47 protein-coding genes and 1 riboswitch (2 of these 48 running past the window's edge) are annotated in these 57,671 nt (G+C 36.1%); of the genes, 8 read left to right on the top strand and 39 right to left on the bottom strand.

What is annotated here, in order from left to right; all coding sequences use genetic code 11:
* The 7 genes from TY11_RS13015 to TY11_RS12985 form a co-directional block, all read right to left on the bottom strand.
* Positions 1-222 carry the start of an amino acid ABC transporter ATP-binding protein gene (locus TY11_RS13015; RefSeq protein WP_042146831.1) on the bottom strand. Its footprint begins 501 nt before the window's first position, so the window shows 222 of its 723 coding nt (coding positions 1-222); its start codon is at positions 220-222; its stop codon lies beyond the left edge, outside the window.
* Between the two features lie 2 nt (positions 223-224).
* Complete coding sequence (locus tag TY11_RS13010; protein WP_369797412.1) at positions 225-956, bottom strand: amino acid ABC transporter permease; 732 nt, start codon at positions 954-956, stop codon at positions 225-227.
* A 41-nt stretch (positions 957-997) separates the two neighbouring features.
* Positions 998-1,771, bottom strand: coding sequence for a basic amino acid ABC transporter substrate-binding protein (locus TY11_RS13005; RefSeq protein ID WP_042146829.1), 774 nt, complete (start codon positions 1,769-1,771; stop codon positions 998-1,000).
* A gap of 228 nt (positions 1,772-1,999) precedes the next feature.
* A complete protein-coding gene (gene lepB, locus TY11_RS13000; RefSeq protein WP_042146827.1) occupies positions 2,000-2,545 on the bottom strand; it encodes a signal peptidase I in 546 nt (181 codons plus the stop codon).
* A gap of 31 nt (positions 2,546-2,576) precedes the next feature.
* On the bottom strand, positions 2,577-3,215 hold the full coding sequence (locus TY11_RS12995; protein ID WP_042146825.1) for a hypothetical protein: 639 nt from the start codon (positions 3,213-3,215) through the stop codon (positions 2,577-2,579).
* Positions 3,216-3,316: 101 nt separating this feature from the next.
* On the bottom strand, positions 3,317-4,096 hold the full coding sequence (locus tag TY11_RS12990; RefSeq protein WP_042146823.1) for a hypothetical protein: 780 nt from the start codon (positions 4,094-4,096) through the stop codon (positions 3,317-3,319).
* A gap of 2 nt (positions 4,097-4,098) precedes the next feature.
* A complete protein-coding gene (locus TY11_RS12985; RefSeq protein ID WP_042146821.1) occupies positions 4,099-4,512 on the bottom strand; it encodes a hypothetical protein in 414 nt (137 codons plus the stop codon).
* 667 nt (positions 4,513-5,179) lie between these two features.
* Here TY11_RS12985 and TY11_RS19875 point away from each other — a divergent pair.
* Positions 5,180-6,304, top strand: a complete 1,125-nt coding sequence (locus TY11_RS19875; protein WP_052345828.1) for an N-acetylmuramoyl-L-alanine amidase family protein — start codon at positions 5,180-5,182, stop codon at positions 6,302-6,304.
* Between the two features lie 125 nt (positions 6,305-6,429).
* Here the strand turns inward: TY11_RS19875 and menC are convergent, their stop codons facing one another.
* The 7 genes from menC to TY11_RS12945 form a co-directional block, all read right to left on the bottom strand.
* Positions 6,430-7,545, bottom strand: a complete 1,116-nt coding sequence (menC, locus tag TY11_RS12975; protein WP_042146819.1) for an o-succinylbenzoate synthase — start codon at positions 7,543-7,545, stop codon at positions 6,430-6,432.
* Positions 7,546-7,561: 16 nt separating this feature from the next.
* A complete protein-coding gene (locus tag TY11_RS12970; protein WP_042146817.1) occupies positions 7,562-8,335 on the bottom strand; it encodes a GNAT family N-acetyltransferase in 774 nt (257 codons plus the stop codon).
* Positions 8,336-9,475: a M20 peptidase aminoacylase family protein gene (locus TY11_RS12965; RefSeq protein WP_042146815.1), complete on the bottom strand. Its 1,140-nt coding sequence runs from the start codon at positions 9,473-9,475 to the stop codon at positions 8,336-8,338.
* A 207-nt stretch (positions 9,476-9,682) separates the two neighbouring features.
* Positions 9,683-10,369, bottom strand: coding sequence for an ABC transporter ATP-binding protein (locus tag TY11_RS12960; protein ID WP_042146812.1), 687 nt, complete (start codon positions 10,367-10,369; stop codon positions 9,683-9,685).
* A 14-nt stretch (positions 10,370-10,383) separates the two neighbouring features.
* Positions 10,384-12,894, bottom strand: coding sequence for an ABC transporter permease (locus TY11_RS12955; protein ID WP_042146810.1), 2,511 nt, complete (start codon positions 12,892-12,894; stop codon positions 10,384-10,386).
* A gap of 232 nt (positions 12,895-13,126) precedes the next feature.
* On the bottom strand, positions 13,127-14,599 hold the full coding sequence (locus tag TY11_RS12950; protein WP_042146807.1) for an alanine/glycine:cation symporter family protein: 1,473 nt from the start codon (positions 14,597-14,599) through the stop codon (positions 13,127-13,129).
* 27 nt (positions 14,600-14,626) lie between these two features.
* Positions 14,627-16,234 carry an amidohydrolase gene (locus tag TY11_RS12945; RefSeq protein WP_042146806.1) on the bottom strand — a complete coding sequence of 536 codons (1,608 nt, stop codon included), beginning with the start codon at positions 16,232-16,234 and terminating at the stop codon, positions 14,627-14,629.
* Between the two features lie 168 nt (positions 16,235-16,402).
* Here TY11_RS12945 and TY11_RS12940 point away from each other — a divergent pair, with 168 nt between their 5' ends.
* Positions 16,403-16,795 (top strand): RNase H family protein, encoded by a 393-nt coding sequence (locus TY11_RS12940; RefSeq protein ID WP_042146803.1) that lies wholly within the window; start codon positions 16,403-16,405, stop codon positions 16,793-16,795.
* A gap of 82 nt (positions 16,796-16,877) precedes the next feature.
* Here the strand turns inward: TY11_RS12940 and cbpA are convergent, their stop codons facing one another.
* From cbpA to TY11_RS12925, 3 genes are all read right to left on the bottom strand, one after another.
* A complete protein-coding gene (cbpA, locus tag TY11_RS12935) occupies positions 16,878-17,504 on the bottom strand; it encodes a cyclic di-AMP binding protein CbpA (RefSeq protein WP_042146801.1) in 627 nt (208 codons plus the stop codon).
* 223 nt (positions 17,505-17,727) lie between these two features.
* The gene (locus tag TY11_RS12930; RefSeq protein WP_042146799.1) at positions 17,728-18,237 is read right to left on the bottom strand and encodes a hypothetical protein; all 510 of its coding nucleotides are present in this window, start codon (positions 18,235-18,237) and stop codon (positions 17,728-17,730) included.
* Positions 18,238-18,599: 362 nt separating this feature from the next.
* On the bottom strand, positions 18,600-19,517 hold the full coding sequence (locus tag TY11_RS12925; RefSeq protein WP_081755917.1) for a DMT family transporter: 918 nt from the start codon (positions 19,515-19,517) through the stop codon (positions 18,600-18,602).
* Positions 19,518-19,727: 210 nt separating this feature from the next.
* Here TY11_RS12925 and TY11_RS12920 point away from each other — a divergent pair, with 210 nt between their 5' ends.
* Complete coding sequence (locus TY11_RS12920) at positions 19,728-20,972, top strand: TraB/GumN family protein (protein WP_197025093.1); 1,245 nt, start codon at positions 19,728-19,730, stop codon at positions 20,970-20,972.
* Positions 20,973-21,206: 234 nt separating this feature from the next.
* On the opposite strand, the gene TY11_RS12915 is transcribed toward TY11_RS12920, so the two are convergent.
* The 10 genes from TY11_RS12915 to TY11_RS12870 form a co-directional block, all read right to left on the bottom strand.
* Positions 21,207-26,564 carry a diguanylate cyclase gene (locus TY11_RS12915; protein ID WP_042146793.1) on the bottom strand — a complete coding sequence of 1,786 codons (5,358 nt, stop codon included), beginning with the start codon at positions 26,562-26,564 and terminating at the stop codon, positions 21,207-21,209.
* A gap of 385 nt (positions 26,565-26,949) precedes the next feature.
* Positions 26,950-32,328: a diguanylate cyclase gene (locus TY11_RS12910; RefSeq protein ID WP_042146791.1), complete on the bottom strand. Its 5,379-nt coding sequence runs from the start codon at positions 32,326-32,328 to the stop codon at positions 26,950-26,952.
* A gap of 253 nt (positions 32,329-32,581) precedes the next feature.
* A riboswitch (cyclic di-GMP riboswitch) is annotated at positions 32,582-32,667 on the bottom strand.
* Between the two features lie 475 nt (positions 32,668-33,142).
* On the bottom strand, positions 33,143-34,483 hold the full coding sequence (locus tag TY11_RS12900; protein ID WP_197025091.1) for a short-chain fatty acid transporter: 1,341 nt from the start codon (positions 34,481-34,483) through the stop codon (positions 33,143-33,145).
* A 249-nt stretch (positions 34,484-34,732) separates the two neighbouring features.
* Positions 34,733-34,891: an aspartyl-phosphate phosphatase Spo0E family protein gene (locus TY11_RS20155; RefSeq protein WP_081755914.1), complete on the bottom strand. Its 159-nt coding sequence runs from the start codon at positions 34,889-34,891 to the stop codon at positions 34,733-34,735.
* Between the two features lie 144 nt (positions 34,892-35,035).
* Complete coding sequence (locus TY11_RS12895) at positions 35,036-35,998, bottom strand: carbohydrate kinase family protein (RefSeq protein WP_042146788.1); 963 nt, start codon at positions 35,996-35,998, stop codon at positions 35,036-35,038.
* Positions 35,999-36,025: 27 nt separating this feature from the next.
* Positions 36,026-37,480, bottom strand: coding sequence for a glycoside hydrolase family 32 protein (locus tag TY11_RS12890; protein ID WP_042146787.1), 1,455 nt, complete (start codon positions 37,478-37,480; stop codon positions 36,026-36,028).
* A gap of 15 nt (positions 37,481-37,495) precedes the next feature.
* The gene (locus tag TY11_RS12885; protein WP_042146784.1) at positions 37,496-38,896 is read right to left on the bottom strand and encodes a sucrose-specific PTS transporter subunit IIBC; all 1,401 of its coding nucleotides are present in this window, start codon (positions 38,894-38,896) and stop codon (positions 37,496-37,498) included.
* Between the two features lie 208 nt (positions 38,897-39,104).
* On the bottom strand, positions 39,105-40,091 hold the full coding sequence (locus TY11_RS12880; protein ID WP_042146782.1) for a LacI family DNA-binding transcriptional regulator: 987 nt from the start codon (positions 40,089-40,091) through the stop codon (positions 39,105-39,107).
* A gap of 130 nt (positions 40,092-40,221) precedes the next feature.
* The gene (locus TY11_RS12875; RefSeq protein ID WP_042146780.1) at positions 40,222-40,659 is read right to left on the bottom strand and encodes a hypothetical protein; all 438 of its coding nucleotides are present in this window, start codon (positions 40,657-40,659) and stop codon (positions 40,222-40,224) included.
* A gap of 81 nt (positions 40,660-40,740) precedes the next feature.
* The gene (locus TY11_RS12870; protein ID WP_042146778.1) at positions 40,741-41,565 is read right to left on the bottom strand and encodes an MBL fold metallo-hydrolase; all 825 of its coding nucleotides are present in this window, start codon (positions 41,563-41,565) and stop codon (positions 40,741-40,743) included.
* 184 nt (positions 41,566-41,749) lie between these two features.
* Here TY11_RS12870 and TY11_RS12865 point away from each other — a divergent pair, with 184 nt between their 5' ends.
* The gene (locus TY11_RS12865; RefSeq protein ID WP_231495819.1) at positions 41,750-42,214 is read left to right on the top strand and encodes a divergent PAP2 family protein; all 465 of its coding nucleotides are present in this window, start codon (positions 41,750-41,752) and stop codon (positions 42,212-42,214) included.
* Positions 42,215-42,245: 31 nt separating this feature from the next.
* On the opposite strand, the gene TY11_RS12860 is transcribed toward TY11_RS12865, so the two are convergent.
* Positions 42,246-43,019 carry an HAD family hydrolase gene (locus TY11_RS12860; protein WP_042146774.1) on the bottom strand — a complete coding sequence of 258 codons (774 nt, stop codon included), beginning with the start codon at positions 43,017-43,019 and terminating at the stop codon, positions 42,246-42,248.
* 412 nt (positions 43,020-43,431) lie between these two features.
* Between TY11_RS12860 and TY11_RS12855 the strand changes: the two genes are divergently transcribed.
* The 3 genes from TY11_RS12855 (at position 43,432) to TY11_RS12845 (ending at position 46,417) form a co-directional block, all read left to right on the top strand.
* Positions 43,432-43,857: a GGDEF domain-containing protein gene (locus TY11_RS12855; RefSeq protein ID WP_042146771.1), complete on the top strand. Its 426-nt coding sequence runs from the start codon at positions 43,432-43,434 to the stop codon at positions 43,855-43,857.
* Between the two features lie 84 nt (positions 43,858-43,941).
* The gene (locus TY11_RS12850; protein WP_042146769.1) at positions 43,942-45,108 is read left to right on the top strand and encodes an HD-GYP domain-containing protein; all 1,167 of its coding nucleotides are present in this window, start codon (positions 43,942-43,944) and stop codon (positions 45,106-45,108) included.
* A gap of 133 nt (positions 45,109-45,241) precedes the next feature.
* Positions 45,242-46,417 (top strand): hypothetical protein, encoded by a 1,176-nt coding sequence (locus TY11_RS12845; protein WP_042146768.1) that lies wholly within the window; start codon positions 45,242-45,244, stop codon positions 46,415-46,417.
* Positions 46,418-46,930: 513 nt separating this feature from the next.
* Here the strand turns inward: TY11_RS12845 and TY11_RS12840 are convergent.
* Both TY11_RS12840 and TY11_RS12835 read right to left on the bottom strand, forming a co-directional pair.
* Positions 46,931-47,917 (bottom strand): M28 family peptidase, encoded by a 987-nt coding sequence (locus TY11_RS12840; protein WP_042146765.1) that lies wholly within the window; start codon positions 47,915-47,917, stop codon positions 46,931-46,933.
* Positions 47,918-48,211: 294 nt separating this feature from the next.
* Positions 48,212-48,790 (bottom strand): vWA domain-containing protein, encoded by a 579-nt coding sequence (locus TY11_RS12835; protein ID WP_231495818.1) that lies wholly within the window; start codon positions 48,788-48,790, stop codon positions 48,212-48,214.
* A 95-nt stretch (positions 48,791-48,885) separates the two neighbouring features.
* Between TY11_RS12835 and TY11_RS12830 the strand changes: the two genes are divergently transcribed.
* On the top strand, positions 48,886-49,371 hold the full coding sequence (locus tag TY11_RS12830) for a hypothetical protein (protein ID WP_042146761.1): 486 nt from the start codon (positions 48,886-48,888) through the stop codon (positions 49,369-49,371).
* Between the two features lie 161 nt (positions 49,372-49,532).
* On the opposite strand, the gene TY11_RS12825 is transcribed toward TY11_RS12830, so the two are convergent.
* The 9 genes from TY11_RS12825 to TY11_RS12785 all read right to left on the bottom strand — a co-directional run.
* Positions 49,533-49,862 (bottom strand): hypothetical protein, encoded by a 330-nt coding sequence (locus TY11_RS12825; RefSeq protein ID WP_042146759.1) that lies wholly within the window; start codon positions 49,860-49,862, stop codon positions 49,533-49,535.
* A gap of 554 nt (positions 49,863-50,416) precedes the next feature.
* Positions 50,417-51,241: an aldo/keto reductase gene (locus TY11_RS12820; protein ID WP_042146757.1), complete on the bottom strand. Its 825-nt coding sequence runs from the start codon at positions 51,239-51,241 to the stop codon at positions 50,417-50,419.
* Positions 51,242-51,404: 163 nt separating this feature from the next.
* Positions 51,405-52,781: a dihydrolipoyl dehydrogenase gene (gene lpdA, locus TY11_RS12815; protein ID WP_369797411.1), complete on the bottom strand. Its 1,377-nt coding sequence runs from the start codon at positions 52,779-52,781 to the stop codon at positions 51,405-51,407.
* An 11-nt stretch (positions 52,782-52,792) separates the two neighbouring features.
* On the bottom strand, positions 52,793-54,148 hold the full coding sequence (locus TY11_RS12810) for a dihydrolipoamide acetyltransferase family protein (protein WP_042146752.1): 1,356 nt from the start codon (positions 54,146-54,148) through the stop codon (positions 52,793-52,795).
* 12 nt (positions 54,149-54,160) lie between these two features.
* Positions 54,161-55,144 (bottom strand): alpha-ketoacid dehydrogenase subunit beta, encoded by a 984-nt coding sequence (locus tag TY11_RS12805; protein ID WP_042146750.1) that lies wholly within the window; start codon positions 55,142-55,144, stop codon positions 54,161-54,163.
* A gap of 12 nt (positions 55,145-55,156) precedes the next feature.
* Positions 55,157-56,146, bottom strand: coding sequence for a thiamine pyrophosphate-dependent dehydrogenase E1 component subunit alpha (locus TY11_RS12800; RefSeq protein ID WP_042146748.1), 990 nt, complete (start codon positions 56,144-56,146; stop codon positions 55,157-55,159).
* 180 nt (positions 56,147-56,326) lie between these two features.
* The gene (locus TY11_RS12795; protein ID WP_042146746.1) at positions 56,327-56,611 is read right to left on the bottom strand and encodes a PTS sugar transporter subunit IIB; all 285 of its coding nucleotides are present in this window, start codon (positions 56,609-56,611) and stop codon (positions 56,327-56,329) included.
* A gap of 21 nt (positions 56,612-56,632) precedes the next feature.
* A complete protein-coding gene (locus tag TY11_RS12790; RefSeq protein WP_042146744.1) occupies positions 56,633-57,280 on the bottom strand; it encodes an L-ribulose-5-phosphate 4-epimerase in 648 nt (215 codons plus the stop codon).
* 2 nt (positions 57,281-57,282) lie between these two features.
* Positions 57,283-57,671: the final stretch of a PTS galactitol transporter subunit IIC gene (locus tag TY11_RS12785; protein ID WP_042146742.1), read on the bottom strand. 961 nt of this gene lie beyond the right edge of the window; 389 of the gene's 1,350 nt are visible here — the last part of the coding sequence; its start codon lies off the right edge, out of view; its stop codon occupies positions 57,283-57,285.

Raw genomic sequence — 57,671 nt, 5'->3', positions numbered from 1 at the left:
TTCATTAATATCCGTGTCTTTACTATTTATCTTAACGCCATCAATATATATGGATCCAGCTGTGACCTCTTCTAATAAATTGATACAGCGCAAAAAGGTACTTTTTCCAGACCCACTTGGACCAATAACACAGACTACTTCCTTTTCACTTATATTACAATTTATTCCTCTCAAAACCTCTAATTTTCCAAACGATTTATGCAATCCTTGTATTTTTATCATGTTTACCCTCCTGCCGAAGCGCGTCCGAATGAGAATAACCTGCGCCTTTGTGAAGGTATATAGCTGTTACTATACCGTTTTTCCACATAAGCAATTACTTTTGTAAATACCCATGTCAATAGTAAGTATAGAATAGCCACCGTAATGTACGGCTCCCAGAAACGTGCATAAGCACCTGCTACAACTTTTCCAGCATACAACAGGTCATTTGCAGCAATTACCGTTACCAAGGAAGAATCTTTTAACAAGGCTATTAATTCATTTCCAAGTGGTGGAATCATCCTGCGAAATGCCTGTGGCAAGATAATAAATCGCATTGCTTCCCCTTGCGGCATACCAAGAGAACGTGCTGCTTCCATTTGTCCTTTTTCAATTGACTGAATCCCCGCACGAATGATTTCTGCATTATAGGCTGCACAGTTTAGCATAAGTGCTGTAGCACCGGACACAAAGTAACCTAATGAATGACCGAAAATGCTTGGAATTACCGCTAAGTGAATAAGAAGGATTTGAACCAATAATGGTGTTCCACGAAAAAAATCCACATAATACTTGGCTGGATAATAAATCCACTTAATCTTAGAAAGCTTTCCTATCCCAAGGAAAAGCCCAAGTATGATACCACCGACATAACCAACAGCTGTAAGACTAAGTGTAATCCAAAGACCACGAATAAAAAGTTCTTTGTAATTCCAAATCATGTCAAACCGAATAGCATCTAAAAAATCTATCATGTCCACCTCCAGTATGATATCGGTCTGTTACTACCCTGAGGCTATTCGATATCCATACCAGTGATTTCTTTTAATGTGCCATCTTCTTTAATTTTTTGGATTCCTTCATTAAGCAAATCAATAATCTCTGAGTTCCCCTTTTGCACCATTAATCCATAGTATTCTTTTTCAAAACTATCATCTTCAAGTGTCTTCAATTCTACATCCGGATTGTTTTTCACATATTCTAAAACGACCGAGTTATCACCAACTGATGCATCTGCGTTTCCATTTAACATTTCCGTAATCGCAAGTGGCATTGTTTCTGTTGCAACAATATCTGCACTAGTATTTCCCAGTAAATCTTTGACAACCTCATGACCAGTTGTATTGATTTGTACCGATACTTTTTTATCCTTTAAATCTTCAAAACTCTTAATATCACTATCTGCAGGTACAAGAATTACCTGGTTTGCGACAAAGTATGGATCGGTAAAATCAAAGGTTTCCTTTCGATCCTTCGTAATGGTAATTGAAGATACCGCAAAATCAACTTCTCCATTTTCTACCGCAGCAAACAACGGCTCCCAGCCATAGTTCTTATATTCCACTTCGAAGCCTGCTGCATCTGCGATTGCATCTACAATATCAATGTCTATACCGACGATTTTCCCATTATCATCCATGTATTCCATTGGTGCATATGTAGCATCAGTAGCAACAACTAACTTTTCTCCTGATGAACCTGAGCCTGTGCTTGAACCACAAGCAGCTAAAATCAAACTTAATGTAATTACTAAGAAGACAACGGACCAGTATTTCTTAAAATACCTCATATAAAATGAATCCCCTCTCCCTTTTTGATATCATCACTCTTTTTACAATTATCAAATAATTTGGATGATTATTATAATTATATGCGAATATACGAGCATAATCAATACTATTCTAGTGCCATTAAAACACTAATCTTGTCGAAACTAATCGAATTGTTCGGTCTTAAGTACCATAAATAGTAAAGTGCCAGGCACTACGAATTGTCGAATTTATCGCAGTTCTGGCACTTATTGTATACTCATTAAGGAAAAAGGGAATAAGGAAATGATTACCTCACCTAATACATGTTTCTCATCAATTGTCCCTACGTTATGATCTCTACTATCCAAACTTTCACCTGGTGTTCGATTATCCCCTAAGACAAAATAGGATTTGCTCGGGACTATTATTTCCTCCATATCATTTGATAGACCCGTCGTATAGGTTTCGTTAACTATTTCCCCATTAACCAAAACAGCCCCATTCTGTATTGCAATTCTATCATTTGGTAATCCAATTACCCTTTTTATAACATTAAATCCATTGTCGTCTCGAAAAACAATCATATCATTCCGCTCAACTGTAAAAATCAGATTACTAGTTAATAATAGGTCACCATCTTCTATTGTAGGATTCATTGAATTACCAGAAATAGTAATAACTCCGATAACAAAACGAACAATAATGAATATCAATACTATACTGATAATAAAAACAGTCCAACTACCCCAACTGGCTTTCTTTTCCTCTTCTTTCTCAACACTACGTTCATCAACAAAAATACCCGTTTCCATCTATACCACCTACCACTAGAAGGATTTTAACTTATTCAGCAGATTCCACTTTATCACCAGAACCTTCTTCTTCCTTACGACTATTGTTTGGACTTTCTGGTTCTTGTACTTCTTCTTCTGAAATCTCATGTTCCTTTGCTGTTTCTATTATGCTTTCTTGATCTAAAGCATTTTCCCCACTTTCTTCACCTTTAATAACAGGTCTCACAACTGTTAATTCTCCGCAGTCCCTTAATTCGCTTTTATCCTTCAGCCCCAAAACAATATCCATTTCTATTTCTGCATTCAAAGCGATACACTCTAACTTATTAATAACATTTTCACCTGAATCCATTGTGACGTCATAATTTTTAATCAATTTATCAGCATATTCTTCTAATCTATTTTTCCGTTTTACCTTTTCATTCGTAAGAAATTCCTGATGTTGTTGTTCTGCTGAGGTAATCACATGTTGAATCTCACGTTTTAGTCTGGTTGTTTGCTCTACTTGTTCTAATGAGATGCTTTGCTCTAATTCATGAATAGATTGAGTTCTTTTATTATCCATCCAACTATATAACATCTGTGCAATATCCTGCTCAGCAAAAGCAACTCTAACACTACTGATCAATAAAAATATAGCGAAAAGTGTTCCAATTATTTTTAGGGATAGTTTCTTTCCTTTCTTCATAAATTAACCTCCTAATAGAAATAGATCCCCTGAAAGGATCTGCTCCAGGCATACATGGGAGTCAGACCCAATACTAGGCATCCACTTGATCTATAACACTATTATTGATTTATTCCATTTACAACTTCATCTAGAGCTGCTTTTGCACCATCTTCTAGTTCTTGTGCCTTAGCAACAATAATTGCTTCTTGATCTGCCACTAATGAATCTAGCAAAGTTGTCACTTGACCTCTTAGCTCTCTGATGTGAAATTCAATTTGGTTCTTTAAATTACGAGTTGTAATCTCCTCTTGATTTGCAAGCTCAGATCCAATAGCTTCTTGTGCTGCACGAATAGCATCTTCTAGTTCTTGAACTGCCTCATCTCTTGCTGTATTAATGTCTACTGCCATTTCATCTTGAGCAGCTTGACTAATTTCACCAGTATAGGTAGCTAAGTCATTAGTAGCGAACGCAAGCCCTTCTTGCTGAAGTCGTTGAATTTCAAAATAGCCATCTAGGAATACATTATAAAATTCTAGTCCAATATTTTCTAAAATAGCTTGTTCTTCTGCATCAAGAGAATCTAGATGACTTAGTTTGGCATTAATAATTTCTTCCAAAGATTCGCCAGTTGCTAATTCTCTAGATAAATCAATATCTACTAGTGCTTCTCCTTTTAATGCTTCATATTCTGCCTGTAATGCTGGGAGTCTGCTTTCCCCATATGCGGTAACCTCTTCCTCAATGGAGCTAACGGTTTGGCCGAACATACCTTCATACCATGCACGTAGATTAGCACCTGCATCTGTATTGGCAAATGCTACACCTGAACCGGATATAACCCCAACTGCTACAACACCTGCAATAATTTTCTTCTTCAAGCTCTTTCCTTTTTTCATCTCTATTCTCCCTTTCTATTCCTAAATTGATTGTTATCCTGTTCTAATAGTTCACTGATATATGAGGCAATATCTTCTCTAATCTCAGATTCGATTTCATTATTTTTTTGTTCTGTATACTCTGTAAAAGGTTCGTGAAGTTGAATATTCTCTTCTTTTTCAGCAAGATTCAATAGATATTTTCTTTTATACTGCTCGAGGTTGTTAGCAGTAGCGCCTGACATTTCCTTATATAGCAGCGCAAGATCTTCCTCTACTATTTCATGTTTATCATTTTGCGCTTTAAACAAGTTTTCAACACTACTAATCATGTCTTCTAGCCTCTCCTTATAAGTGAAACTATTTCCATGAACAGTCACCATTGAAAAAACTAGCAATAAAGAAGTTACTATCAAACCCACTAGTATTTTTTTCATTTATCACCCGACCTTCCTATCATATTTTTTCCAACTTTTCACATAAATATCACCCGTTGTGCCCATATTAACAGGAAATTCAGAATAAAGAATCCTATAAATCTACTATTTGTTTATTGGTATAATAGTTTCAAAAAAACAGCTAAAACTCTAAAATAATGTAGATAGATTCCTTTATTACTGGAGATAATGTTTATTCAAGTCGAAATAGGATTAATGTTGATGAAATCATAAACTTTAACTACTAGAAATTTGGATACAACCAATACCAGTAGATAGAACCTAATAGTCCCCTTTACCTAAACTTCTTACCCTATGGTCTGCAAAATTTGTTTACAAATAGACTTAATGGTTACTACCTGGCATATAGTGTCTACTATTTTCCTGTAATTTGCTCTTTCGACATAAAACAATAAAGGACCTAAACTACTTTCATGTACTAAGTGATAGATTAATAGAATACTACTTACATAAAATACCCAACCAAAGAAGCAGAACTCTCACTTCTCCCAGTCAATTGTCCTAGTAGATAACCGGTGTCACCTACTAATAAAGAACCATTTTTTTTAAAGTCCACGAAAATTTTAACTATAAAGGTATAAATCTATTATTTACTGTCCATCCTTTTTGATAGATTCATAATCTGAAAGAAAGGGATTGAGAGAATATGAGTAAAGTTTTAAAGATGTTTTTGGGGACAGGGTTATTCGTTGTGTTTGTATCGTTCTTTCCTATAAATAACGCACATGCACAAGAAATAGAAAATGATCATAATAAATTATTTGAAGTTCAAACTGAAAGCCTGATGCGAACTGCTCCCAGTGAAGAAGCAGAAAGTATTGGTACATTAGTAGAAGGAGATAAACTCCGTACATTTGATGAGATTGACGGTTGGGTGAAAACCTTCTATAATGGACAGCCTGTTTGGGTTTACTCAGAAAAATTAGTATTAATTGAAGATAATAGTGCACCTGAAGATACAGAAGTAAAAGAAGATAAGGAAAATCCATCAGAAAAAGCTCCAGTTGAAAAAGAACAAGAAGAATTAAATAAAGTAGAAGGTAATAAATCCGTGCCGGTGGAAGATGATAGCAACGATTCAGAGCAGCAGCATGAAGATTTCTTTTTCGAAAAGAACAAACCGGAACATGCATTAGATGAACAAGTTGAGATACCGGTGGGCATTTACACACCAAATAAAGTCCAAATTTCTGAAGATACAATTGTTGTGACAAAAAATACATTAGATGGATATGATATTCTAATCGATGCTGGCCACGGTGGTGGTGACCCTGGTGCCGTTAAAGATGATGTTTATGAAAAAAACATTACGCTTTCTACTGCGAAAAAGCTGGCTGAGTATTTGGAGCAAGAAGGAGCTACAGTAAATTTCACAAGGAAAGATGATACGTTTATATCATTACAGAATAGGGTAAAGCAGAGTAATACCCACAAAACAGATGTATTTATTAGTCTCCATTATGACTATTTTAGTGATTCATCTGTAAATGGTATTAATACGTATTATTCCAATTCCACAACAAGCGGAAATCTTGCAAAAGAGATTCATACAGCGCTAACTAATAACCTGGATATGTCTGATCGGGGTATAAGAAAAGAAGGTTATTATGTATTAGCACATAACCAAAATCCTGCCGTTTTACTTGAGTTAGGATTTATGACCAATCCAGGAGATCTTGAGAAAATGCAAACAGAAGAATATCAGGAATCCGTAGCAAAAGCCATTACGGAAGGATTAATGGAGTATTATGATAAAATATCTGTTAAATAGGTTAGATTGTTAGTTAGACCCTCCCTTTAATATAGCTGGCACCTGGATCTATGGATTCTGGTGCACTTTTTTTCTTTTGACAATAGGAAAATCCCTCTGTTTATGCCCGTACAGAGGGATTTTCCTCACATATCGTATTCAACTTTCTCAAATCGAAATTCTTCTAATGCTTCTTCATCGATATCGTAACCAATTCCTGGGTCTGTTGGGACGTTAATAATACCATTTTCTACTACAACTTCTGGTTTAATAATATCCTTCTCCCAATAACGAGAAGAACCCGCAGTGTCTCCAGGTAAAACAAAATTGGAAAGCGTTGTAATGGCGACATTATGGGCCCGCCCTACTCCAGCTTCTAACATGCCACCACACCAAACAGGTATACCGTGCGCTTTACAATAATCATGGATTTTAACAGATTCAGACAATCCTCCAACACGACCAACTTTAATATTGATGATATTACAGCTACCAAGTTCAATTGCCTTTTGGGCATCATACAAAGAATAAATACTTTCATCTAAACAAATTGGAGTCTTAATTTCTTTTTGCAGCTTTGCATGATCAATAATATCATTATGTTGCAATGGTTGTTCAATCATCATTAAATCTAAATCATCTAGTTGCTTTAACAATTCAATATCATGTAAGGTATAGGCGGAATTGGCATCAGCCATAATCTGCGTATCTGGGAATGCAGCTCGCACTTGACGAAGCATGTCCACATCATGTCCAGGCTTTATCTTTAACTTTATTCGTTTATATCCTTGCTCCAAAAATCCCTCAATTTTCATCAACAAATCATTTATTGTTGGCTGAATACCTATACTAATTCCTACATCAATTTCTGTTTTCTCTCCTCCAAGCGCCTTAGCAAGTGATACTCCCTGCCGCTTCGCATAAAGATCCCATACAGCACCCTCAATGGCTGCCTTAGCCATATTATTTCCACGCAATCTACCAAAAAGCGGGGAAACTTCATCCGGATGTTCGATTGGACTTTCACGTAATATAGGAATTAAAAAGTCTTCTATCATAATTTTATTGGACTTTACTGTCTCTTCCGTATACCAAGGAATTGGGAACGAAACACTCTCTCCAAAGCCGCGGTTCCCATTTGCATCTACTGCCTCTACAATGAAGAACTCTTTGTCTTGCATGGTTCCAAAACTCGTAGTGAACGGAAAAATCATTCGCATCTTAAGTCGATGTAAAATAATCTTCTTTAATGGTATTGCCATTTATACCCCTTCTTCCTTATGAACTGCAAAAACAGTAATAACTTACACCATTACCTCGAATGACATCTCTACCTTGATATCCATTTGCAATTAACATTTTGAATATGTCCCTTGTCGCCATGCGCCATTCTATTGCCAAATCAATGTCACGTTGCTTTATTTCCTGAATATTGTCTGGAATAGCAACAAACCAAGACTTGCCATCCTTTTGAAAATCAACGCTTGACCGTTTAGGCTTTTCATCCTCATCCATTTCCAGGATAACCCTCGATGTTTCAAATACAATTGCTTTCCGTTCCTGTTCTTTCCGGAAATACCATTCCACTTGGAAACGATCGGTTGCAAGCCCACTATTCAATCCATCATCCAATTCACCATAATGATTTTCCTTATAAGTAGTAACCACTCCGCCTAATTTATGTAAGTTTAAATAAGCGTTCACACTTTCAAGAGGGTCAAATGTCCAAATCATCATGTCATAACCCTTATTTCCTGCCACTTCAGCTTGCTTTAACTTTATCTTACCACCAAGACCTAATTTTCGATATTCTGGTAACACTCCTAAGGTATGTGAAACTAGATAAGGGTTTTTTCCATTAAAACCAGGAAAACTGTACTGGAAACCAATCATCCTTCCATCAAGAAAAGCACCAATCATGACACCACCATTATAATAGGCGGTGTACGTTTGATGGATCGGTGTCGGCATATCCCCCCAAATAGCATGCTCCACTTTTTGCATTTCCTCTAGTTCAACTAAAGTTGTAATTTCTCTAATCTCTATTCCCATTCAATCCCCTCTAATCTGGTAGTTTTCAACTGTTTTCAACATCGCCTTTACTATGATTTCCACACTTGGCTCTATTGCTTCATGATTAAAAACCATATTCGGATGATGTAATCCCGGCTCCAGATCACAGCCAACTGCAAGCATAGTTGCTTTTAGGTTAGGTCTTTTAATCGTATAAAAGTGAAAATCATCCCCACCAGTTGTTGTAATCATTGGTACTAAATGTTCTGCTCCAACCGTATCGATAATAGCCGTTTCCATAATCTTGCTTGCTTCCTCATTGATAACTGCAGCAGCTACACTTGAACTAATGGAAAGTTCAATGTCTACTTGATGATAATCTGAAAGCATCTTAGCAATACGCTCCACTTTTCCCATCAATTCTTCCATTGCTTCATTCGTTTGTGCACGCATATCTACCGAAAATGTAGCATTACCTGGAATGATATTGGTACTCTCCCCACCAGCATGGAAGCTAGTCATTTTCACGGAATGGGGAATCATAGGATCCAGATAAATATTATTCAAATGCTGGAAAAATTCACTGCCAATCTGAATTGCATTTGCATTCAAATGAGGTCTTGCTCCATGAGCATCTTCTCCAGTAATTACACCATCAACTGACCAAGAAGCTCCATGTCGTATTGCGGGTGAAAATTGGCCATTGCGTAATTCTTGTATAGGGCGCAAATGAAGTCCATAAAGATAGTCCACCTGATCCACTACGCCTTTATCGACAAGTGTGAGTGCTCCATCACCTTTTTCCTCACCAGGTTGGAAAATAAAACGAAATGTACCTTGATTCGGAATTCCATCCTCAAGTAATGTGAATAAAACACCAAGAACAATGGTCATATGGGCATCATGGCCACAAGAATGATTGGCTGTAAATTCCCCATTCACTTCTTGCCATAATGCATCAATATCTGCCCGCAGTGCAACAATTGGTTTTCCACTCCCAATTTCAACGACTAAACCCGGTGTATCCTCGAACGTTTTAATCGTACATTCTTTTTCTTCGAGCAATCCTTTAATATATTCCGTTGTTTTATATTCCTTCCAGCTTATTTCTGGATTTGCATGTAAGTGGTTAAAAATATCTGTTAATAATGGCCTAAGCTTAACGTATGTTGTTCCCATGGTGTCCCTGATACCCCTTTCTACTACTAGCATATGCAATATATTTGTTTTTTCTATACCCAATAATCTGTTATTTCAATCACTTTTCTATGTTCAAATCTTATGGGAAAAGTATGATGGAGTCAACCAACGAGAACCGTAGCCAGAGGTCAAAATAAAAAGGAAGTGGATCAACAATTGTCCCACTTCCTAATTACACACTTTCCACTAAACTTTAACCGGCTCCAGGACCATGCCATCCTTCATTCGAATTAACCGATTCCCATACTCAGCCGCTTCTTCCGAATGTGTCACTTGAACAATCGTAATGCCCTTTTCCTTATTGATTCGATGGAAAAGCTCCATAATTTCTGTTCCTGTCTTACTATCTAAGTTCCCAATTGGTTCATCCGCTAATATTAATGCAGGATTTAGGATTAGTGCTCTTGCTATTGCCACTCGTTGTTGTTGCCCACCCGATAACTCTCTTGGCGTGTACTTTCTCCGTGCAGACAATCCAACTATTTCTAAAATTTCATCCAGCTGTTCTTTATAATCTACAGTCTTCTTCTTATCCATTGTTACAGGGAGCAAAATATTCTCTTCTACTGTAAGGTTTTGGACCAAGTTATAAAATTGAAAAACAAAGCCCATGGATTTCCTTCGTAATTTACTCTTTTCTTTATCCTTCATCTGATTAATATCTTTTTCCTGAATAAATACCCGTCCTGAAGTTGGTTCATCAATACCACCTAGTAAATATAGCAACGTGCTTTTTCCAGAGCCTGATGGCCCCATAATGGAAACAAAATCTCCTGTTTCAATAGTTATCTCAACATCTTTAATAACGGGAATATCATTCCCACCCACCTTAAAACTCTTACAAAGCTTCTCTGTCCAAATCATACTCGCCATTTCAACATGCCTCCCTATTCATAACGCAATTCCTTCATAATATTTAGTTTGAATACTTTACGTACTAGTGACAAGCTCGATAAGCTTAGCAAGATGACAACAATCAGGCTTAACAAACCAAAAAGGCCAAAGGTGAAATCGAATTCTGTTTGCATTCCTATTGCATAAAGTAGCTTTGTTAACAGGATATTTAACGCGAATCCACCAAACAGACCAATAATTACTACTGCAAGGAAGGTGGTAAGCATTTCGGATAGAAGCATTTTCACAATTTGTCCCTTACTCATACATACGGAGTAAAGAATTGCATATTCCTTTTTACGCTGATTAAAGGAAACCATTAAATTATTGGAGATTCCTAAAACACCTACTATCATACCTAAACCAATAATCATCGTAATTCCATCAATTAATGTATCAATCGTGGCTTTTTGTGAGCCAAGCATCTCATCAAAAGTAATAACCTCTAAATCATGATTGATGTAAGAATCGGTTATACTCTCCTTTAATTCTTCTGCCGTGTATCCATCTTTCACTCTCAGAACCAGTTCATGAAAAATACCAGCAAAATACGTTTCAAAGAAAGGCATTGAAATTAAAGCAGAGTTGCGACTAGATGAAAAGCCCGAACTATCCATCGTTCCCGAAACTACCATTTCCATCGGTTTAGAATGTTCAATTGGTTCATCATTTAAATCTACCGGTTGAATTTCAATGATGTCCCCTATGGAAAGGCCATACTTTTTCGTCATATATTCATCTAGAATAATTGCATTTTCAAGATTTATTAATTTGTCCTTATCGATATCCAAATACTTAATTCCCTCATAAAAATCATCCATCACAGTAAAATCGTTAACCCCTTGGATTACAATTGAAGTTTGAACACCGTCCAAACTTGATATTCCCAGACTTATTGTTTGCTTGTAGCTTTCTGATACTCCGTCCATTTCCTTAATTTCATCTGCGATGGCTAGATTATTATCCGGTAACGATAGCGTTACATCAAAATCCTTTTCCAATGTATTGGTAACGTACCGGTCTATTCCGGCACTAGAAATACCTACCATTAATAATAGTAAAAACACGACCATTATCATGCTTACATTATTTGCAACAATCTTATTACCAGCAATGTTTTTTATCCCAATCTTAAACTCTCCGGCAGTGCTTTTTCCGAGTAATACAAGTATGAAACGGGAAATTCCATTTAATAAAGTAGGCATTAGCATCACAATGGAAACAAATAAGAGTAGTAAGGATAGAATCGCAAGTAGTATATCATCATATCTGTTTACAAAGTATATCAAAAAGGCCAATGCCAATAACAGAATCCCTAAAATCAATCCCCATTTTGAACGCTTTTCTGGTGTAAACGATGTGTCGAAAAGCACTTCTTTTAACGGTTTACTGTTTGCTTTTAGAATCCGAAAGAAGCTGATTAAAGCCGGGAATATCATGCCGAACAAAAGTGCAGTAAACAAGTATACTGCATTATATGTAACAATGGTTTCCACTCCATATTCCTTATATTCATTAAAAACATCTGCTGCATATGGAAGTAAAATAACAGCTAGTACAATTCCTAATACAGATCCTATAACACCATATACAAAGAATTCTAAGAAAAGAACGCGATTCATCATGCCCTTATGAGCACCGACACTCCGAAATGTACCCATGACCGGCAATCGTTCCGTAATGATTAATTTTGTTAGGGATGAGATAACATATGCACTTATTAACACAATAATAATGATGGATAACATCATAACCATTTGAAAGGTTTGCTCATCACGTAGGATTGAATCTGCTGCATTGGTCTTTTGAACTACAAAATTATCATTTATTTCCCTTAGACTGGCAATAGTAGAATCTATCTCTTCAGTCGGAACTTGTAATAGTGTACTAGCAACCATATTTGACGTTCCATATATATCATTTATTCTCAGTGAGTCGGTGATAAGGAGTACGTCTCCCTTTTCCGAATAAAATAAGCCATCCGGTTTACTTATTCCTCCAATATTGAAATCATATGTATCTTTGCCACGAGTTATTTCCAGTCGATCCCCAATTGCTAGACCATAATCTGAAGCAATTCTTTGACTAATGATCACGGCATCATTACCTAGCTTTACTTCCCCTGATATAACATCAATTAAGTCCATTTCTTTAGCAGTTTTGGTATCCATCCCATATAAGGACACAGTTTTTTCGTCGCCATTAAGCTTGGTTTTTCCATTTACTTGGATTAGATCTAGACGACTCATAGAGTTTAATCCTGCTAATTCAAGTTCACTAGTCTCATAGAATGGATTCCCATCATCTGTATTCTTGTTAACAATGAGGTTAGCGTCTCCATAGGCTCCCTGTAACATGGTTGAATACGTCTCATTGATAATTGAATTTAAACTAAGCCCTATAAATAGAACTAGTGTTGATAAAAGAATTGTTAAGAGAACAATCGCTGACCTAAGCTTTTTTTCAAAGATATTTTTTATAACATGTTTTATAATTATTTTCATCACGTGTCCTCCACAAGGAATTTAGAACCAGGTAATTATACTTAACATAAACTATAAACAAAAAATAAACAAGATTAAATATATTTTGTGATAATTTATCTAATACAGATCAGGAGTTCTTTTTTCTATCTGAGGTAATAAATCAGATTTCTAGAATTCTACCAAGTTTTCAAAAACTATTCATATACAAATTAAGAAAAAGAGGGGATATCCCCTCTTTTGGATATCCCCTCTACATAGCTTTCGTATCCTTTGGTTGTGGCCTCTTGTCTTCATAAAATAAAAAGACATTCGGGTTAATTTCACCTATCCCCATATACCGAGCTTTATAATCCTTCAACAATACTAAGAAACGTTTACTCAACAATAGTATGACAACCACGTTAATAAACGTTGGGATTGCTGAAGTAATATCTGCAAAATACCAGACTGCCTGACCCGGCATTCCAACACTTACAGCGTAAATTACCATTGCCATACCCGGTACCGGATAAAACCACGTAAAGAAGGTTAAAATCGCACGTTTGATTTTTGTATCGCTTTTTTTAAACAAGTGTCGTAATAGAATTTCGTAATAAATATACCAGCCTGTTGTAGTGGTTACACCAAATAACACTACCGAAATTGCAATAATATACCGTCCAATTTCTCCAATTCCAACTTCAAAAGCAGTAAGTGTCAATTCTGCACCAGACAGTCCTGATGACCATACCCCAGTAATAATAATAGTAAGAGCTGTAATGGAACAAACGATAATGGTATCAACAAAGACCTCAAACGCACCCCATATCCCCTGTTTTACAGGATGATCAACTTTTGCAGTCGAATGTACCATTGGTGACGTACCCCAGCCAGCTTCATTACTATAAACCGAACGTGCCATTCCCATTTGAATTACTTGAGCAACTACCGCGCCCGTAAAGCCACCAACCGCAGCAGTTCCACCAAAAGCACCTGAGAATATCATGCCAAATGCATTCCCAACTTCCCCTAAGTTGGTGAAGATAATAAAAAGACCAGATGCTATAAAGAATAACACCATGAAAGGTACAATTCTCGTAGCGATTTTACCGATGTGCTTAATTCCACCATAAATAATATAATAGATGACAACGGTTAAACCAATCGAAGCTGGAATCATCCCAACACCAAATGTTGAACTAACAGCCTCTGAAATGGTATAGTTTTGTAGCGTGAAAAAGAATGTACCAAAAATACCAAAACCAAATATAATAGCCGGTATCATCCATAGCTTAAAATTCTTTTCCTCACCAAGACCCTTCTCCATATAGTAGGTCGGCCCACCATATGGATCCCCATTTTCATCCGTATTCCGATAATGCACGGATAGGGTTACCTCAACCGTTTTAATAATCATCCCTAGAAGCGCACATAACCACATCCAAAATACTGCCCCAGGTCCCCCAACTGCAATTGCCGTAGCAACACCGCCAATATTCCCTACACCTACAGAACCACCAACCGCTGTACTCACAGCCTCAAAGGAGGACAAGATACCTTTCGATTTCTCGTCTGTATCTTGTTTTTTAAATATCCTCCCAAAAGTGGACTTCAGAATATGCGGTAAATGAACGAATTGGAAAAACTTCGTAGCTACCGTAAAATAAACCCCTACAAATAAAATCGTAATAATAAGTGGTAATCCCCATAAAAAGCCAACGACCTTCTCTAAAAAATCCCCCAAAAGCTTTCCCTCCCTTATTTAATTGCGTTATGCCGAGGTGCTTTTAATGTACTTAATATCCCCTCCTATAATCGTCATTTCTATGACAGTATTTAAAAGCTCATCCGGGTCCTCCAACTCAAAAGGATTCTGCGAATAAACCGTCATATCCGCTAGCTTGCCACGAGAAATTGTTCCTTTTATTGTCTCTTCATTTGTAGGGTATGCTCCCATTTTGGTAAATAACTTAAATGCTTCTTGCATCGTTAATTTTTCTGTTATATTCCATCCTTTATGGGTATCTCCGGGTGCCTTACGGGTTACCGCTGCATGTATACCAAGCAATGGATCCATCTGCTCAACAGGTGAATCAGAACCACCTGCACAAATCACATTGGAGTTGATTAATGTTTTCCACGCATAGGCAAGTGGAAGTCTTTCAGGGCCAAGTCGCTCTTCCACCCATGGGAAATCTCCAACAACAAATCTTGGCTGGATATCAGCAATTCTACTTGGAACTGCTAATCTTGGAATTAATTCTTTTCGTAATGCTTGAACATGAATCAATCGATCACGATAACCTACCGTTGGAAATTTATCTAATTGATTCAAGACATTTTCTAATGCTTGATCTCCAATTGTATGAACTGCAATGGGCATCGATAATTCACGCGCTTTTCGAATGATGTCATATAATTCCTCATTCGAATACATTGCCTCCCCATATTCATTAGGTTCATCATGATATGGCTCCGATAGTAGCGCTGTCCTTCTCCCAAAAGCACCATCTGCAAAAAGCTTTACTGCGCCTATTTGTAATGTCTCATTCCCAAAACCTGTATACATCCCCGATTCTTTTAAATCATTCAAATACTCATGGTCGATTAATAGATTAGAACGTAGTCCAAGCTGCTCTTGATTTAATAATTCATCAAACAGCTTATATGTATTATGTAGGCCTCCTAAAAAGCCAGGGTCATTCGTATGGACACTAGTCAATCCTTTTTGCATCGCATCCTGAATGGTCTTTCTCAATGCCCCTTTTAAATCCTCAAGGGAATATTCTGGGATAAATTGTTTGAAAATCTCTGAAGCAGATTCTAGTATTAGTCCGGTTGGCTGTTTTGTCATGTCATCAACAACAATTGCTCCCCCCTGAGGGATGCTCATTTCTGTATGGTACCCACTAACCTCTAAAGCTTTACGATTAACAAGCGCAGCATGCCCACAAACTCTAGGGATAAATAATGGATTATGAGGAGCAACATAATCTAACTCGGAGATAGTCGGAATTCCACCATCCGTAAATAGATTTTCATCCCAACCTCTTCCAAGTAACCATTCACCAGGAAGTAATGTCATTGCTTTCGATTTTATTTTATATAGCATTTCTTCCTTTGAGGTTATTCCTGTTACATCAACATGTAATAAATTTATCGCAATCGCTGACATATGGAGGTGACTATCTACTAAACCAGGGGTAACGGTCTTCCCTTCAAGATTTACTACCTCTGTATTTAATCCTTTCCAGTACGTCATGATTTCTTCGTGAGAACCACTATCAATAAATCTACCGTTTTCTACTACAACCGCCTCAACCTTTGGCTTTATTGGATCAAAAGTATAAAAGTCACCATTTGTAAATATTTTTCTCATGCTTCTATCCCCTTTATCTTTGCTTCTAGTTCTGAGAACCATTACATTTTTTACTATTTTTATTAATATACAAAATATTCTAAATATAGTCAATCTAATCTTGTGGACAAAATATGCTATTATGATACTATTTAACTAATATTTTTTTGTTCTAAGGAGAGAGTTATTTTGATCGAGGTCTACACAGATGGAGCATCCAAAGGTAATCCAGGCATAAGCGGAGTTGGCATTTATATAAAAGCACATGGTAAACAGTTTGAATTTAGCTTTCCACTTTGTGAAATGTCGAATCACGAAGCTGAGTTTCATGCAGTGATTAAAGCACTTGAAGTCTGTGAAGAAAAATTCCCAAATGAAATCCTATCCTTTCGCTCTGATTCCCAAACAGTGGTGAGTGTCGTTGACAATGATTTTACCAAAAATAAAATCTTCCTCCCATTATTAGAAATCATTCGCGAAAAAACGACAAAGTTTCCATACTTCTTCATCAAGTGGATACCAGAGAAAGAAAATGGAAACGCCGACCGACTAGCCCGAAAAGCAATACAAGAACAACACTAGGTCCTGTTACTTCCCGAAATTTGTCGAATGCTAAACCACAAAAAAGCTACTGAATAACATTCTATTCAGTAGCTTTTTCCAACTAATTCAATTTCTCCACATCTGTCACTGTAAAGTTATTCTTATCAAGATCAACTTTTATTTTCTCAGCTAGTGCTTCATCTACATTTTCAGGAAGCACGATGCAAACCCTTCTGACGTAATTGGAGTTATTATTTAAGGAAATAACACTTTGCACGTTACAATGTTTGTTCACGACCTTCAACATTTTCTGTAATGCACCTGAATATTCAATCGTTCCAATTGTAAAGGAGTAGCTTCCATTATGGACTCCCCATGCATTTTCTAACACTTGAATAACGTTACCATTTGTTAGTATCCCTAAAAAGTCCATGGAGTCACTTACAACGGCTAGATACGGTAACTGCTTTATCGATGAGAATACTTTGAAGAATGGGGCATCTTCCCTTATGTAACCTTCACGGTCAGTAATTAACTCCGATAATGTACCGACCATAGAATGATCAATTTCATACTCTAGTAAATCGACTTTATAAATATTGCCAACATACTTCTCCCCAGTCTCATTAAGAACTGGAATACAGCGATAACCTGATTCTTCAATAGTATTCATCACGGATTCTAAGCTATCATTTTCCCTTACATGGACAACTTCTTTTTTGTTCACATAATCATTTTTTACTAGCATATTTATCCCTCCATGATAGTATTCTTGGGATTACTAAGCCTTATCCCTTACCTCTATTTTCCTATATTACCAGTTAAATAGCAACATGGATACTTCGACAAAATTTTACTAAAAAAAGACTGCTAGAGGCTAATACGTGTAAAATAGCTTCTAGCAGTCTCGCTTTCTTTAAGTAAACCTCAATCAATGAGAAATATTATCCCTAACTCTTCGTTATATGATTCTATTCTTCTTCCTCAATAAAATCATATTCTTCTCTTAATGATTCCCAATGGTCTGAAACAGCTTTATCTTTTTCCCCTGCAATTGTATTTAATTCGACTAATTCTGCCTCAAGTGCTAAAAGATCCTCTTCAGACTTGCTTTCATCAAGAAAAGCTTCAACAAATTCTTTCTCTTTTATAACTGCATCATACATTGCATTTGCTAACTCTACATGTAGAGAATGATATTCTTTCGCAACATCATATTCTAATGATTGTGAGTCATAGTATTCCTTTATTTCTGTAAGTAATGGAAGTAGTTCATTATCATACACTTCAAGCGCTTCCTGGTCTGTTTCTACAGTATCAATTTTCGTATAAAGTCCATCAATTTGTTCTAATTTAGGATTGATTTCATCCACCATCGCATTATGGTAGTCTAACACCTCATCTGCCTCTGGTGAGCTACATGCTGCAAGAACAACCATTAATGCTAAACCAACTAGTAAAAGTAATATTTTTTTCTTCATGTCTTTTCCCCTTTATTTATGTACTCCTAGCCATTTTAAATCAAATCTACAAACTGTCAATTACATGCAATTTTCTAATCCATTTTAATTAGGTACAAAGCCTTATATCGGGACAACAATAGTAACTTTTTGTTACCAAATAGGACACTTGAAGTAGGGAATCAAAGTCTATAAAACTACCATTTTATGGAAAATAATTAGTGCTAACGAATCATTTTTATAAAATTTCAAATTAAATGTAGCTTGGGACTAATATAATTTGCAAAATAAATTAACCAGAGAGTTTCTCGTCCAAATAATTCATTTTAACAAGAGATATCCTCCACTAAGTAAAGGACACCTCTTATTACTCAGACATCACGTTATGTTTTCCCATGATAATTTACAACAATAATGCCTAACGCTACGAAAGCGATGGCCAAGTATATAAATAAGTTCAAACTCTCACCCGGAATAAACATAGCAGACATTACTGTTCCTGAAACTGGTACAATAAACTTGTATATACTAAGTTCACCTGCATTATTATACTTTAGTAATGAATACCAAAGAGTAAAGGCAATCGATGAGAGTAATGCTGAATAGATAAACAATCCCCAACCAATTGGTGTGAATGTTATCGCTCCTTCATCCAATAATGGTAACCCAACTATTAACATAATGACTCCACCTAGGGTTAATTGCCAACCGGTAATTGTAACAGGATGAATTCCAGTAGCAAGCTCTTTCGCCATTATCGTTGCAATAGCTGCAGTTAAACCAGAAAGTATCATATATCCTTCCCCGTCCCATTGAAAAGATAGCTTCAACTCTTGCCCCCAATTGGCAATGACAATTCCCATAAACCCAGCAAGGAGACCTATTGTTTTCCTCCAGCTCATTCGATCACTCCGGTAATAGAAGTGCGCAAGGATAACCGTAAAGAAAGTACTAGCTGAACTCAGGATAGCACCTTGCATCCCAGATACGTTGGCTAGTCCATTGTAAAAGAAAAAGTATTGTAAAGATGTTTGAACAACACCTAAAAGAATTAATATGAAAAACTGTCTTTTGGTAACCAATATCCGTTTCCCGTTTTTCGCCATTATAAAAAGAAGAACTATTAGTCCAGCGAGAGAGAAACGAGCCCCTGCAAAAACAATTTTCGCAATGACGTCATTTGGCGCCATTTGCAGCTCCTCATAACTCACCTTTAAAACTGGAAAAGCACTACCCCATAATATCGAACAGAACACCGCAATAATTACCACAGACCACTTTTTTTGAAATAAATCTTTCAAAACGTCCATCTCCTGTAATGAAACTTACATACAAAAGAATATCATACGCCAAAATTATCAACCTAGCAAGATAACAAAATATAGTTTCTAAAATCAATTCGACATGGTTCTACCTATTTCGATTAGTGACAGGCACCCTTGCCATTTTTAGTTTGAGTTGCTATAGTGGTGGAAAATACTGTTAATATTAACAACATTGGGGGAGTTTTTTTGAGATGTGTCTTACGTAATGGTTTACTGATAGTGACGCTTTTATTTCTGTCTTCCTGCCAACTAAACAAAAATACGGAAGTCGTATATTTCTCTGATTACCAACTGGAGCAAGTGATTCGCGAGGAGCTTAGTTTGCCTGATGGAGATATTTTACCAGAAGATTTAAACAAAATTACTGAATTGGATTTATCTGGGCAACGGATTAAATCCATCGATGGAATTGAATATCTTGATCATATAAAAACTCTTAATCTACAAAACAATAAAATCTCAAACTTTTCCCCATTAGAGGGATTGGAACGTTTAGAAGAAGTTAATATCGGTGGGAATCCCTATGAGACTGAAATCATCGAAAAACTAGAAGCCAAAAACATTGTCGTATTGACAAAAGTAGAAGTCGAAGTACGGGGAACGGCAGATGGACCAGGCGGGTTTCTTTGGAAAGTAGAAAACGGGGATACCACCGTCTATTTACAGGGTACAATACATATTGCAAACGATGAATTCTATCCGTTAAACCGAAAAATTGAAAAGGCATATGCTGAGGCAGATGTTATTGTTCCCGAAATTGATATGAACAATATTAATATGCTAGAAATGCAGGCCATGACCATGGAGTTAGCAACCTATTCAGATGGTAGTACCATCCAAGACCATCTTTCACCAGAAGTCTACGATAATTTAGTGAATACCTATTCAAATCTTGGATATTCCATTACAATGTTTGCAGACTATGAGCCATGGTTCCACTCTACTTTAATACAAAATTTAATGACTGAAGAGCTCGGGTTTATTGATGGGGTAGACTTTTACTTTTTAGATCGTGCAGAAGAGGATCAAAAACAAGTAATTGGATTAGAAACAGTAGAAGAACAACTATCTATTTTTGCTGATACAACACCTGAATTTCAGTCAGAAATGCTGGAAGAGTCATTAATAGAGATTGAAGAATTCGAAAGTCAAATGGAAGATATGTTTAACCTGTATTTGGAAGGAGATCCAGATAAACTTCTAGAATATTTAACTGTTGAAGGTGTAGAACCAACACCTGAAGAACAAGCTTACATGAAAGCACTCAACGACAACCGAAATTATAACATGGCCGAACAAATTGCCAACTTCTTAGAAGAAGATAGCGGGGACACATACTTTGTTATCGTGGGCAGTCTCCATCTATTACTAGAACCACATATAAGGTCCATACTGGAAGAAAAAGGGTATACTGTAGAACAGGTGTTATAAAGAAAAGTGCTCGCAATAAACTGATTACCTTAAAAAACGAATATTACACTACTTTAGCTCCGGAAATATACTATTGATGAGATCCGCGGTAAAGAAGACACCGCGATGGTTTTTTCGAGTAGCTGTCGCCCATGTGCTTTGTAGTAATAGCTTAGTATATTTCCGGAGCTTGTATTTACACTAAATAACCAAAAGTTAGATTTTCTTACTAGTATACTTATTGTAGTTCCTCTTTTAAATCATTCCAGACAATAAATTACTATACACATTCAACATATTAAGGTCATCCGCGCCAAACTCCTTGACTCTTGTCGGAGATGAAAGATAAATAGCCCCTCGAACACTACCTTCAACCATAATTGGAACACTTAATATAGAATCCCAATCCGGTAACCCATTAATCCTGTTAATCTTATCTGTCGCATCCCAATTGATTGTATAAAGTCCACGCTCTTCTAATAACACAGAATTTAGTATCTCTTCATCTACCAGAAAGTCCTGTAACCAATCCTTATGCTGCGCTTTTCTACCATAATACTTTTGACCATTCGCATGATAAAGTAAGATATAGCCATTTTGTGCTTCACTTATCTCGATAATCCTACCTAAAAATTGATAGAGTTTATCTTCCAGTGTTAATTGGCTATTATTTAACTGGATAAGCTCTACCATTGCCAGCACATTACGTGAATCCCTAATATCATCACCCGTTAAAATACCCGAGAGCTTATTTTGCGGCTTAGATTTGGTGATAAAGTCCCTATTCCAAACCTTTGCATTATTTCTACCAGTTTCTTTTGCCATATATAACGCTTGATCAACTTTGTCAATTAGTTCTCTAACATGTTGACCATGGTCTGGAAAAGTAGCAATTCCCATACTTATGGTTATTTCAAACTTATCTCCCAAAAATCTTTGAGACGTTACCTTTTTCCGTATAACATTCCCAAGTTCCAAAGCCTCTCCTTGCCCAACAGTAGGTAAAATGATAATGAATTCTTCCCCACCGTAACGCCCAAGAATATGGTTTTCTTCTAGGGTTTCCATGACAACATAAGATACCTTACGTAACACCGTGTCCCCAACCTGGTGTCCATAGCGGTCATTTACCAGTTTAAATCGATCTAAATCAAACATGATAATACTTAAAGACTCCCCAGAATCCTTAGAGAATTTAACATTAGATTCTAGAGCATCGTCCAAATACTTCCGCGTTAGCGCACCAGTTAATTTATCAATTGTTGCGGACAATTTCAACTGATGTTTTTCTAGCATTGAAGCTAATAATCCCATCAGCTCATTACATTTCTCTAACCCTAATTCGTTAAAATTATGAACAAACATGTCCGTCTCTAAGTAGACATATCCAAGAATGCTGTCCAGCTTATTAGTAATTCCTTGCTTCTGTAAAATGGGAATACATAAAGCTCCATGCAAATCCTCTGACAACAGGTTTACATCAACAAGCTTATCTTTATCATCCACCAAGAAAACTTCCTTTGTATCTCCAGCACGGTTGAGTATATATCGACTGGTAGGAAGTTTATCATTATCATCTGTCGAACTCAGAACAGTTAACTCGCCATGATTTTCCGTAATAATGAGTCCCCTCGTTGCAATTGTCACACCTGCGAAGAACTTAAGTAACATATTGATATTTTTCAATGTATTTGCCGTTACATTTTTAAGGATGTCGTTTGAGCTTTGAATATCCTTAGATAGTTTAGTCATATGTTGATTGCTTATATATCGTATAAAATCTTGGTGTTCAATAAAACCACTCATATAGTCATGATCTAAAATTTGGTCAAGTTTTTCCTTGGTTAAAATAGAACTACCCGAAACATCTCTAGTTACAAAGGAGATTTGATCTCCCATTAACCACAAATAAATCCGCTCTAATCTAATAAAACCTCTGGCAAAATGATGGTTATTCACAAATAATAGTTGATATTCTTCGGGGAGAGCTTTCACAATACTTTTTGCGATTTCAGTGCCTTCTAAATAATAATGTGCAGCACTGTATAATTTATTTTCTTGAAAAGCATAATCTCCTAATAACAGCAATATCTTTCCGACCATTTCGCAATGCCTTGCTTTTTTTGCAGATTCTAACCCACGAGTTAAATACAACATTGATTCGGATGAATTTTCCTTCATTCCAAGTAGATAATAGTAGCCTGCCCATAACGTATCAGGTGTTTGGTCAGAAAGATAGTTTTCTAGTTTTTGAATAAGGGGCTTCGTGTAAGTATGTCTTCCTCGTTTACTTAATACAGTTGCTGCCATCATTAATGCCTTAACATTAAACTGTTCTCTCGGAATTTTTTCCACTAATTCTAGTATCTCAGAAATTAAATGTTCAAATTGATTTTCCTGAGCATCTCTTAACATATTAATGTTTTTATAAATCTTTGCAGAATAGGAATAAATATTATCTCTACCTTGATTAAATGCTACAACCTTATCACTAAATTCATTTGCCAGTTCAAAGTTTCCTATCAATTGATAAAGATTCATGCTTGTATTATGAAAGTCAAACGTCTGCAAGTCGCTAAGATCACCTTTCTCGTAAAGGTCAATAACTCGCTCATAATAACTGATAGCATTTGAATAATTACCCATTTCTGCACTAGCATGACACATCAAATTGTACAGATGATACATTACCCAATTAGATCCGCCAATTTCTGCCTTTTGCAAAGCATGTTTAAAATGCTTATATGCCTCTTGAAAATTATGAGCATTGGCATAGATATTACCTATACTGGATAATGCGCGAATCTCCGTTTCAAAAATACCGTATTCCTCACTCAAGTCTCGAACCTTGATAAAATAGTTCATTGCAGTGTCTAATTCATCCATAAAGGCTTGATATATAACGCCAATATTATTAACTGCACCTAAATATCCTTTCATATACCCAGCTTCACCATGCAAATTCATGGCCAGGAGATAATAGTCAATTGCTTCTTCGACACGATTATGCTGTACACTAGTAAACCCAAGTAATAAATAAGCATTACCAGTAATACGTGGAAACTCATCTCCACTTTCCTCAATGATGCTGTGTAAAATTTCCGCTGCTTCATCGATTTGATTCTCTAATCCTAACAAGAAGGCTTGAAGTCGATTAAATTCCAATCTGGACTCTAAATCTTTAATTACAGGGAAGTGCTTTTCAACCTTCTGTAAAAACACCTTTACCTGTTCTGCCTGGTATAATGTTGCATGTAGATTACCTAGCGCAAGATAAATGGCTAATATATTTTCCTGATGATTTTTTTCTGTTGCAAGGTCTAATGCTCTATTTAAGTATTTCAATGCCTTTTCAGGTAGATTTACTTCCAGACATAAATCACTGATTTTCATGTGCAAATTAGTTTTATCTATTGCATCATCTATCATGGCAACTGCCTTTTCAAGATACTGAATCTCTGTCTTTATTTCATGCTGTTTATGTAATTGATGAGCAATTTCCAGATAATACTTAATACTTTTTTCCTTGTTCTCCGCACCCTCATAATGAAAAATTAGCTCTTCTATTTTACTTTCTCTATTTTTCTCAAGAAATATTCCAATCTGGTTGTGCATCGCTTTTTTTACTTCCGTATCGATTCCATTATAAACAATCCGCTTCAATACCTTATTATCAAATTCAAATAAATAGCCGTAATCTGAAACAAGTTCCTGAAGAATACCTTTTCGAAGTAATTCTTGAAGTTCTTCAGTAAGAATCCTTTCTTCCTTTTCAAGAACATAACAAATTGCACGGACAGATACAGGCTTATTAAAAACGGCCACTGTTTTAAGTATATCCAGGCTTTCATTTGTTAAATCCCGCAACTGATTTAACAAGGCTTGTTCGATACTTTCTGGAACCTGAAGTGAATTATAATCGTTTGAAGGCAACAGAATACTCCACATACCATTTTCAGGGGAAACATGTAATAGCTTACGGCTATACAAATCCTTCAATACTTCATGAATAAACAACGGATTCCCATATGAACGTGAAAATATCCTCTCCGTAAGTTTGAGCGGTTGATAGGATAAAGACAAAATATGCTTAATCAATTCCGCTGATTGTTCTTTCGATAACGGATTTAATCGAATCACACTCGAATCGGTTCTCTTTTTAAGAAATTCTAGACTATTTAAAAATACGTAGTTATCACTATCATCTCTTACCTCTCCAGATAAAATAAACATTAGGTTATTTTGATGTAACACATTCGTACTCAAATAGTTGATTAAATCCATAGTAAAGGTATCAGCTAAATGAAGATCGTCAATGATAAATACTGCTGTTTTCCCCTGAAGACTTTCATTTATAAATGAAGCAATTCTATTTAATAATCTGTATTTATTGTTTCCATCCAGTAAAAATTCGATGGGTGTTGTTCTCTCTTTTCTTTCTAGCTCCGGTAGATACTTAACTAATTCAGCGTGATATTTCCTGAGTACACGCTCATCTGTTAGACTAATGATCTTTTGTAAAATATCAATCCATAGATTTCTACTATCCGAGCTTTCTAACTGAAAGCTTGCGAAAGCATGAACCTTGTGTAACGCTAACAAAAAATTAATCTCCTGCAAAAGGCGCGTTTTTCCAATTCCATTATCGCCTTGTATGAAAAAAATTCGCTTACTTGGATTATAACCAATCATGGATTCAACGTTTCTTAATATAATCTCTATTTCTACATCTCTTCCAACAATTTCGGTATCAAAATGGAGCTTTTCAATTTCCCCTTTATCAATAGTAGAAAAGTTTCTACCAAGCCCCTTACCAAGCTCATCTATAATTGCTTGTACATTTTCATATGGAAACTTCTCTTGTGGCATAAGTAATTTCCCTACAATTGGAAGTACTTTTTTTAATAATAGCTGATCATTAAAGCTATAAGTATTTAGCTCTTCTTCAAGCTTTTCTAATTCTATTTTCGGGTTGGTTATAACTGGTTTACATTGAATCATCGCAAGCAACATCATGCCAAGTGAGTACATATCGGATTCCTTGCTGACCTCGTTTCCTGCTAATACGTTAGGCGATTGAAAATAAGAATCTTCCAATTCATGACGACTATATTTTTCTAACGTAATAGTTGCGAGATCCTTGAGCTTTAGGATTACCTCTTCACCTAAATCTACCACTTGAATTGCTTGTGGATTTAGAGAACCATAAACAAATCCATTCATATGGATATAATCTATGAGTGAACAAAGCTCAATAAAGCGTTCAATGATTTCATCTAATTCTAGTTTCTGTATATAGTCTTCAAAGTCTTCCATCTTTTCGTTATATTCTGATGTAAAATAATAGATTTTATCTGTGTGAGCTCTATTATCTATGAAAGAGACCACACCAAATTCATAGTTCTTAGAAATCTGTTTTTGACTTAAGTTCTTTATCGATATAAATCTCTTAGCAAAAAAATCAACCAACGGTTTTGGTGTGTATTCCGAATTTAATAGATTTAGTTTGATAATGCGGTTATCTCTCAGTATATCTACAACAGTGTATGTTGACACAAATTTATCTTGATTTAGGAGATCGATAAGTCGATAGCGATTATTAATAATTTCCACGGATATCACCTCTTCCTCGTTTAATGGTTGGTATGTTTTGAACTCTTCTTAGCCCACGGCCCGAACACATTTCGGTTTCCGTGTATTGGGGCCGTACAGTGGGTAAAAAATCCACTTTTCATATATACACAACAATCTTTTACAACTTTTCCTCATATTAATATAATCCTATAAAAAAACAGGCTATTCGTAAGAACGAATAGCCAAAAATCTCGTTAGTTGTAATCATCAGTAATTTGGCAGCCTGGCAAAATATTTGATATCCTAGACTCCTATGTCCTGCACATTGGACTAGTTCTCTTTGCTACCTTTCCTAGGTGTTAACTAATTATTAATGCCCAATTAGCAAATAATAGTCTAACAATTCAAACTGTTAGTAATTTCATTATATAATATTTGCCGCTAATTCACTATACACATTTAGCACATTAAGCTCATCTGCGCCAAATTCTTTTAATCTAGCAGGTACAGAAAGATAGATTACTCCTTTTACCCAACCGTTTGAAATGATTGGTACAGTAATAATCGAATCCCAATCCGGTAACCCATTTACGGTATTAATTTTCTCTGATTCTTCCCAATCAATCGTATATAAACCAAGTCGATCCGTGATAACGGTATTGACAATTTCCTCGTTGTAAGTAAACTTGTCTACCCAATCTTCTTCTTGGGATTTCCTACCAAATGTATCAATAATTGATTGGCCATCTGAAATTAAGATATATCCATACTGTGCCTCAATAATTTCAATCATTCTACCTAGGAAATGATAGAGTTTATCCTCTATTGATAGATTCTTATTCGTTAATTGAATAAGTTCTACCAGTGCTAATACGTTTCGTGCGTCTCTAATCTCGTCCCCTGATACAATTCCTGTTAATTTATTGGCTGGCTTCACTTTATTCTCAAAGTCCTTATGCCATACTTGCGAGTTATTCCGGCCATTTTCTTTGGCAACATATAATGCCTGGTCTGCCTTCAAAATAAGTTCTCTAACTGTCTGTCCCTGTTCAGGGTATGAAGCAAGCCCCATACTCAAGGTTACTTCATGCTTATCACCCAGTAGTCTTTGACCTTGGACCGTCTTACGAAGCGATTCCGCTATACGTTTAGCATCCTCTAGTTGTACAGAAGGAAGAACGATGATAAACTCCTCCCCACCAAAACGTCCAACCATACTTGTATGGTCAAGATGATCGATTATTATCTGTGAAACATCTCTTAGGATTCGGTCTCCAATTTGATGTCCATAACGGTCATTAACACCTTTAAACTTATCTAAATCAAACATGATAATACTGAATTCTTTGCCGCTTTTTCTTGAGAAGTCAAGCGTATTTTGCAAAGCATCTTCTAGATATTTTCTAGTTAAGGTACCGGTTAATTTATCAATTGATGCGGTAATGGTTAATTGACGTTTTTCTAATAGTAATACTAAGAAATTTACCATTTCCATACACTTTTCTAAACCATGCTCATTAAAATTATTGACAATCTTATCTGTTTCTAAGTAGATAAAACCGAGAATTTGATTGCTATCACCAAAGTAAACTTGTGATTCTAGCTTTTTAATAATAGGAATACACATAACTCCCTTTAATTCATCCAATAAAAAGTGATGGTCTCCTTTTTCCTCATTCGCCCATTTTGATAATAGAACTGGCTTCATGGTCGATCGTACCCGATTAAATATAGCTGCATTTTCAGGTGCTTTGAAGTTTCCATCTATGGAAGAGAGAACGGTTAATTCTTGTCCTTTTTCTTCTGCTAGTATATACCCCTTAGTTGCTAGCAATTTACCAGAAAGGAATTTACCAATGGAATCTAAATTCCTATTAACATCCGTATCAAGATGCTGAAAGAAGAAATCTTCTATGTGGAAATTTCTCCCTGAAAGCTTTTCCATATATTGACTACTCACATATTGCATAAATTCTTGGTTGTTAATAAAGGTATCTACCTGATTAGCATGTAGTAGTGCTTGTAAGTCTTCAATTGACGTTATCTCTTCAGGTAAGAACTCTTCGTCTAAGTCAAGTGACGAAATAGAACCTCTTATTTCCGATAACCGATAAAACTCCTTGGAGAATTTTCGTCCATTAAAATAATCTAACTTATATTCATTAGGTATTTGGCTGATTAAGAACTTAATTCCTTCACTGCTTTCTAAATAATAATTAGCAGCTTCGTAATACTTTTTTGATGCATAATAAGCATTTCCCAGATCTGCTTGAATTCGAGCAATAAGTTCCTTATTTCTCGACTTTTTAGCTAAGTCTAAACTTTCCTCTAAGTAGCCAATTGTGTGATTTGGATTCAAATGAAATTCGATGGTGCCTTTTGCATGAAGATAAATAGCCTTTAGCCGTTTCGGTGTATCTTCCTGAATATACTGCTGCACCTTAGTAATTAATCGGTTCGCCAGCACGTAATCACCTTTCTCACAAAGATGATGGATTGCCTGACACAAGCTTTCAATATTGGTAGATTTATTAGTAATCTTTTCCGAAATCTCTAAGATTTGACTTGTCAAGAACTCCGAAATATTATCATGTTGTAATTGATTAATTAACACATGTACTGTAGCAGTATATTTCAGTATATTCTCATGCTCACTATGAAACTGGATTGTTTTTTGATTATAATAATCTGCTTTTTCATAGTTACCAAGTAATTGATACAACATCGCACTAGTTTCATAATAGTCTCCAATATCAAACCCTTTATTTGGATTATCCTTTATGTCCTTTTTCAACTGTCGGTATAATTCAAGAGCTTCCGGATAATTATTCATTTCTAAACTTACTTTTGTTAAAAAGTTAAGGAGCATGTATTTTTCCATTGGCATATTGTAACGCTCAGCCTTTGTCAAGGCATGGCTAAAATGGTCATATGCTGTATCAAAATCATATTTATTAAGATAAGATTCTGCAATATTGATGAGTGCGTATACTTCACTTGTAAATATGCCATATTCCTCACTTAAATGTTTAACTTGTAAGTGGTACTCCATTGCCTTATCTAGATCTTCATAAATTTCAGCATATACGGCCCCTATATTGTTTAAAGATAATAACGCACCTCTCGAATAATCAATTTCTTCCAGCAGATTTACTGATTTATGGTATGCCTCTAAAGCCTTATCAGCTCTACCAGTATGAACATAAATAAATCCTAGGGTACGGTAAGTATTACCTTTGATTTTATTGAAGCGGTCCCCACATTCCTCAATAATCTCCAAGAACATATCAGCAGCTTCTAAGATCTGATTCTCTTCCACAATTAGTAATGCTTGGATTCTTTTAATCTCGAGACGTGCCTCTTCATTAGGACTTTGCAACATCTCTTTCTCGGCTTTAGCAATATACTCTAGTACTTTTTCTTTGTAATGTAATAGTACAAATGCATTTGCTAAATTTACATAAGCACTGATTTTATGCCGACTATGATTGTCTTCTGTTGCGAGACGTTCTGCTTCCTCCAAGTATTCAAGTGCTACTGTAAAATCTCCTGCATCCGATAACAAGGCCCCAATTTCAAGATAAAGTCCTGTTCTTTCTTTAGGTAGCATGGTATGTTGAAGCGCGTTTTTCAAATTCTCAATTTGCTCTCTCGTATTCCTAGCTACTTGCATCTTCTTTGCATTTTCAAGGTAATATATTTTTGCTTTTTCATGATTTTCCGACCGAACAAACTGAAAAATTAAATCATCCAGATTCATGGCGTGTGAGACATCAATACGATCTTCTACAATAGAAGCAGCCAACTGATGATAAGCTAGTCTTCTTTCTGGCTGGATTTTATCATAAACAATATTTTTCAATACTTTACTACGGAAATCATACAAATAAGAGTTATCACCGATTAAGCGCTGTAATACTCCTTTTTTTACCAAATCTTCCACACTATTCTCTAATTTCTCTGAAGTTGGTAAAAATTCTTCCATCATCCTTAAGGAAACCGGCTTTGGAAAAATAGAAATCGTCATCAAAATCTCCAAACTAACTGGATGTAAATCCTTCAACTGGTTAACAAGCGCATGTTCAACACTATTAGGGAGATCTAAAGTGTTATAATTACTTTCTTCTGGCAAATCTATTTGCCATCTACCAGTATCCTCACCAACATAAATAATCTGGCGGCTATATAAGTCCTTCATGATTTCAGTAATAAACAGTGGATTTCCGTAAGACTGGGAATAGATTCTTCTTGAAATATTTCTCGGTGGGAAAGATATTGATAATATGCTCTGAATCATTTCGCCCGTTTGTTCCTCATCCAACAAATCCAAACGAATGGTTTCCGAATCCATCCTTTTTTTCATATTTTTAATAAAATCAGAGGCAACTGAATTATGGGAAACATCACTGTCTTCACAAGAGAAAATTAACGTTAAATTCGTATTCTCTAATACTTCTGTACACAAATAGTTAAATGTATCGATAGTAAAATCATCTGCAAGGTGAATATTATCAATAATAAATGCTGTCGGACGATCTTGGATACTCTCACTAATAAACCCTGCAATTCTATTAAGCAAGCGATATTTCGTGTTTTGCTCATTCGAATAATTCATCGTCGTAGCATAGTTTTTATCCATTAATTCCGGGAAGTATTTCATTAGTTCGGTGTTGTATTTTTCAACCGTTTGACTATTGGTTTCCATGATTAATTCCCTTAATATATCCACCCACATTTTCTTACTATCATCTGAAATACTATTTAAGCTATAGCTTGCATATACACTTGCCTTGCTTAAATCTAATAAAAAGTTTACCTCCTGAAGAAAACGTGTCTTCCCAATTCCATTTGCGCCTTGAACATAGAATATTCGTTTTCCAGGCTGGTAGGAAATCATCTTGTCATATGCTCTTAGTATATTCTGTATATGGGCATCTCTACCAACAAGCTTTGTATGTAAATTAAGCCCATCAAATTCTTCCTTTCTCACAATCGAGTAATTCGTTTCTAGTGCCTCATTAAGTTCGATAATTAAATCATATAAATTCGTATATGTGTGGTCACTATCTGTATCTAGTAACTTGTTAAGGATGGGGATAACTTTCAGAACATCCGAGTCTAAAGTATTTGTCATAAAAGATGTTAGTTCTTCCTTAGGGTTATCAAGGGAGGGATGCTTGGTTAACATTGCCAATAATATAACACCTAAAGAATAAATATCTGATTCCGCGTCTTCCATTCTCCCAGCTAAAACTTTTGGAGATTTATAGGCTGCATCTTCCACTTGCTCTGTATGTGTCTTTCTTTCCATTTGTACGGTTGCAACATCTTCAATTAAAATATGAAACCCTTCATTACGTTTGTTAACAAAAACAGCATTACGATTTAAGGCACCATGAATAAACCCCTTCAAATGCAGGTAATGAACTGCCGTACAAATCTCCACAAAACAATCTATTAGTTGCTTAAAATTCATCTTTTCCGTTACATCAAACAGCTTTTTCTTACCAGTAATATATTCCGATGTATAAAAATACTGTGGCTCTGACTGAAGCTTATTATCGATAGATGAAACCGTGTTAAAATTATAGTTCCGAACGATACTATTACTAGTTAATCCCTTAATTTCAATAAAACGACTGACATAAAAATCAATCAACGACTTAGGCAAATACTCTGAATTTAACAAGTTTAATAGAACAACTTTATTATCATTTCGCATATCAAATGCCAAATATACGGTAACATGCTTTTTTTGATATAATAGTTCTTTTAGCCTATATCTGTTATTGATGATCTCCATTTCCTTCACTCCTGCGAAAAATCATGCCCCATCTGACAGATGTTTCATATAATCAAATCTTGTACCTAACTTGCTTTAGCAGAACTACTCTTGAACATTAATATATTCGTATTCCTTATATATAAAAATTCAGATATTAAAAGATTTAGTATTCATAAATAAGTAAATTCACCCATATGTAAGACGAAGAGGTACATTATAATCCTACGAAAATAAAAATGGCTATTCATATACATGAATAGCCAAAATAAAATTTGGTAACCAGGCGATCATAGTCACTTGTACTTTAGACCCTAAGCTTTGCGTCCTACCCTTTCGAATAGTTTGCCTTTTTTCAAATTTTCCAGTATTTAATTACTATTACTTATTACCTATTCTACACCAATCTTAAGATAATTCAATAATTTAAGAGAACAAATTTCCGTTTCTTTCAAAAAATTTAGTAGATTTAATATTATCTCAGATTGTATTACCCACATTTGGAAGATTTGAAACATATTTTTTTAGGTATGGTTTTGGGGATGTTTTTTGGTGGTTATGGTCTATTACTATGGGTACATGGTTTCTCTTTTCGAGAGTATGGTCTTCTACTTTGGGAGCATGCTTTCTCTCTTTGGGAGTATGGTTTTCTGCTTTGGGCGCACGCTTGCACCTTTCGGGAACATGGTCTTCTGCTTCGGGGCCATGCTTCCCCTTTTCTGGCACATCACCTCTAGCCTCGGGTTCATGCTCAGAACAACAAATCCTATTACAAAAAAAAGAACCCATGGGCATATACCACAGGTCCTCATAATCAATATAAACAAACTATCAACTAGAAAAATAATAACCCAATTGAAATTGGAATAAAGCTCCAAAACAGCACCATCACACAGAAGCCCATAATATCACGTACTTTTAATCCAGCAATCGCAAGTAATGGTAATGCCCAGAATGGTTGAATCATGTTTGTCCAAGCATCTCCCCAAGCAACAGCCATTGCTGTTTTAGCAGTATCTGCGCCTAGACTCAAGGCTGCATCTATCATAATTGGCCCTTGAATAGCCCATTGTCCACCACCAGATGGAATGAAGAAGTTCAGAATCCCTGCACTAATAAAGCTCAACCACGGTAAAGTGAATTCATTAGAGATACTTACGAACCACAATGATAATTCTTCAGATAATCCTGAAGATTGCATCATACCCATAATACCTGCATAAAAAGGAAATTGGATAATGATCCCGCCTGCATTTTTCACCGCACCTGAAACACTATTTAAGAAACGTCTTGGTGTTCCATGGAAAATAATTCCTAGGAATAGGAATATAAAGTTAACGATATTAAGGTTCAAATCAAATCCATTAGTAACAAAATGGTAAACTATAAAAGCCAGTCCAAGTATACCAACTAGATAGGAAATAATTCTACTGTTTTCTAATTTGTCAGCAGGGGTTAGATCCTCTTTTGGCGTAGGCTCTGGTTCAGAACCTTCCATAGTACTTTGCTGAAGGTTTAATAACGTTGGGTCAATTTTCCCTACACTTTGAGTAGATTGCATAATTAATCTATTCAATAATGGAAGTGTCACTAATAAAGTCCCAACGATAAATAAGTTTGGACCAGCGAATAGAGTTTCTACAACAGGGATACTACCGATCTTATCCACTAAGAAATGATCCTCCGTTGCAATAAGTAGTGGAATCGACCCAGAAAGACCACCATGCCAAACTAGGAATCCACTGTAGGCACTTGCCATTAGTAAACGGTAATCAGCAGATGGTACACGCTTTGCTACATGGATTGCTAGTAATGCCCCGACCACGAGACCAAATCCATAGTTAATTAAACAAGCAATGGTAGCAACCAATGTAACTAGAATAACTGCTTGTCCAGGTGTGTTTGCTAGATTACTGATCTTCCCAAGAAACCTTTTTACTACTGGGCTATTTGCGAGAATATATCCCGTTACTACAATTAGGGACATTTGCATCGCAAAAGCTAATAGCCCCCAAAAGCCCCCACCCCAATACTCAACCATATCAACAGGTGTGCTGTTCGTGAAAACGATGCCAAACAAAAACACTACAAAAGTTAAAATAATAGCAAATAGAAATGCATCTGGTAAGTATCTACGAACAATACGATCAAAGAAATTAGTAATCGAACCAATCATAGCCTTTTCCCTCCTTCAAGTGGAATTAATATATTTTTTTCAGAGATGCTCATTTAACTCTGGGTATTTACTATTCTTATAGTGTATTAGTTTTTCATTAAAATTCCAAGTCACAAAGGAACTTTAACCGTTGTTATTTATTAAAAGAAACTATTATAGAGGGAATTAATAGATTAGAGAATAATCATTTTTATCCATTAAAAGTTTCAATAGAGATAATATGTCGAGGTGTCTTTGTCCTTATGGCTATCATTTAGGTTTTTTCATATATTCGATAATTAAAACGTCTAGTTCTTCACTTCTTTCTAATACTTCTTTACTATGTATACCATATTTTTTTGCTTCGTCTAGCATTGTTGCTTGTTTTTTATCAATCATATTTTGAAGTTCCTTTTTCGTATTTTTCATTGCATCCCTCCCATGTTACAGAGTAATTTGTCTCTTATATACCTCATTTTTAGATAGAATAAACAGGAAAAAAATACAAGTGCCAAGCACCGGTTAATTCAAATGAATTTTCCGGATGCCTGGCACTAATTGTTTGAAATAGAATTATTCAGATTTCGATTTAAAAAAATCTTGGAGCTGTTCTAGGGTTGGCATGGCTGGAATGGCACCATTTTTGGTTGCCACATAACCTCCCATAGCATTTCCAAACTCAAGGATACTCCTTAGTTCTTTCTTCGTTAATTCTTTTCCAAGTACGTTCATTTCAAGGATTTGATAAAGTGCTCCAGCTAAGAATGCATCGCCACAACCGGTTGTATCAATCGCATACACTGTAGTCCCTGGAACCATTAGGGATTCTCCATTGGCAAAGCAATAGCTTCCTTTTGCCCCTAACGTTACAAAAAGTAGTGGGATATCATATTGTTTAGTTAGCTTTTCTACTCCAACTTGGATATCATTTGCCCCTGTCAAAAACTCAAGTTCTTCTTCTGAAAGCTTAACTATATCCGCAAATGGCATTATTTCTAATATCCATTTTTTCGCATCACTTAAGCTTTCCCAAAGAGCGGGGCGTAAATTAGGATCAAAGGAAACAGCGACTCCATGGTCCTTTGCATACTTTAGCGCAGTGAGTGTAGCAACGCGTACTGGTTCATCCGTCAAGGAAATGGAACCAACATGAAAAATTCTTGAATTTGAAATTAAATTAAGCTTCAAATCATCTTTTGTTAGCATCATATCCGCTCCAGGCTTTCGATAAAAGCTAAAGGAACGCTCCCCTTCCTCTGCAATATGAACAAAAGCGAGTGTCGTAGGAATTTGGACATCTACCATTCCTTCAACGTTAATCCCCTTATCCTTTAACGTATCCCTTAACATTTTACCAAACTGATCACTACCTACACTTCCCATAAAAGCAGACTTCTTACCCAAGCAAGACAACCCAGCCATCACATTACCTGGAGCCCCTCCTGGATTTGCAACAAAACTTGGATTACCATCCTCATTAAACCCTTGCGGTGTAAAGTCCACTAGTATTTCACCTAATGCTGTAACATCTATCACATTGCCACCTACTTTTTATCATCCTTATTAATATGTCGTTGTACGCTGTAAATCCCATTTGTGTACATTAAGCGTAACACGACCATCTACGTTAAACACTATTTCATGTCCTTGATCAAAAATACGCGCTGAAAAGACTGCTTCACCATCATTAACAAAAAGTTCTAATGATGATGCATCCCTAAAGACATGGAGCGAATGAAGTTTATCCAAGGAATAGTGTCTCTGTTCAAGCTCTTTCCCATTAAACTTTTCTCGTTCTAACGTGAGTACTTGATTAGACTGATCAAATAAAATAATTGTTGAATTTCCTAATTGGACAGAAAAGTTTTCTGCATTCATTTCCGTTATTTCTATTATAAGCTCCGAGACAGACCCACTAACATGTTGAAAAGTCTTGGCCTGTGAATCAAGTAAAACATCTTTGTAGCCTACTTCATTTTCACGAAGCTTTTTTAATTCCCGGACAGGATGTTGTAAAAGCACCCCATCTTTCCACTCTAGTTCTCTAGGTATGGTCAACGCATGGATCCATTCATATTGTACGGTCGGTTGAACAACATCCTCTTCCTCTGCATTTCCCATCCAACCAAATAATAATTGTCGACCATATTCATCCACTGTTGTTTGGGGAGCATAGAAGTCAAAGCCACGATCAAGTTCTATAAAATCCCCATGTTCAAAAGCAGCCTTTTCTAAATCAACTTTCCCTGCAAAATAACCTGACTGAAAAATATTCTGGAAATCAAATCCTCTAGGTTGAATTCCTTGTGGACAAACTAATAGAATATCTTTCCCATTTACTTTTAGTAAGTCAGGGCACTCCCACATGTAACCGAAATTTCCAAGCCCGTTTTGGTTACTACCAGAAAGGGTTCCACGGAATTTCCAACTTACAAGATCAGAAGAAGCAAATAGAACTACCTCACCTTGTTCCGCTTCCGTTTGTGCACCTAGAACCATATACCACAAATTATCCTGGTAAAAAACCTTGGGATCACGAAAATGAGCTGTATACCCTGTAGGCACCTGAATAACTGGACCTTTTTTTTCAAATGTCAAACCATCTTTTGAGACCGCCAAACATTGATAGGATTCACGATTTCCTTCATCATCCTTCACATTTCCAGTATAGAAAAGATACATTTTATCATTATGAACAATCGCACTACCAGAATAACAGCCATCTTTATCAAACCAACTGTCAGGCGCCAGTGCAAACGGTGCTTCCTTCCAATGTACCAAATCATCGGAAATATAATGTCCCCAAAACTTTGCTCCGTGGGACGTTTGAAAAGGATTCCACTGATAAAAAATATGGTATTTGCCTTTATAATATATAAATCCATTCGGATCATTTAATAAGCCAACAGGGGGCATTAAATGGTAATGCAAGCGATAAGAATCGCTTGCAACCACTTGTTTAGCGTTAGCTATCATACTGTTAACTTTTTTCTGCATTTCTAAAGCTGTTTGTTTCATAACAGACTCCTACTCTTATTTTTCAAATTTCTCTGCTACTTTATCGGAATATCCAAACATCCAAGTCAACGCAAACGCTACTGCAATCGCAATTAGATTCGCTAAAATATATAATGGTAATTGAGAATTTAGATATAATAACGTACCAGGAATAACTGTAATCGCCATACCAGTACCTGCTAATTTGAAAATAGCGGCTAAGAATCCTCCAACTGCACCACCGATTAAGCCCATAACAAACGGTTTTCCATAACGAAGATTAACCCCAAATATTGCCGGTTCTGTAATTCCTAAAAATGCTGATAGTGACGATGGCATTGCAAGTGCTTTTAGCTTTGCTTTTTTAGTTTTCATACCTACAGCTAATGTTGCACCACCTTGAGCAGCTACAGCACAAGTGACAATTGCGTTATACGGATTGTTACCCAAGTTCTCTAATAATTGAACTTCAAGTAAGTTGAAAATATGGTGGACTCCAGTAATAACAATAATTTGGTTTAGACCCCCAAGTAGAATACCTGCTAAACCTAATGGTAAATCTAACACCCATAATGCTGCATCTAAAATATAGCCTTCTACCGTATGGAAAATTGGCCCAATGATAAATAATGCTGCAATACTCATGATTAGTAATGTTAAAAATGGTGTAACGATTAAATCTAATGCTTCCGGAACCCGTTTCCGAATCGCACGCTCTAGTTTAGCCCCAATTATCCCAGCGATAAATGCAGGTAAGACTGCACCTTGATACCCTACAACCGGAATGAAATCAAAGAAATAAAGAGGATCAGCTCCTGAAGCTACACCCCAAGCATTCGGTAGAGCTGGACTAACTAACATCAATCCAAGTACTAGACCAATAATCGGTGTTCCACCAAACACACGGAATGTTGACCAAGCGATTAATGCAGGTAAGAATATAAATGCTGTATCCGTTAGTATTTGTGTATAAAGTAGGAAATTACTAGAGATATCTTCAGGTACAAGTCCGAAGAGGCCCAGGATTTCTTCTTGCATGATTAATCCCCGTAGCCCCATAAATAATCCTGTTGCGACTAGTACAGGTATGATTGGTACAAACACATCACCAAATGTACGGATGGCACGTTGGAATGAATTTCTTTGCTTAGCTGCTTCTTCTTTCTGGTCTTCCTTTGTCATTTTATGAAGATCAAGCTTTTCAACTTCCTCATAGACCTTGTTAACTGTCCCAGTCCCTAGAATAACTTGATATTGACCAGAGTTGAAGAATGCCCCTTTTACCTTATCAATGTTTTCAACTTGCTCCTTGTTTACTTTCTCATCATCTTTAATGATAAAACGAAGTCTTGTAGCACAATGTGTGACAGATTTAATGTTCTCAGGTCCGCCGACAGCATCGATAATTTCACTAGCTATTCTTTTATTCTCCGACATGAATATTCCTCCCATTATTTTTAGGGAATCGATTCCATAGCATAGAATGAAAAAGAAAGAAGTGTTTAGATAACCTTTTTTCTTTTCTCACACTATCTTCCTCTGATATGGATATCCCTTTTTTTATAGTTTGTCTATTCGAAGTTGCTATGCTGTGGAATCGATTCCATTTTATATAAACTTTTTATGGAATCGATTTCACTTCGTATCATACACTTTTTCGTATGATAAGTCTATAGTCTAAAATAATCTGTTTTTGGTAGTTCTTGGATTCAATTTTGGCAAGTATTTGTTTTGCCGCCTGTTCACCCGCTTTTTCATTTTGATAGTCCACTGTTGTTAAAGGTGGATCTAAGTATTTTGTTATTTCTGATGCCCCAAAGCCAGCTAGTGCCATTTGATTGGGAATCCTAATCCCTTTTTCTTTTAAATAACTCATCGCCCCAATTGCAAGCCGATCTGTTACTGCAATCGTAGCAGTTGGTGTAATGGATGCATTTTTTAAGATTAGTTTCATTGCTTCATGACCTGAATCGATATCAAATACCCCTGTTTGAATCCACTCAGGCTCAACAGCCAGGCCATTTGAAGTCATCGCATCAAGAAAACCTGCTTTTCGTAAATAACCAACAGATTTATCTGCTTCATCCACTCCAATAAAAGCAATGTTTGTATGTCCCTTTTCAATAAACAATGACGTTAAATCATGAGCAGCATGGTAATCGTCGTAAGTAACATACATCATATCTTCTGCTTCCTGGCCCACAATAACTACAGGTACTTTTATTTCCTTTATTTTTTCCAATAAAGTAGGATCGGTATTGGTTGCTATAAGAATAATGCCATCCACTTGACGTAATCTTAACAAATCCAGATATTCGATTTCTTTTTCCTTATCTAAATTAGTATTGGCAAGTAAAATCTGATACCCATTATTAGTTAATTCCTTCCCAACACCTGTGACAATTCTACTAGGAGTTTCCGTTTGTATGGTTGGGAGAATAACCCCAATAACCTTGGACTTTTTAGTTCGAAGGGATTTTGCGTGCTCACTAGGTGCGTAACCGGTCTCCGTTATCACCTTTTCTACACGCTTACGAGCTTCCTCACTCACATATCCTGAATTATTTAACACACGAGAAACCGTAGTCCTAGAAACCCCAGCCATCTCTGCAATCTCCTTAATCGTTACCAACCGAAACCCCTCCTTCATTCTTCAAGAAAATTCAACAAATTTCGATGGGTGCTAGGCACCTATATCCATATACTACTGCTTCAAAATCAAAAAATCCACACATCTTACAAGATGGTGGATTTCTATCCATTCATTTTTTTTTACGGAATAACAGTGCAGCAGCGAAAACTGCCCCAGCAGCCCCAACATATTTTACACTTGTTAAAGACTTCTGAAACCAATACCTACTGATTGATTCCATATCATTAATTAGTTCAGCAATTTCTTCATATATAAAACGTTTTTCCATTGGTGTTAAATTTTTTGATCTTAGATTTTCATACAACTGATTTATTTTCAAACTATTTTTTTGCTTATCCTTTTCTACAATCTTCGGGCTATCCTCATTAATGAGTTCGAGGTATTGAAGAATTTCCTTAGCAAAAGAGACTGAATACGATTTTTTAATCAACCTACTAATACATTTTTCTAATTCTAAATCCCTTAATTCACCTAGCTGATGTATTGCCTCAATAACCTCATCCGTAAAGCCCTCAGGATGGAATTCAACTTTTTTCCGATATCCCATTATGATCACCCTATGCAAGTAATAAACTAAAGCGAAACTAACACTAATCATACTACATTTTTCCTAGAAAATGGATTACATTTATGTTTCAAATAATTTCCCTTTAAGTGCTTTGATATAACGGTTCGCAGACCTTTCTACCGAAGCTATTCCATCACTTTTCACGATTCGATGAAACGCATTATAAATCCGATCAAACTTCATCGTATGAATTCTCTCCACAATTTCAGAAACCTTAGATGCTGGTAACGGAATTAAGTTAGGGTAGCTATACATGAAACTGACCCAATTTTGATCAAGTACTACTTGGATAATGTCACCTGACAACAATACTCCAAGACCTTGATTACCGTGCTGCCACTCTAAAACTGCTCCACCCTTAAAATGACCACCCAATCGATGCAAGATTAGACCATTATTCAGTTTACGTTTCTCACCCGACCAAAAAACAATACGCTCACTTGGTCTAGTTACCCATTCTTTGTCATCTTCATGAATGTAGATCAGGGCATCGAAAGTCTCTGCCCATTCAACCTGAGTCGCATAATAATGTGGGTGAGAAAGTGCGATGGCGTCAATACCACCTAGTTTATGAATTTCTTGTACAGTGGTGTTATCTAAATACGTTATACAGTCCCAAAGAATGTTAAATCCATTGTTCTGTACCAGATAAGCGGTTTGTCCGATTCCGAAGTTTGGTTTGGTGTGGATACTATAGAGGTATTCTTCGTCTTGTGTAATTACATTTAGGTATTCTGTTTCTTGAATCATGCTTTCGAGCGTTGTCCAAGACTGGCCATCGGGGTGCACATACTGTCTTTCTTCATTGCAAATCAAACAGGAATCAGGTAGAGTAGATTGCTCGTATTGAATTCCACAAGTCCTACAAATAAAATGATTCATAATTCAACGTCTGAACCCCCCCACTTAATTCCTATATATTTCCATTTTATCCTACCGTCATGAAATAACAATCCAACTTAAGTCCTATATAAACCTCCGATGACTAAAGTAGGAAGTTCTTGGTTTATTCATAAATTTTGACACATATTCTCTATCCATTTGCAAAAGAATAACTTGAGGTGAAATTATGTTGAATCGTGCATTAGTTACGGGATTAATAGGAATTGGTGCCGCTCAGTTTTTAAAGGTTCCGCTTCATTATCATGAAACAGGTGTCTGGGACTGGAAAAAGATGTTTGGTTCCGGAGATATGCCAAGCTCGCATTCTGCAGCGGTAACTTCGCTTACTAGTTATGTAGGTTTTAAAAACGGCGTTTCATCAATGAACTTTGGGATTAGTAGTATTTTTAGCTTAATTGTGATGTATGATGCAATGGGAATCCGTTGGCAAGCTGGGCAAACAGCGATAGCAGTTAACGATATGTATGAAGAATTAGAAAAGTTTGCTGAGAAACATCCTGATGTTTCATATCGAAAACGAGAAAAAGAATTAAAGGAAATGCTAGGCCATATGCCAATTGAAGTTATTGGTGGAGCAGCACTTGGATTATTGATTGGAGCAGTTAGCCATCTATTAGAAAAGGATGACTAGGGTTAAGGGGACTGTCCCTCTTTATTATCATCTACAGAAAGAGGGAGCCCCTATTCATTTCCTTAATAGATTGAATCACTAATTTTGGAATAGCTTTATTTGGTAGCGTATCATCATTTGTTTCTTTGCCCCACTTCTCACTTAGCCAATCCTGACACTCCTTCATCTCGCTTCGTTTAGAAGTAGCTGTATGCTTCATCACCTCTGGCATATTTGCAAATAGAAGCACTGACAAAACATCCAGTTCATTTGCTAACACCACATCATGATCTAGTCGATCACCAACATGTGCAATAATTTCACTGCCACCTTCAAGCAAACCCTCCACCATTTCTAACTGTGGCTTACCAAACCCCACTTTCTCAGGTGTAATTACAGCCTCAAAAAAATTCGTCAACCCAAGCACATCCATAACTGGTTTTTGATATTTTTCAAACCCATTGGTCACTACTGCTAAACTAAATCCTTTTTCCTTTAGTTCTTGCAAAGTCTCTACAACCCCATCCTCTAACAAAAATATCTTAGGAGGTACGGAATGTTTCCTAACCAATTCCTCTACATTGATTTTTATGGGAATCCCTTTTCTAGCAAAAACGTCTTGAATAATATCATCCCAATTATAGGCATCTACGATTAATCCTGATGCCATCCGCTTCCGGTGCTCCAGAACCAATTCAGGAAAAATGCGCTGCCCACTACCAAGAAACCTTTCAGCAAGTCGATCAATCTCAGGAAAAACCCCATCCTGAAAAGGGTTCTGCATCAATGTCCCGTCTAAATCAAATGTAATCCATTTCTTAGTCACTCTTTCATTGGCCTCCTTTACTACAAAATTTATGTTACTACTATTCTATCATGGTATAGAGGGACATACATTTTTAATTGAAGAATTCCCCCTATCCCCCTACTAGAATCAACCTTCCCAGGGTATTATTATAATTTTTCCGCAATTTACAGTTTGCTAAAAAAGATTTATACTATTTTCATTCGTGTTTATATAGGAGAATATTACTATGAAATATAATGGTAGAATCACATTATTACTGTTATTACTACTTACACCAAGTATTCTCCTAATATTTGGAAATCAATTTAATCTACTTTAACTTATTTATAGTGCCATTAATGCAGGAATTGCTTGGCTTATTGGGAGTTATATGATCGCATTAAATATTATCCTTTAATGATAATTTGACAAAAAGTCTATATCCGAAGATATGGGTATAAAGTCACCCAGAATTAATTTCTGTAGCAAATATAAAGAACTTGTGACGATCTTAAACATAGATATTTTTAATTTCAAATGCATGAACAACAATTATGGTCATGAATATGGTGATCAAATCCTTCAAGAATTTAGCAATAGTGTTCTACACAGCATAAAAAAGAACGACCTACTATTTCGTTGGGGTGGGGATGAATTTCTAATTGTTCTACAAAATGCTAATCTGCTAGTATCAGAAAAATTTTCCAATTGGTTGAATCAAACGATGAATATGGAGCTTAGGAATTCAATTAAAGAAATTGATGTTAATTTATCAATAGGCTATCCTATCCTTAGAGAAGACTGGCAAACATTTGATAAATTGGTTTCCATTGCCGATAATAATATGTATGAGGTAAAAGCCTTGTTTAAGAATTAGTAAACTATAATATTGACTATTTATAACGGAAAACTTTTTAAAGGATTACATGTATTGCAAAAAAATTATTTGAGAGGGTAAAAAATGAAGAAACCACTTCAATTATCTTTAATACAAGAAGAAAAACAAGCTACTAAATGGTTATTAGGTTTGTTTTATGGAATTTTTATAATCTATGAAGTTATTTATTCTTATCTATTATCTACATTACCCTGGGTTATTGAAGTAGTGAATACCACTAGTTTCTTTGACTATTTAGTCTATCTAGTATTGATAGCCATACTACCTTTATCCTTTTATTTAATGAAAATAAATAAACCTGAGCATATTAAATATGTACTTTTTATCAGTTATACATTCGTTAATCTTATTAGTGAAATTTGGCTATACAGAAATAATGACGTTCCTTATAGCAGTGGTAATTTAGTAGAAATAGTTATCATTTTATTCTCGCCTATTTTTGTAAATAAGAAATACTTTTATTTAATTTTCCTAGGGACAATGTTGAAGTATTTAATAATTGGATCTGTTCTCCAATATAATGCTGTAATTGCACCATTATTACTTGTTGTTGTACTCTCCCTAATTGCTTTTATAATCTTGTTAAGAATTATTAGTTATGTAGATACAGTTAAAAATTCTTATGATAAACAAATTGAAGGAATTGTAAAAGGTGTAATTGCAACATTAGAACTTAAGGATCCATATACAAGAGGTCACAGTGAACGTGTGGCTGAATATGCGATGGTATTAGCGACAAAAACTGGAAATTTTGATAAAGATGAGTTAAAATATTTTTATTATGCTTGTCTATTACATGACATTGGTAAAATTCATATTCCAGATGCTATATTAACAAAACCTGGTAAACTAACAAAAGAAGAATTTAATATAATTAAGATGCATCCACTTGTTGGAGCAAAAGCAGTCCAAGAAGTTGAGGGGATTTCAGCTAATATTGATGTGATTCGCCATCACCATGAACGTTGGGATGGTAACGGCTACCCAGATAAGTTAAAAGGGGAAGAAACGTCAATTCTAGCTAGAATTACGTCAATAGCAGATGCATTTGATGCGATGACCTCATCTAGGTCTTATCGTTCTGCTCTTACATTAGAGGAAGCCTATTCTCGCATTATTGAAGGGAAAGGTTCCCAATTTGATCCTTATTTAGTAGAATTATTTAAAGATGTGTTTCCTGAGTGGAAGAAAACTCACGAGCGATATAATAATCGAAAGGAGGTGCACTAACATGAAGGTACGTAAACTTAAAAAAATTAAAACAACTTGCTGGTGGTGTATTCTTATTCCTCCATATAAGTAATATCTTTAAGGATGCTGATAATCTAGCATCCTATTATTTTGATAAAATGGTGGTGTTGAGATGAAACTTACGCTTGATTCAAAGCTAAACCTACAGTCAATAGAAATTCGTCCAGACAAGAAAAACTATATCGTGGAAGATCCCAAATCAGGCGAGTTTTATGAAATGCCAAAAATATGTATCGATGCCATTGAATTGATGAATAAAGGCAATCGCTTAGGTGAAGTCGAAATGGTACTAAAACAAGATTATCCTGAAGAAGATGTTGAAGTTATTTCATTTGCTGAGCAACTTGTTGAATTTAGCTTGGTTAAAGAAATTGATGGTGTACAAGTTACTGCAGCGAAACAAACCCGAACATCAAATGGATTTGAGTGGATTTCACCTAAGGTTGCGAGATTATTCTTTAATAAAGTATCAAATAAGATTTATATGATGTTGCTTATCCTAAATGTCCTTTTCATTATCCTCAATCCAGAACTTTTACCCAATTATAAAGATGTATTCTTATTTGATTCCATGATGTTCAATATGCTACTTTATGTGTCTATTTCACTAGTACTTATACTAATACATGAATTTGGCCATATTCTAGCTATTCGTTCGTTTAATTTACCTGCTAAGCTAGATATTGGGAATCGTTTATTCTTAGTGGTTTTTGAGGCAGATTTGTCAGCTGCTTGGAAACTCCCATCCAGGAATCGAAACCCTCTATATTTTGCAGGAATGTCTTTTGAACAAGTGGTTATTTTTATTTCTTTTATCATTACCTTGTATTTCGCGGAAGCTAATTCACTACTTACAGGTATCCTTGGGATCGTAATCTTTGATATTTTAGTTAAAACGGTCTATCAATTCTGCTTTTATATGAAGACTGACATGTATTATATCATTGAAAACATCTCAGGACATTATAATCTGATGGAGAACGTACTACAGTATCTAAGAAGATGGCTTCCATTTATAAAAAAAGATACTACCACAGAGGCATATCAGAACGAATTAATCGGAATCCGTATCTATAGTACTTTTTATCTCGTTGGTATCCTAACTACCTTCCTATTGATTGGAATTTATGTCCTACCACAGGCAATATATGCTTATTCTAATTCGATTGCTAACCTATTGGAGTCACCCGCAAATCCACTATTTTGGGATTCTATTGTCTTTCTTGGACTTACCATTCTCATGGTAGGGCTACTACTTTATGCAAGACTTAAAAAGAATAAGACATAATCTAAAGGCAGTTCATGTGTGAACTGTCTTTTCTTCTGTATACGTGGATTGAAACCCTTCCTTTTCCACACACCTCACCTAAAAATTCTCCATATCATAAATGTATACCCTTTCGGAAAGGAGTCAGCCATTGGAAGACGTACCTTTTATATTAAGACTGGTACCTTTATATTATTTCCCGTATTATACGTAATTTTCATTATTTTAGATCAAACCTCCTTCATACCAAAATGGGCTCAATCATAGATTAAAACTGGCATTTGCAATCATATCCTGTTTATTATATTTCTTAGTTGGTTTTAGATTGATTGTACAGGGGATATTAGTTACCGGAGTTGAGATGATTTTTAGAGATACAACTCATAATACCGTTTTTGGTATTTATGAAAAGGCCAAAAGGAGAATAATTCACTATCTTTTTATAATCATTTTTTTTACCTCGAAAACTATATAACTCTGGTGGTTTTTCGAAGCGGAAAATGAAGGGTAGGTGTTTTCACCTACCCTTTTTAGTTATAACGGTCTATTTTCAAACGGAGGTTCCACTGGTTGTGGAGCAACTCTAGCATTCTCTAGTGCAGGTGTATCTTTCCTAGCAATTTGATAAACTGCTGAACCGACCACATAGGCCATGTTTTCCAATTTCTCCATACTTAATTTCTCAATCGTGTCAGTCGGTTGGTGATATTCTGGCTCTAATGGTGCATAACTAAAGGCTGCTGATGCAATACCAGCATCGTGGAATGGTTGGTGATCACTTCGTCCTACCCTGCCATATGTTAGTGGCTCGAAAACTCTTAAGCTAGATGATGCAGCAAGATTCGTTATCGTATTTCGCTCTCCGTCTACGGTAAACATAATCATGTCACCAGCATTAGCGCTACCTACCATATCGAAATTAAACATACCAACAGAACGGTCTAATTCTTCTTCAGAAAGAGTAGAAACATAATGTCTTGAACCTCTTAGCCCAAATTCTTCTCCTCCAAACGTTAGAAAGCGGATTTCGGTATCCGTCTGCATATTACTTAGTACTCGAGCAAGTTCTAGGTTAACCCCAACTCCTGACGCATTATCACTTGCCCCAGGGGAACCAGGAACAGAATCATGATGAGAACCAACATAAATGATTTGACCCGTATCATGATTCTTATGTGCTTTTTTTGTGGCAATAACGTTATGAGAAGTTATCGTAGTAGAGCCTCGCTGGAATTGGAATTCCTGTATCGATACCTCTAATCCCAGTTGTCTATATTGATCAGCTATATATTGGACAGCCGCCCATTCCCCTTCTGTTCCAGCAACACGAGGACCTATTTCTTCTGCCAGATGGGAAATATGATCGTAGATTTTAGATACATCAATTCGTTTAACAATTTTGTTATCAAAAGCTTGAACGGATGGATTGTTTGGAGTAGTTAAATCATTTGCAGAAACCGGTGTTACCAATAAACCTAATGCCAACATGCTTGTACCAACGACTTTAACATATTTCTTCATTAAAAATTCCCCCTTAAATGATAGTTTTTAAACAATCTACCAAGTTTCACCTCCGGATTAATAGCTTTTGTCGAATGGGAACACTCTCGAAGTATTACAAAACATATTAGCATTCCTATCAAGGAGGATAAATGGGGTAATAGTATCATTTTTCTGAAATTTAATTGATTACTAGAAGTACTTTATAACTAAAATGAAGCTGTGGTTCATTTAGCAAGAATCACAGCTCCATTTTAAGTTATATGTTTCTTTTTATTTTGATAACTATCATTATGTTATAGTTCAACTACGCCCTTACTCCTTCACCCTTCGCACCGATAGCTCCTCATGAATAACATCATACATTTCCTCAACACCACTATCGGTAGCTTTATAAGAAAAGGAATTCTCGACATCAATTCCTAGATTTCCAGCTTCACTAGCAGCATCAATATTTGCACCAAGGAACATAAATTCCCATCCATGATTTTTCTGTTGATCTACAATCATTTTTTTTACTTGCTTATAGCTATAATGCCAACTAGCATTTTCAAAACCATCTGTCGTAATGACGAACAAAACATTATCTGCCCTAACTTCTGGCTTTGTATTTGATAACCGGTAGCTGACATCCATTATCGTCTTACCAATCGCATCCAATAGTGCAGTCGAGCCTCTGACAAAATAGTTTTTTTCTGTCAATTTTACTTCCCTCGCATCTATCCCATTCCACAATAATTCATACTCATGGTCAAACAAAACAGTAGTTAATGTAGTTTCCCCTTTTAACTTGGATTGTTTTTCAACTATTGCATTAAAGCCACCAATTGTATCCTTCTCAAGTCCACTCATCGAACCGCTACGGTCAAGTAAAAAGATAATTTCCGTTTTCATTCTTATCATCCTCCTATTTAATTAACCATGCTATAATATTAAATAAATTCACGGATGAAATGGTCGCCTGTAAAGCGACATTAGGAGGGATACTCTTGCTTGATCAAAGTCTTTTACTAGAATTAGAAGAATACATTGAGCTGCATTTAAATGCTATTAAACTCTCGAAAAGTCTAGAAGTTTACAAAGAAATGGACATCCTGGAAAGTCAGATTGATGTAGAAACGTTTATTGGTCAAAGACGAAAACCAACATTTCAAGAGTCACTTCTAAATTTCATTGACAGTTCAGGGGCTACTGATACCGAGGTCTACAAAAAAGCAGAACTCGATAGAAAACATTTTTCTAAAATACGATCCAACACAGATTATCGTCCTAGTAAACCAACAGTTCTTTCTTTGGCATTAGCCCTAGAACTTTCCAAGCAAAATACCGATACACTCCTGCAAGCTGCAGGGTTTTCACTATCAGATAGTGATACATTTGACCTTATTATTCAATTTTGTCTTGAGAAAGAGATATATGATCGATCTGAAGTGAATAATATGTTGGATTATTTTCAGGTGAATACCTTGAATTAATGGATGAGATCACCAGGGAGGAATTCCAACCTTTAAGCAATTTTTTTAGTTTCTTCTCTCCAAATTGTTAAGTTATTAGTAATTTAATATAGTACTAAAATCTAGTTTTTTTGCTCACGATTTCTAAAGAGTCCTATTAGTCCATCCTAATAATCTAAAGTTCAACCGAAATATAACCTTATACTCCCTTCTTTTTGGGCTGTTAATAAGCAATTATATATAAAATTATAAATTTGTTTTTCGTCCCAATCCATAGATTGATCGTCTGGATTGAATGAATGATTGTTATTGTTTTCCTTAAGCCTTTTCCAGCTTTTTTCTATTTGTTGTAAAGAATATGTTGCCTCTTCTCCTGTTCCACTAACCCCAGAGTAATATTTATAAGCATCTAAGAAGTTGAACAAAATTAGTGCATTTGGATTTCCCATACTGAATCTAGCATATGCTATTTCTTCTCCACCCTTATTTATTCCATAGATATCATGCCCCATTAAAGTAGCCTCCTTTAATTTAAGTTACTAAGTAAATGAAACGATAATTTAGTTAAAACATGCTGATTATTGAATGTTTTGGTTATAGTCGCTGAACATCGAAGGTTTATGATCAGTGAAAGTTTGAGGAGTATTTCAAAAGGGGGTTTCTTGTGGACTTTCCTTAATTAGCGCAAAACTTTTTTAATATAACACTTCACCAAAAATAATGGATCCGTATACTTGCCTCTATAATCTATAACAAATTTGATCCTCCTCTTTTTATATCATCTTAGATCTACACATAAAAAATAGGGTATCCAACTGATAAAGTCAAAAGTATAAATAAATGAATTTGAAGATTTATTTATCTAAAATATGTATTTTGCTAGAATAGTTTTTTTATAAACGCACCTGAAAGATTAGAATAATTTAATTTCAATAATAATTCAGATTAACTTCTAGTACATAAAAAAAGCTATTTGTTTTAGCCCCATGGGTTAACTAATACAAATAGCTTTACTATACTTCGACATGATTCGAGTAATTTCGAGAAGTGACAGGCACCGGCGTCACTAAAAATCATCTGGGTTAGATCCTGATCTCTCGTTTTTGTTCAACCCATCAATCTTAGCCATATCTTCATCTGACAATTTAAAATCAAAGATATCTGCGTTATCCCGGATTCTTTCTGTTTTAATCGATTTTGGAATGGTAATGACGTGATTTTGGATATCCCAACGTAGAATAACTTGTGCTGCAGATTTTCCATATTTCTTTCCAATTTCAACTAAGATAGGCTCATCCAATAATCCTCCACGCTTTAGTGGGGACCATGCTTCTAATTGAATATTCTCCTTTTCACAAAAAGCTTTCAATTCTAACTGTGAAAGATGCGGATGATATTCCACCTGATTCACAACAGGTTTCACCTTGCAATCAGCTAGTAAATTCTCTAAATGATGCACATGAAAATTACTTACACCAATTGCACGGACGCGACCTTCCTCATACAACGTTTCTAAAGCGCGATACGTTTCCTTATATTTTCCACTTACTGGCCAATGAACCAAATACAAATCTAAATAATCCATTCCCAACTTTTCTAAACTTTCATCAAATGCCTTTAAAGTAGATTCATATCCTTGCTGGTCATTCCATACTTTGGACGTTATAAATAACTCCTCCCTTGGAACACCAGACTCTTGTACGGCTAATCCCACACCACGCTCATTATCATAAAAAGAAGCTGTATCAATACTTCTATACCCTACATCGATGGCAGTACGAACAGCATGGATTGCAGTGTCTCCATCTTCGACTTTATAAACACCTAGGCCAAATCCAGGCATTTTGACACCATTATTTAAGGTGATTTTGTCGTTTAGACTGGTAATCATTTAGACTCCTCCCAACATTTGCTTACCGTGTAAAAATTATATCCTATCTAAATCATACAGGAACAATTAACAGAAATCGACCAATTAAAATGGAAAAAGCGTCAGCCCAAATGGACCAACGCTAGCTAGAAAATCAGGAAACTTACATGGCGTTCCCTCAGTCCTAACTATAATGAATTCCTTTCCCCATCCAAGCTGCAGCACTTTCAAATAATGCCTCAGATACAGTAGGATGTGGGAAAATCATCGATTCTATTTCTTCTACCGTTCCTTCTAAATGGATAAACGATGTTGCTTGGCTAATCATTTCAGTCACATGTGCTCCAACCATGATAACACCAAGAATTTCCCCAAACTTCTCATCCGCGATGATTTTCATAAATCCACTATTCTCGCCTGCTGCAATTGCTTTTCCATTACCTGCAAGGTCTACTTTTTTCGTACGGACAGAATACCCTTTTGCTAGTGCTTGTTCCTCAGTCAATCCAACACTAGCAATCTCTGGAAATGTATAAACACAACGAGGCATTGCGAGATCTTTCTTATTCGGCTTTCCTAGGATATGGTTTACTGCATGAATTCCTTCTTCACTTGCAGCATGTGCTAATTGGAAACCACCAATTAAATCCCCAATAGCATAGATACCATCAAGCGATGTACGCATATTTCGATTTACTTTTACAAATCGTCCATCAAACACTACTCCTAGTTCTTCAATGCCCATTAAGTTTGGCTCACGTCCAACAGATATTAGAACACTATCTGTTTCCAATAAAACCTTTTCGCCTTGTTTATCTAATTCAACAATAATCCGAGAATCCTTCTTAAATCCAGTAACCTTTGCACCTGTATAAATGGAAATTCCCTTCGCAACTAACTGCTTCATCAAAAATTCAGATGCATCCGGGTCTTCTGCAGGAATAACACGGTCTGCCATTTCGACAATCTCAACAGTGGTTCCTAAACTATTAAACACACAAGCAATCTCAAGGCCAATTACACCGCCCCCCATAATGACTAGATGCTCTGGCACTTCCGCAATATCAAAGATCGTATCACTTGTATGATAATCAATATTTTCAAGCCCTGGAATTCCTGGTACAAAAGGTTTAGACCCATTTGCTAATATAATGTGCTTCGCTTGAATCTCTTCCTTACTTTCACCGGATCCAATGACAACCTTTTTATTAGGAAAAACCGTTCCATAACCATTAAAATGAGTAATTTTATTTTGTCTTAGTAAACCCTTAATCCCGTTTTGCAACTGCTTAATGACTTGATTCTTTCGATTAACCATATCTTGAATAGAGAAAGAAAAGTCATTTACCGTTATGCCATAGGTATTCGCTTCTTTTATTTGATTTAATACTTCAGCATGCTTCAATAAGGTTTTAGAAGGAATACAACCACGGTTTAAGCATGTTCCACCGATGTCCCGTCCCTCAACAAGAGCAACAGACAGGCCTGATTTTGCTGCACGAATTGCAGCAACATAACCACCAGGACCCCCACCTATAATTGCTACATCAAAATTTTTCATCATAATACCTCCTAAACCAACAGACTGTATGGATCCTCTAAGCTTTCCTTCAGCTCCGTTAAGAATTCTGCAGCTGGTGCGCCATCAATAACTCTATGATCAAATGATAGACTTAGAACCATCATTGGTCGAACCTCAATCTGACCATTCACAACTACTGGCTTTTCAGCAATTCGACCTACTCCTAGAATTGCTGTTTCTGGAGGATTAATAATCGGTGTAAATCCATCGATAGCATACATACCTAAATTACTAATCGTAAATGTACTACCTTGCATCTCATCTGGAGTTAGCTTATTATCTCTTGCTTTCCTACCTAATGTCTTACTTGCTTCTGTTAATTCAGCAAGACCTTTCTTATTTGCCTTTTTAACAGACGGTACTATTAAGCCATTATCTACAGCAACAGCTAAACCAATATTTACATCGTTATTATAAACAATCTCATTACCGATTAAGGCAGCATTAACTTTTGGATGGTTACCAAGTACATGGGCAACTGTTTTTATAATAATTTCTGTATAAGATAGGCGGTAGCCCGTTTGACTTTCCACAATTGGTAGTAAAGCCTTGCGAAGCTCTATAGCTTTAGTCATATCAACATCACTTGTAAGTGTAACATGTGGGATGGAGCGAACACTTTCCAGCATTTTGTCTGCGATAGCTTTCCGCAATCCTTTCAATTTCACTCGCTCACCTGTTGCAGGCTTACTACTTGGAGCCTTTTGTGCTTCTATAAATGCAAGAACATCTGCCTTCTCAATTTTGCCGCGTGCACCAGTACCAATAACATGGCCCAAATCAACATCATTTTCTTTCGCGATTTTCTCCGCTAAAGGTGTTACTAATACAGCGTTATCCGAGATAGCCTGTATAACATCCTGTTCATGAATACGTCCTTTAGGTCCTGAACCGGCAACCGGATTTAAGGCTATATCATTCTCACGAGCAACTCTTCTTGCAGCAGGTGTTGCACGCACTTTTCCATTTTCAAGTACAGCTTCACTTTTAGCTTCTTCGGTTTCCCCAGCAACTTTCACCGTGCTATTTCCAATCGCTGAGTCTGTCTCAGCAGCTGGATCAGAATCCTCTCCACTAATCCCAGGTGACTCAGCAGGAACCACTTCACCTTCCTCACCAATATAAGCAATAACGGTGTTAACAGGAACCTCATCGTCCTCTTCAAAATATTTCTTTAGTAAAACTCCTTCTTCATATGCCTCTACTTCAATATTAATTTTATCTGTCATTATTTCGAAAATAGGTTCTCCCACTTCAACGGGATCACCTTCTTCTTTAAACCATTGTAGTAACGTACCAACTTCCATCGTACTACTTAGTTTAGGCATGAATACCTCTTTTGCCATGATGATCCCCCCTTATGCCCGATTTAATGTTTCTTTTACAGCTTTAATAATGTCTGACACTTGTGGCACATGCGCTTTTTCCAATTCAGGATTATAAGGTATTGGTGAGGATGCTCCACCTAAACGTTTAATTGGTGCATCAAGGTAATCGAATGCTTCACTTTCCGCAATCATACTAGCGATTTCTCCACCAATTCCACCACGTTTAACCGCTTCATGGACAACGATGACCTTACCTGTTTTCTTAACGGAATTAACAATAGTTTCTTCATCTAGTGGCACAATAGTACGTGGATCAATTACTTCTACACTAATTCCTTCTTTTTCAAGCTCTTTAGCTGCTTCTAATGACTTATGCACCATAATTGCTGTTGCAACGATCGTTACATCGGTACCCTCTCGTTTAATATCTGCTTTCCCTAGAGGTATACTGTACTCTTCTTCTGGCACTGCAGACGATGTTTTGTATAGTAATTTATGTTCATAAAAGATGACCGGATTCTCATCATCCATCGCAGCCTTTAAGAGTCCTTTTGCATCATATGCGGTAGAAGGTTGAACAACTTTTAATCCTGGAATATGAGCTACCCATGCCTCCAAGCTTTGAGAATGCTGAGCGGCAGCACCAGTACCAGAACCACTTGGTGTTCTAAGCACCATTGGAACTTTTCCTTTTCCACCATACATATAGCGGATTTTAGCTGCTTGGTTAACCATTTGATCAAGGGCAATTGTAATAAAATCCGAAAACTGTAATTCTAGAATTGGTCGCATACCAGTTAGTGCTGACCCTACAGCTGCACCGGCGATTCCAGCTTCACTGATAGGAGTATTACGAATACGCTCTGGACCAAATTCTTCAATCATTCCACGTGTTACACCAAATGCACCACCATAAACGCCGATATCTTCCCCCAAGATGTACACGTCATCATTTTTACGCATTTCTATACTCATTGCTTCTCGTACTGCTTCTAAGTAAGTAATTTCTCTCATCATTAACTCCTCCTATGCATAAACATCCGTTAATAAGTCGTCTAATGTTGGTTTTGGACTTTCTTCGGCAAATTTCACAGCATCTTCAATTTCTTGTTTAACAGCAAGTCGAATTTCTTCCGCTTTTTCCTCTGTGAGAATTCCTGCCTCAATTAGAATTTCCTTGTAACGTTTGATAGGATCCTTCTTTCGCCATTCTTGTTCTTCCTCACGAGTACGGTATTTCTTTGCATCACTCTTTGAATGACCTTTCCAACGATATGTTTTCGCTTCGATTAGTGTTGGACCTTTCCCAGAACGTGCACGTTTAATTGCTTCATCGGTTACATTAATCATTTCGATAATGTCATTTCCATCAGCAACAACGCCAGGAATACCATATGCATGCGCACGATCCGCAATATTTTCTACTCTTGTCATTTCTTTAACAGGCCCGGACATACCATACTGGTTATTTTCACAAACAAAGATAACCGGTAAATCCCAAATTGCTGCTAGGTTAACCGCTTCATGAAAACTTCCTTCATTTGTAGCACCATCACCAAAGAAGCAAACGGTTACATAATCAAGTTTCTTCATTTTAGCAGTCAATGCTGAGCCAACCGCTAATGGGATTCCTCCTGCAACAATTCCATTTGCTCCAAGATTCCCCATATCAACATCTGCAATATGCATGGAACCACCTTTACCTTTACAATAACCTGTCGTTCTACCGAATAACTCTGCCATCATTTTATCTGCCGTTGCACCTTTGGCAATACAATGTCCATGTCCACGGTGTGTACTAGTAATCTTATCTTCTAGGGTAAGAAGTGCACATACCCCAGCAGCACTTGCTTCTTGACCAACTGCTAAGTGGGTTGTACCGTGTATCATTCCTTTGGCAAAAAACTCATCTACTTTTTCATCGAATAGGCGGATTTGCCACATTTGCTTGTATAAGTCTATTAATTTGTCATTACTTAACTCTGGAACTAGTAATTTTTCTTTTGTTAACTGCATTTAATGTTCACCCCTATATATTTTTACATTTGTTCATTGGTGTTACATTTGTAATAATCATAAACTTATTTACTCTTTTCGTCAAGAGATAAAACGTTTTTCTAATACTTCTTCATATCGACAATAAAAGGCTACCTCACAGATAATAAATTCATATCCCTGAGATAGCCTCCTTTTTTGCTAGCTATTGATTATTTCTAAAATCTTCCCATACATTTCCTCTGTACCAAATCCGGTTAATAAAGGTACACCATCAATTACTTTGTCTTTCACATTATCAGGAACCAAAGTTGTTGAAACAACAATATCATATTCATCTAGTCTGTTTAGCTCATCTGTAATTTTAGATTGATATAAATGTACTTTATCTTCTAGATTATTTTCTTTTAACCAATCTCTTACTTTACCAGTAACCACTGTTGAGGTTGCAATTCCAGTACCACACATAATTAATAATTTTTTCATGTTCATTTCCCCCAGATATTGTTATTTTTGTCCATAAGATGTTGCGTAGAAATTATTACACATATCTACTACTTCACTAGGAAGAGGTTCAATGTTTGGATTGTGAAGTAAAGCATAGTGTGCATATTCAGCAGTCTCTTCCAATATTACCGCAGCTTTTAATGCTTTATTAATGCTCTCCCCAACTGTGAATACACCATGATTCTTTAGCAGGACTGCTGGAGAATCATCTATAAATTTAACGATTTCCCTCCCGATATCTTCACTCCCTATAGAAGCAAAATCCGAGCAAGGTACACCATGTTTAAATACATTTGCAGCTGTAGTCGTATAACTTGGCAAGCCTTTTCCTTGTATAGCAAAACTTGTAGCAAAAGGAGAGTGAGTGTGAATAACACTGTTTATATTCTCCTTATGTTTATAAACGTAGAGATGACTATCTGTATCAACAGAAGGTTTTAAGTCACCTTCTACCACATTCCCATCAAGGTCAACAATGACCATATTCTCAGGTGTTAACTCATCAAAGTCGACTCCACTAGGTTTAATAATTACAAGTTCTGTGTCGGGAATGCGATAACTGACATTCCCACTTGTCCATCGAACTAGATTGTTTTCTTTTAGTTTTTTATTGGCTTGGCATACCTCACTTCTTAACTCGAAGTACATATTTACGCCACTCCTTGATCAGCATTGAGTTCTTTCTTTGGTTTAATCTTGTTTACATAGACCATACCAGCCAGAATGATTAAACCCAATAATCCAATTCCCCACCAACTAAATACTTTTGGTAACCATACAAATACAAATGTTGTCCATACTGCACCGTCAACTAAAGAAGAGATACTAGCATTTGATCCCATATCGAAGTTAGCTGCGATAGCCGAATCTGTAAATAGAGGTGCTACCCATGTTGCAATATAAAGTCCAACAGCGATATATGCAGAACCTGCGATTACAGTTCGAATAATGTTTCCTCTAAATACTGGAACCATTAAACAAATTAAGAATGGAATTGTTGCCAAGTCACCAAATGGTAGTACTGTATTCCCTGGTAGGA

This window comes from Paucisalibacillus algeriensis (assembly GCF_000577245.1).
Lineage (GTDB): Bacteria > Bacillota > Bacilli > Bacillales > Amphibacillaceae > Ornithinibacillus.
This window is presented reverse-complemented; position numbering and strand designations above follow the sequence as displayed.

What these genes read in the sequence shown, in the direction of transcription:
- TY11_RS12795 (WP_042146746.1), bottom strand. Translation starts at nt 56,611, where the DNA reads ATGAAAAAATTATTAATTATGTGTGGTACTGGAATTGCAACCTCAACA.
- TY11_RS12800 (WP_042146748.1), bottom strand. Translation starts at nt 56,146, where the DNA reads ATGCAGTTAACAAAAGAAAAATTACTAGTTCCAGAGTTAAGTAATGAC.
- TY11_RS12960 (WP_042146812.1), bottom strand. Translation starts at nt 10,369, where the DNA reads ATGGCGAGTATGATTTGGACAGAGAAGCTTTGTAAGAGTTTTAAGGTG.
- TY11_RS12840 (WP_042146765.1), bottom strand. Translation starts at nt 47,917, where the DNA reads ATGAAGAAATATGTTAAAGTCGTTGGTACAAGCATGTTGGCATTAGGT.
- TY11_RS12955 (WP_042146810.1), bottom strand. Translation starts at nt 12,894, where the DNA reads ATGAAAATAATTATAAAACATGTTATAAAAAATATCTTTGAAAAAAAG.
- TY11_RS13010 (WP_369797412.1), bottom strand. Translation starts at nt 956, where the DNA reads ATGATAGATTTTTTAGATGCTATTCGGTTTGACATGATTTGGAATTAC.
- TY11_RS12900 (WP_197025091.1), bottom strand. Translation starts at nt 34,483, where the DNA reads ATGATTGGTTCGATTACTAATTTCTTTGATCGTATTGTTCGTAGATAC.
- TY11_RS12820 (WP_042146757.1), bottom strand. Translation starts at nt 51,241, where the DNA reads ATGATTACCAGTCTAAACGACAAAATCACCTTAAATAATGGTGTCAAA.
- TY11_RS12885 (WP_042146784.1), bottom strand. Translation starts at nt 38,896, where the DNA reads ATGTCGGAGAATAAAAGAATAGCTAGTGAAATTATCGATGCTGTCGGC.
- TY11_RS19875 (WP_052345828.1), top strand. Translation starts at nt 5,180, where the DNA reads ATGAGTAAAGTTTTAAAGATGTTTTTGGGGACAGGGTTATTCGTTGTG.
- lepB (WP_042146827.1), bottom strand. Translation starts at nt 2,545, where the DNA reads ATGGAAACGGGTATTTTTGTTGATGAACGTAGTGTTGAGAAAGAAGAG.
- TY11_RS12865 (WP_231495819.1), top strand. Translation starts at nt 41,750, where the DNA reads ATGTTGAATCGTGCATTAGTTACGGGATTAATAGGAATTGGTGCCGCT.
- TY11_RS12985 (WP_042146821.1), bottom strand. Translation starts at nt 4,512, where the DNA reads ATGAAAAAAATACTAGTGGGTTTGATAGTAACTTCTTTATTGCTAGTT.
- TY11_RS12790 (WP_042146744.1), bottom strand. Translation starts at nt 57,280, where the DNA reads ATGTACTTCGAGTTAAGAAGTGAGGTATGCCAAGCCAATAAAAAACTA.
- TY11_RS12825 (WP_042146759.1), bottom strand. Translation starts at nt 49,862, where the DNA reads ATGGGGCATGATATCTATGGAATAAATAAGGGTGGAGAAGAAATAGCA.
- cbpA (WP_042146801.1), bottom strand. Translation starts at nt 17,504, where the DNA reads ATGCTAGTAAAAAATGATTATGTGAACAAAAAAGAAGTTGTCCATGTA.
- TY11_RS12995 (WP_042146825.1), bottom strand. Translation starts at nt 3,215, where the DNA reads ATGAAGAAAGGAAAGAAACTATCCCTAAAAATAATTGGAACACTTTTC.
- TY11_RS12835 (WP_231495818.1), bottom strand. Translation starts at nt 48,790, where the DNA reads ATGAAAACGGAAATTATCTTTTTACTTGACCGTAGCGGTTCGATGAGT.
- TY11_RS20155 (WP_081755914.1), bottom strand. Translation starts at nt 34,891, where the DNA reads ATGAAAAATACGAAAAAGGAACTTCAAAATATGATTGATAAAAAACAA.
- TY11_RS12875 (WP_042146780.1), bottom strand. Translation starts at nt 40,659, where the DNA reads ATGGGATATCGGAAAAAAGTTGAATTCCATCCTGAGGGCTTTACGGAT.
- TY11_RS12810 (WP_042146752.1), bottom strand. Translation starts at nt 54,148, where the DNA reads ATGGCAAAAGAGGTATTCATGCCTAAACTAAGTAGTACGATGGAAGTT.
- TY11_RS12930 (WP_042146799.1), bottom strand. Translation starts at nt 18,237, where the DNA reads ATGAAGAAAAAAATATTACTTTTACTAGTTGGTTTAGCATTAATGGTT.
- TY11_RS12845 (WP_042146768.1), top strand. Translation starts at nt 45,242, where the DNA reads ATGAAACTTACGCTTGATTCAAAGCTAAACCTACAGTCAATAGAAATT.
- lpdA (WP_369797411.1), bottom strand. Translation starts at nt 52,781, where the DNA reads ATGAAAAATTTTGATGTAGCAATTATAGGTGGGGGTCCTGGTGGTTAT.
- TY11_RS12850 (WP_042146769.1), top strand. Translation starts at nt 43,942, where the DNA reads ATGAAGAAACCACTTCAATTATCTTTAATACAAGAAGAAAAACAAGCT.
- TY11_RS12970 (WP_042146817.1), bottom strand. Translation starts at nt 8,335, where the DNA reads ATGGGAATAGAGATTAGAGAAATTACAACTTTAGTTGAACTAGAGGAA.
- TY11_RS12855 (WP_042146771.1), top strand. Translation starts at nt 43,432, where the DNA reads ATGGGTATAAAGTCACCCAGAATTAATTTCTGTAGCAAATATAAAGAA.
- menC (WP_042146819.1), bottom strand. Translation starts at nt 7,545, where the DNA reads ATGGCAATACCATTAAAGAAGATTATTTTACATCGACTTAAGATGCGA.
- TY11_RS12965 (WP_042146815.1), bottom strand. Translation starts at nt 9,475, where the DNA reads ATGGGAACAACATACGTTAAGCTTAGGCCATTATTAACAGATATTTTT.
- TY11_RS12890 (WP_042146787.1), bottom strand. Translation starts at nt 37,480, where the DNA reads ATGAAACAAACAGCTTTAGAAATGCAGAAAAAAGTTAACAGTATGATA.
- TY11_RS13005 (WP_042146829.1), bottom strand. Translation starts at nt 1,771, where the DNA reads ATGAGGTATTTTAAGAAATACTGGTCCGTTGTCTTCTTAGTAATTACA.
- TY11_RS12805 (WP_042146750.1), bottom strand. Translation starts at nt 55,144, where the DNA reads ATGAGAGAAATTACTTACTTAGAAGCAGTACGAGAAGCAATGAGTATA.
- TY11_RS12990 (WP_042146823.1), bottom strand. Translation starts at nt 4,096, where the DNA reads ATGAAAAAAGGAAAGAGCTTGAAGAAGAAAATTATTGCAGGTGTTGTA.
- TY11_RS12945 (WP_042146806.1), bottom strand. Translation starts at nt 16,234, where the DNA reads ATGAGAAAAATATTTACAAATGGTGACTTTTATACTTTTGATCCAATA.
- TY11_RS12910 (WP_042146791.1), bottom strand. Translation starts at nt 32,328, where the DNA reads ATGGAGATCATCAATAACAGATATAGGCTAAAAGAACTATTATATCAA.